This is a genomic window from Bacillus sp. FSL W7-1360, from assembly GCF_038592975.1.
In the GTDB taxonomy this organism is placed as follows: Bacteria; Bacillota; Bacilli; order Bacillales; family Bacillaceae_D; genus Shouchella; species Shouchella lonarensis.
The window spans coordinates 1,210,760-1,268,430 of record NZ_CP151950.1 but is presented as its reverse complement, the minus strand read 5'-3'; the positions used below and the strand labels follow the sequence as shown (position 1 = coordinate 1,268,430).

General features: G+C 44.3%; 52 protein-coding genes and 1 pseudogene (2 of these 53 running past the window's edge). 50 read left to right on the top strand and 3 right to left on the bottom strand.

The genetic code is table 11. The annotated features are described in order from the left end of the window. The 29 genes from topA to NSQ26_RS06160 all read left to right on the top strand — a co-directional run. Positions 1-1,333, top strand: the 3' portion of a protein-coding gene (gene topA, locus NSQ26_RS06300) for a type I DNA topoisomerase (protein ID WP_499719786.1). 734 nt of this gene lie to the left of the window's left edge; 1,333 of the gene's 2,067 nt are visible here — the last part of the coding sequence; the start codon falls outside the window, past its left edge; its stop codon occupies positions 1,331-1,333. 162 nt (positions 1,334-1,495) lie between these two features. Further along, positions 1,496-2,815, top strand: a complete 1,320-nt coding sequence (trmFO, locus tag NSQ26_RS06295; RefSeq protein ID WP_499719785.1) for an FADH(2)-oxidizing methylenetetrahydrofolate--tRNA-(uracil(54)-C(5))-methyltransferase TrmFO — start codon at positions 1,496-1,498, stop codon at positions 2,813-2,815. Positions 2,816-2,872: 57 nt separating this feature from the next. Continuing rightward, positions 2,873-3,787: a tyrosine recombinase XerC gene (gene xerC / locus NSQ26_RS06290; RefSeq protein WP_499719784.1), complete on the top strand. Its 915-nt coding sequence runs from the start codon at positions 2,873-2,875 to the stop codon at positions 3,785-3,787. Between the two features lie 79 nt (positions 3,788-3,866). Next, positions 3,867-4,415, top strand: coding sequence for an ATP-dependent protease subunit HslV (gene hslV / locus NSQ26_RS06285; protein WP_090774896.1), 549 nt, complete (start codon positions 3,867-3,869; stop codon positions 4,413-4,415). A 22-nt stretch (positions 4,416-4,437) separates the two neighbouring features. Next, the gene (hslU, locus tag NSQ26_RS06280) at positions 4,438-5,835 is read left to right on the top strand and encodes an ATP-dependent protease ATPase subunit HslU (RefSeq protein WP_090774897.1); all 1,398 of its coding nucleotides are present in this window, start codon (positions 4,438-4,440) and stop codon (positions 5,833-5,835) included. 21 nt (positions 5,836-5,856) lie between these two features. Then, the gene (gene codY, locus NSQ26_RS06275; protein ID WP_090774898.1) at positions 5,857-6,636 is read left to right on the top strand and encodes a GTP-sensing pleiotropic transcriptional regulator CodY; all 780 of its coding nucleotides are present in this window, start codon (positions 5,857-5,859) and stop codon (positions 6,634-6,636) included. 178 nt (positions 6,637-6,814) lie between these two features. Continuing rightward, positions 6,815-7,540, top strand: coding sequence for a 30S ribosomal protein S2 (gene rpsB, locus NSQ26_RS06270; RefSeq protein ID WP_090774899.1), 726 nt, complete (start codon positions 6,815-6,817; stop codon positions 7,538-7,540). A 131-nt stretch (positions 7,541-7,671) separates the two neighbouring features. Then, positions 7,672-8,556 (top strand): translation elongation factor Ts, encoded by an 885-nt coding sequence (gene tsf / locus NSQ26_RS06265; protein WP_499719783.1) that lies wholly within the window; start codon positions 7,672-7,674, stop codon positions 8,554-8,556. An 82-nt stretch (positions 8,557-8,638) separates the two neighbouring features. Then, positions 8,639-9,364 carry a UMP kinase gene (gene pyrH, locus NSQ26_RS06260; RefSeq protein ID WP_437182618.1) on the top strand — a complete coding sequence of 242 codons (726 nt, stop codon included), beginning with the start codon at positions 8,639-8,641 and terminating at the stop codon, positions 9,362-9,364. 2 nt (positions 9,365-9,366) lie between these two features. Then, entirely contained in the window at positions 9,367-9,912 is a 546-nt protein-coding gene (gene frr, locus NSQ26_RS06255) for a ribosome recycling factor (RefSeq protein ID WP_499719781.1), read from the top strand. Positions 9,913-10,166: 254 nt separating this feature from the next. Next, positions 10,167-10,943 (top strand): undecaprenyl pyrophosphate synthase, encoded by a 777-nt coding sequence (uppS, locus tag NSQ26_RS06250; protein WP_499719779.1) that lies wholly within the window; start codon positions 10,167-10,169, stop codon positions 10,941-10,943. 82 nt (positions 10,944-11,025) lie between these two features. Beyond that, positions 11,026-11,826, top strand: a complete 801-nt coding sequence (locus NSQ26_RS06245; RefSeq protein ID WP_499719777.1) for a phosphatidate cytidylyltransferase — start codon at positions 11,026-11,028, stop codon at positions 11,824-11,826. Positions 11,827-11,905: 79 nt separating this feature from the next. Continuing rightward, positions 11,906-13,054, top strand: a complete 1,149-nt coding sequence (locus tag NSQ26_RS06240; RefSeq protein WP_499719775.1) for a 1-deoxy-D-xylulose-5-phosphate reductoisomerase — start codon at positions 11,906-11,908, stop codon at positions 13,052-13,054. A gap of 13 nt (positions 13,055-13,067) precedes the next feature. Continuing rightward, positions 13,068-14,330, top strand: coding sequence for an RIP metalloprotease RseP (rseP, locus tag NSQ26_RS06235; protein WP_090774905.1), 1,263 nt, complete (start codon positions 13,068-13,070; stop codon positions 14,328-14,330). Between the two features lie 24 nt (positions 14,331-14,354). Beyond that, positions 14,355-16,052: a proline--tRNA ligase gene (locus tag NSQ26_RS06230; RefSeq protein ID WP_090774906.1), complete on the top strand. Its 1,698-nt coding sequence runs from the start codon at positions 14,355-14,357 to the stop codon at positions 16,050-16,052. Positions 16,053-16,110: 58 nt separating this feature from the next. Further along, positions 16,111-20,433, top strand: coding sequence for a PolC-type DNA polymerase III (locus tag NSQ26_RS06225; RefSeq protein WP_499719774.1), 4,323 nt, complete (start codon positions 16,111-16,113; stop codon positions 20,431-20,433). A gap of 236 nt (positions 20,434-20,669) precedes the next feature. Continuing rightward, positions 20,670-21,140 (top strand): ribosome maturation factor RimP, encoded by a 471-nt coding sequence (gene rimP / locus NSQ26_RS06220; RefSeq protein ID WP_499719772.1) that lies wholly within the window; start codon positions 20,670-20,672, stop codon positions 21,138-21,140. Between the two features lie 33 nt (positions 21,141-21,173). After that, the gene (nusA, locus tag NSQ26_RS06215) at positions 21,174-22,271 is read left to right on the top strand and encodes a transcription termination factor NusA (RefSeq protein WP_499719771.1); all 1,098 of its coding nucleotides are present in this window, start codon (positions 21,174-21,176) and stop codon (positions 22,269-22,271) included. 12 nt (positions 22,272-22,283) lie between these two features. Next, entirely contained in the window at positions 22,284-22,553 is a 270-nt protein-coding gene (gene rnpM, locus NSQ26_RS06210; RefSeq protein WP_090774910.1) for an RNase P modulator RnpM, read from the top strand. 1 nt (position 22,554) lies between these two features. Beyond that, positions 22,555-22,863, top strand: coding sequence for a YlxQ family RNA-binding protein (locus NSQ26_RS06205; protein WP_090774911.1), 309 nt, complete (start codon positions 22,555-22,557; stop codon positions 22,861-22,863). Positions 22,864-22,878: 15 nt separating this feature from the next. Then, positions 22,879-25,122: a translation initiation factor IF-2 gene (gene infB, locus NSQ26_RS06200; RefSeq protein ID WP_499719769.1), complete on the top strand. Its 2,244-nt coding sequence runs from the start codon at positions 22,879-22,881 to the stop codon at positions 25,120-25,122. Continuing rightward, positions 25,122-25,400 carry a DUF503 domain-containing protein gene (locus NSQ26_RS06195; protein ID WP_499719768.1) on the top strand — a complete coding sequence of 93 codons (279 nt, stop codon included), beginning with the start codon at positions 25,122-25,124 and terminating at the stop codon, positions 25,398-25,400. Before infB ends, NSQ26_RS06195 begins: the two co-directional genes overlap by 1 nt. A gap of 26 nt (positions 25,401-25,426) precedes the next feature. Further along, positions 25,427-25,780: a 30S ribosome-binding factor RbfA gene (gene rbfA / locus NSQ26_RS06190; RefSeq protein ID WP_090774914.1), complete on the top strand. Its 354-nt coding sequence runs from the start codon at positions 25,427-25,429 to the stop codon at positions 25,778-25,780. Between the two features lie 94 nt (positions 25,781-25,874). Beyond that, a complete protein-coding gene (gene truB, locus NSQ26_RS06185; protein WP_499719767.1) occupies positions 25,875-26,804 on the top strand; it encodes a tRNA pseudouridine(55) synthase TruB in 930 nt (309 codons plus the stop codon). Beyond that, entirely contained in the window at positions 26,801-27,766 is a 966-nt protein-coding gene (ribF, locus tag NSQ26_RS06180; RefSeq protein WP_499719766.1) for a riboflavin biosynthesis protein RibF, read from the top strand. Before truB ends, ribF begins: the two co-directional genes overlap by 4 nt. 589 nt (positions 27,767-28,355) lie before the next feature. After that, complete coding sequence (gene rpsO / locus NSQ26_RS06175) at positions 28,356-28,625, top strand: 30S ribosomal protein S15 (RefSeq protein ID WP_012959342.1); 270 nt, start codon at positions 28,356-28,358, stop codon at positions 28,623-28,625. A 134-nt stretch (positions 28,626-28,759) separates the two neighbouring features. Further along, positions 28,760-30,871, top strand: coding sequence for a polyribonucleotide nucleotidyltransferase (gene pnp / locus NSQ26_RS06170; protein ID WP_499719765.1), 2,112 nt, complete (start codon positions 28,760-28,762; stop codon positions 30,869-30,871). A 185-nt stretch (positions 30,872-31,056) separates the two neighbouring features. Continuing rightward, entirely contained in the window at positions 31,057-32,040 is a 984-nt protein-coding gene (locus NSQ26_RS06165) for a polysaccharide deacetylase family protein (protein WP_499719763.1), read from the top strand. After that, positions 32,033-33,274 carry a M16 family metallopeptidase gene (locus tag NSQ26_RS06160; RefSeq protein WP_499719762.1) on the top strand — a complete coding sequence of 414 codons (1,242 nt, stop codon included), beginning with the start codon at positions 32,033-32,035 and terminating at the stop codon, positions 33,272-33,274. Before NSQ26_RS06165 ends, NSQ26_RS06160 begins: the two co-directional genes overlap by 8 nt. Positions 33,275-33,362: 88 nt before the next feature. On the opposite strand, the gene NSQ26_RS06155 is transcribed toward NSQ26_RS06160, so the two are convergent. Together NSQ26_RS06155 and NSQ26_RS06150 are read right to left on the bottom strand one after the other, a co-directional pair. Then, entirely contained in the window at positions 33,363-35,870 is a 2,508-nt protein-coding gene (locus tag NSQ26_RS06155) for an alpha-helical endospore appendage domain-containing protein (protein WP_499719761.1), read from the bottom strand. 296 nt (positions 35,871-36,166) lie between these two features. Next, a complete protein-coding gene (locus NSQ26_RS06150; RefSeq protein ID WP_499719759.1) occupies positions 36,167-38,650 on the bottom strand; it encodes a YncE family protein in 2,484 nt (827 codons plus the stop codon). A 210-nt stretch (positions 38,651-38,860) separates the two neighbouring features. Between NSQ26_RS06150 and dpaA the strand changes: the two genes are divergently transcribed. Next, positions 38,861-39,745, top strand: coding sequence for a dipicolinic acid synthetase subunit A (dpaA, locus tag NSQ26_RS06145; RefSeq protein ID WP_499719758.1), 885 nt, complete (start codon positions 38,861-38,863; stop codon positions 39,743-39,745). 13 nt (positions 39,746-39,758) lie between these two features. Then, positions 39,759-40,088, top strand: a pseudogene (locus tag NSQ26_RS06140) (dipicolinate synthase subunit B); the annotation flags it as partial. Positions 40,089-40,099: 11 nt separating this feature from the next. Here the strand turns inward: NSQ26_RS06140 and NSQ26_RS06135 are convergent. Further along, a complete protein-coding gene (locus NSQ26_RS06135) occupies positions 40,100-41,716 on the bottom strand; it encodes a recombinase family protein (protein ID WP_499719756.1) in 1,617 nt (538 codons plus the stop codon). Positions 41,717-42,128: 412 nt separating this feature from the next. Here NSQ26_RS06135 and NSQ26_RS06130 point away from each other — a divergent pair, with 412 nt between their 5' ends. The 19 genes from NSQ26_RS06130 to NSQ26_RS06040 all read left to right on the top strand — a co-directional run. Further along, a complete protein-coding gene (locus NSQ26_RS06130; protein ID WP_499719754.1) occupies positions 42,129-42,875 on the top strand; it encodes a Cthe_2314 family HEPN domain-containing protein in 747 nt (248 codons plus the stop codon). 92 nt (positions 42,876-42,967) lie between these two features. After that, positions 42,968-43,399, top strand: a complete 432-nt coding sequence (locus NSQ26_RS06125) for a terminase small subunit (protein ID WP_499719752.1) — start codon at positions 42,968-42,970, stop codon at positions 43,397-43,399. Further along, positions 43,380-44,663: a PBSX family phage terminase large subunit gene (locus NSQ26_RS06120; protein WP_499719750.1), complete on the top strand. Its 1,284-nt coding sequence runs from the start codon at positions 43,380-43,382 to the stop codon at positions 44,661-44,663. Before NSQ26_RS06125 ends, NSQ26_RS06120 begins: the two co-directional genes overlap by 20 nt. 14 nt (positions 44,664-44,677) lie before the next feature. After that, positions 44,678-46,060, top strand: a complete 1,383-nt coding sequence (locus NSQ26_RS06115; RefSeq protein ID WP_499719749.1) for a phage portal protein — start codon at positions 44,678-44,680, stop codon at positions 46,058-46,060. Next, positions 46,057-46,938: a minor capsid protein gene (locus NSQ26_RS06110; protein WP_499719748.1), complete on the top strand. Its 882-nt coding sequence runs from the start codon at positions 46,057-46,059 to the stop codon at positions 46,936-46,938. Before NSQ26_RS06115 ends, NSQ26_RS06110 begins: the two co-directional genes overlap by 4 nt. Positions 46,939-47,101: 163 nt before the next feature. Continuing rightward, complete coding sequence (locus tag NSQ26_RS06105) at positions 47,102-47,674, top strand: capsid assembly scaffolding protein Gp46 family protein (RefSeq protein ID WP_499719746.1); 573 nt, start codon at positions 47,102-47,104, stop codon at positions 47,672-47,674. 11 nt (positions 47,675-47,685) lie between these two features. After that, a complete protein-coding gene (locus NSQ26_RS06100) occupies positions 47,686-48,015 on the top strand; it encodes a hypothetical protein (RefSeq protein WP_499719744.1) in 330 nt (109 codons plus the stop codon). A gap of 2 nt (positions 48,016-48,017) precedes the next feature. Continuing rightward, on the top strand, positions 48,018-49,085 hold the full coding sequence (locus NSQ26_RS06095) for a major capsid protein (protein WP_499719742.1): 1,068 nt from the start codon (positions 48,018-48,020) through the stop codon (positions 49,083-49,085). Beyond that, a complete protein-coding gene (locus tag NSQ26_RS06090; RefSeq protein ID WP_499719741.1) occupies positions 49,082-49,408 on the top strand; it encodes a phage head-tail connector protein in 327 nt (108 codons plus the stop codon). The genes NSQ26_RS06095 and NSQ26_RS06090 overlap by 4 nt, the downstream gene beginning before the upstream one ends. Then, the gene (locus NSQ26_RS06085; protein ID WP_499719739.1) at positions 49,405-49,707 is read left to right on the top strand and encodes a hypothetical protein; all 303 of its coding nucleotides are present in this window, start codon (positions 49,405-49,407) and stop codon (positions 49,705-49,707) included. Before NSQ26_RS06090 ends, NSQ26_RS06085 begins: the two co-directional genes overlap by 4 nt. Continuing rightward, the gene (locus tag NSQ26_RS06080) at positions 49,700-50,035 is read left to right on the top strand and encodes an HK97-gp10 family putative phage morphogenesis protein (RefSeq protein WP_499719737.1); all 336 of its coding nucleotides are present in this window, start codon (positions 49,700-49,702) and stop codon (positions 50,033-50,035) included. Before NSQ26_RS06085 ends, NSQ26_RS06080 begins: the two co-directional genes overlap by 8 nt. Before the next feature lie 10 nt (positions 50,036-50,045). Further along, complete coding sequence (locus tag NSQ26_RS06075) at positions 50,046-50,426, top strand: hypothetical protein (protein WP_499719735.1); 381 nt, start codon at positions 50,046-50,048, stop codon at positions 50,424-50,426. A 13-nt stretch (positions 50,427-50,439) separates the two neighbouring features. Further along, entirely contained in the window at positions 50,440-50,958 is a 519-nt protein-coding gene (locus NSQ26_RS06070) for a phage major tail protein, TP901-1 family (protein WP_499719734.1), read from the top strand. Further along, complete coding sequence (locus tag NSQ26_RS06065; RefSeq protein WP_499719732.1) at positions 50,958-51,491, top strand: head fiber protein; 534 nt, start codon at positions 50,958-50,960, stop codon at positions 51,489-51,491. Before NSQ26_RS06070 ends, NSQ26_RS06065 begins: the two co-directional genes overlap by 1 nt. A gap of 2 nt (positions 51,492-51,493) precedes the next feature. Continuing rightward, positions 51,494-51,853, top strand: a complete 360-nt coding sequence (locus NSQ26_RS06060; RefSeq protein WP_499719730.1) for a tail assembly chaperone — start codon at positions 51,494-51,496, stop codon at positions 51,851-51,853. Positions 51,854-52,014: 161 nt separating this feature from the next. Continuing rightward, on the top strand, positions 52,015-52,242 hold the full coding sequence (locus NSQ26_RS06055; protein ID WP_499719729.1) for a hypothetical protein: 228 nt from the start codon (positions 52,015-52,017) through the stop codon (positions 52,240-52,242). Beyond that, a complete protein-coding gene (locus tag NSQ26_RS06050) occupies positions 52,226-55,183 on the top strand; it encodes a tape measure protein (RefSeq protein ID WP_499719728.1) in 2,958 nt (985 codons plus the stop codon). The genes NSQ26_RS06055 and NSQ26_RS06050 overlap by 17 nt, the downstream gene beginning before the upstream one ends. Positions 55,184-55,187: 4 nt before the next feature. After that, positions 55,188-55,967 carry a distal tail protein Dit gene (locus NSQ26_RS06045; protein ID WP_499719727.1) on the top strand — a complete coding sequence of 260 codons (780 nt, stop codon included), beginning with the start codon at positions 55,188-55,190 and terminating at the stop codon, positions 55,965-55,967. A gap of 71 nt (positions 55,968-56,038) precedes the next feature. Then, positions 56,039-57,671, top strand: partial view of a phage tail spike protein gene (locus NSQ26_RS06040; RefSeq protein WP_499719726.1) — the 5' portion only. Its footprint extends 1,679 nt past the window's final position; the window shows 1,633 of its 3,312 coding nt (coding positions 1-1,633); it begins with the start codon at positions 56,039-56,041; its stop codon lies beyond the right edge, outside the window.

The following is a 57,671-nucleotide window of genomic DNA, read 5'->3' as shown; positions in this document are numbered from 1 at the left end:
GCGTCGACGTAATCCTGTAACCCCATTTACGACCTCATCTCTTCAACAAGAAGCAGCGCGGAGACTGAACTTTCGTGCCAAAAAGACAATGATGGTCGCACAACAGCTTTATGAAGGCATTGATCTCGGGAAGCAAGGTACTGTTGGATTGATCACATATATGCGTACCGACTCAACCCGTATTTCAGAAACAGCAGAAAAAGAAACGCATGCATATATCGAAGCAACATACGGGAAAGCATATGTGCGCGAATCAAAGCCGAAAAAGAAGCAAAACAGTAAGGCACAAGATGCTCATGAGGCCATTCGTCCTACGTCTACTTTACAAGATCCAAAATCACTTAAACCGTATTTATCCCGTGACCAGCATCGACTATATAAATTAATATGGGAGCGGCTTGTTGCAAGTGAGATGGCGCCAGCTGTCATGGATACAATGACAGTTGATCTAGAAAATCACGATGTGTACTTTCGGGCAACAGGTTCAAAAGTGAAGTTTCCCGGGTTTATGAAAGTGTATGTAGAAACGGGTGACGATAATAAGAAAGAAGAAGATCGTTTATTACCTGATTTACAGGAAGGTGAGCAAGTGACGGCTGAAAAGCTGGCGCCCACTCAACACTTTACGCAGCCACCACCTCGCTATACAGAGGCGCGTCTTGTAAAAACGTTAGAAGAGCTAGGTATTGGTCGCCCGTCTACTTATGCACCGACATTGGATACAATTCAACGCCGTCACTATGTGGCGCTTGATGGCAAGCGATTTGTGCCGACAGAACTTGGCATGATTGTTCTTGATTTAATTGTTGAATTTTTCCCCGAAATTCTTGATGTTGCTTTTACTGCGAAGATGGAGGAAGACTTAGATCTCATTGAAGAAGGTAGAGAAGATTGGGTCAATGTCATTGACCAGTTTTACCAAGGTTTTGAAGCGCGTTTAAAAGTGGCAGAGGAAGAAATGAGAGAAGTAGAGATTAAAGATGAGCCGGCTGGCGAGGATTGTGAAAAGTGCGGGCAAGAAATGGTCTTTAAAATGGGTCGTTATGGGAAATTCATGGCGTGTCCAAACTTTCCAGAATGTCGTCATACGAAAGCGATTGTGAAAGAGATTGGCGTGAAATGCCCAACTTGTCACGAAGGAAATGTTGTGGAGCGAAAAAGTAAAAAACGGCGTATCTTTTATGGATGTGACCGTTATCCAGATTGTGACTTTGTTTCTTGGGATAAGCCGATTGCGCGTCCTTGTCCAAAGTGTCAGAAAGTTTTAGTGGAGAAGAAAACAAAAAAAGGTGTCTCGGTTCTTTGTACGAGTTGCGATTATGAAGAGTCATAATTGTAATGGTTTCAAGTGAACCAGTGTAAATGGTTGAATAAAAAAAAGAAACGTACTATGATGAGAGAGGCGCAGGTAAATGTGAGCTCACACCGGTAGACGGTGCGGGCTTTGCATGCTTGTGTCGTACAAATAATGTGTGACCAAGAAAAGAGGATTGTAATGGATGCAGCAAAAGAAACAGAGATAAATGTCATAGGCGCTGGCCTTGCTGGAAGCGAAGCGGCATGGCAAATCGCGAGAAGAGGTGGCAAAGTTCGGTTGTACGAGATGCGTCCGCATAAACAGACGCCTGCTCATCATACGGACCAATTTGCAGAGTTAGTCTGTAGCAACTCACTCCGGGGAAATTCGTTAGCGAATGCGGTAGGTGTTTTAAAAGAAGAAATGCGTCGCCTCGATTCAGTGATTATAAAAGCTGCAGATGAGGCGGCTGTACCAGCAGGTGGGGCACTTGCGGTTGACAGACATGATTTTTCTGCGCGTGTCACGCGCTATGTAAAAGAACATCCAAATGTGACTGTGCACCATGAAGAAATGACTTCCATTCCAGCGGGACCAACAATCATTGCAACAGGTCCACTCACATCAGCAACGTTGTCAGATGAGTTGAAATCACTTACAGGAGAAGCGCACTTATATTTTTATGATGCAGCCGCGCCGATCATTGATGCAGAGACGATTGATCGTGACAAAGTTTATTTAAAGAGCCGCTACGATAAAGGAGAGGCAGCTTACCTGAACTGTCCGATGACTGAAGGGGAGTTTACACGCTTTTATGAGGCATTGATCGCAGCAGAAACTGTACCATTAAAGGAATTTGAGAAAGAGATTTTCTTTGAAGGTTGTATGCCAATTGAAGTCATGGCGAAAAGAGGCAAGAAAACGATGTTGTTTGGGCCGTTAAAACCAGTTGGATTAGAAGATCCTAAGACAGGCAAGCGGCCATACGCAGTTGTACAATTACGACAAGACAATGTGTCAGGCACTCTTTACAACATTGTCGGTTTTCAGACACATTTAAAGTGGGGGCCACAAAAAGAAGTGTTACGCTTGATCCCTGGCTTGGAGCATGCTGATATTGTTCGTTATGGTGTCATGCATCGTAATACGTTTTTAAATTCACCCAAGCTTTTGTCACCGACTTATGCGACAAAAGCGCGTAATGACTTGTTTTTTGCAGGACAAATTACAGGTGTGGAAGGATATGTGGAATCTGCAGCGGCAGGACTCGTCGCTGGTTTAAATGCATATCGCTTGACGCAGCAGCAACCGCTTGTTACATTTCCAGAAGAGACAATGATTGGGAGTCTCGCACATTACATCACCACCGCAAACCCGGACAACTTCCAGCCGATGAATGCGAACTTTGGTCTCGTTCCACCGTTAGAGATCCGTATTAAAGCGAAAAAAGAGCGTTATGAAGCACTTGCGGCGCGGGCATTATCAGCGATTGAACATTCCGTAAAAGAGATAGGCTGATAGTTGCCTTTTTTTACCCTTTTATGGTAAGATCAATCTGTCCTAGGAGGAAGCATGATGAGGGATAACAAGTTTGATCAATGGCTTTCCCGTTTTGTCCGATTTTTGCAAGTGGAAAAAAACTGCTCTACTTGGACGGTTCATCATTATCAAAAAGATGTTTACCAGTTTCAATTGTTTATGAAGCGAGAAGGAATTTCAGAATGGTCGGATGTCGATTATGTGCATGTGAGGGCGTATATGAGTGAGCTTGTAGATCAGCCTTATACAAGGCGAACCATTGCCCGCAAGTTGTCTGCACTTAGAACATTTGGGACATTTTTATTAACGGAAGAATACGTCAAAGAAAACCCTTTCCTTCGTGTATACTTGCCGAAGCAGGCGGCGCGGTTGCCCACAGTGTTATATGAGGAGGAACTAGACCGCTGGCTCACTGCCCTCCCACAAAAAACGCCACTTGATAAACGTGACCGTGCGATTTTGGAATTACTGTATGCGAGTGGTATGCGTGTGAGTGAATGTGCACAGTTAACTTTATCGCAGTATGATGAAGGAAGTGCGACATTTCGTGTATTTGGGAAAGGCAGAAAGGAAAGATATGTGCCGGTAGGAAAATTGGCACAACAAGCAATACATCTTTATATCGATGAAGCCCGACCACTTTTGCAAAAGAAACAGCCGACAAAAGAAGCAAGTGACCACTTATTTTTAAATTACCGTGGTGGTCCGCTCACCGATCGCAGCATTCGAAAGATTGTGGGAAAAAGAGTAAATGAAGCAGCTCTAACAAAACGAATCAGCCCTCACACGTTACGTCATTCATTTGCGACCCATCTATTAAATGGTGGCGCAGATTTGCGAACAGTTCAAGAATTGCTTGGACATGAGACGCTCCGCACCACGCAAATGTACACACATGTGAGCAAAGAGCGGTTACAGCGTGTGTACGACGACTTTCATCCACGGGCATGATGGAAGAAATTTTCAGTGATTCCGCTTGAATCTGACTTATGATGACCAAATGCTGTATTTTGGAGAGGAGGGGATGACGATGGGTGATTTTCATGCGACAACGATTTTTGCTGTCTCTCATAATGGGTCATGTGCAATGGCAGGGGATGGACAAGTCACTTTTGGACAAGCGGTTGTCATGAAGCATAAGGCAAAGAAGGTACGTAAACTTTATCAAAATAAAGTGTTGGCCGGATTTGCTGGTTCTGTTGCAGATGCATTTACGCTATTTGAGAAATTTGAATCAAAGCTTGAAGCCTATCACGGAAACTTGCAACGTGCAGCGGTTGAATTAGCAAAAGAATGGCGCAGTGACCGTGTGCTTCGAAAGTTGGAAGCGATGCTCATTGTGATGGATAAGTCCCATATTTTACTTGTATCTGGTACAGGGGAAGTGATTGAGCCAGACGATGGTATATTAGCGATTGGCTCAGGTGGGAATTATGCATTAAGTGCAGGGCGCGCATTAAAAAAGTATGCACCCACGTTGTCAGCTCGTGAGATTGCAGTGGCATCTTTAGAGACAGCAGGTGAAATTTGCGTTTACACAAATGATCAACTCGTCATTGAAGAATTGACGAACTCATGATTCAGGTGAAGGAGTGGGAAAGATGACAAGTGCGTTAACCCCAAGCCAAATTGTCGAGCAACTGGATCAATATATTGTCGGTCAGACGCAAGCGAAGCGCTCTGTTGCCATCGCGCTGCGCAATCGTTATCGACGAACGTTGCTAGATGAATCCATTCGTGATGAAATTACACCAAAAAATATTTTGATGATTGGTCCAACAGGCGTCGGTAAGACAGAAATTGCTAGGCGGCTTGCGAAGTTAGTTGGTGCGCCGTTTGTAAAAGTAGAGGCAACAAAGTTTACAGAAGTCGGTTACGTTGGCCGCGATGTTGAATCGATGGTGCGTGACCTCGTTGAAGCAAGTGTCCGCCTTGTGAAAGAGGAACGAATGAAATCAGTGCAAGAAAAAGCAAAAGATCAAGCAAATAAAAAGCTCGTGAAATTGCTTGTTCCATCGGGGAAAAAAGAAGCGACGACTAAAAATCCTTTTGAAGTGTTGTTTCATCAAGCTGAACAAGATGATGAAGTAGAAGATACGGTTGAAGAGGATGGATCAAATCGTAACGACTTAAAACGTAAGATGGCAGAGAAGCTAGCAAATGGTGAGCTAGAAGATCGTGAAGTGACTGTTGAGGTATTTGAAACAAAGCCAAATTTTATGGACATGCTCCCAGGCGGTGCAGGTATGGAGCAAATGGGCATGATGCAAGAAATGTTTCAAAACATGATGCCAAAGCAAAAGAAAAAACGACGTGTGACGGTAGCAGAGGCGCGAAAGTTGTTGATCGAGGAAGAAGCGCAAAAGCTCATTGATATGGATGACGTCGGTCAAGAAGCGGTGACACGTGCTGAACAAATTGGGATCATCTTTATCGATGAAATTGATAAAGTCGTGAAAAAAGGTGAACAAACAGCAGACGTATCTCGTGAAGGTGTGCAACGCGATATTTTACCAATCGTGGAAGGCTCGACAGTCATGACAAAATATGGTTCTGTCAATACAGATCATATGCTATTTATTGCAGCAGGTGCATTTCATATGGCTAAGCCATCTGATTTAATTCCTGAATTGCAGGGAAGGTTCCCGATCCGTGTTGAGCTATGTAATTTGACGGCAGATGATTTTGTGCGTATATTAGTAGAGCCAGACCATGCGTTGACGAAGCAGTATGCCGCGCTTTTGCAGACTGAGGGTATAAACATTTCTTTTTCAGACGAGGCTATTCATAAGATTGCAACGATTGCCACGGAAGTCAATCAAGAAACAGAAAATATTGGTGCCCGAAGACTGCATACGTTACTTGAAAAGTTGTTAGAAGACCTATCATTCGAAGCACCACAGATTCACCTAGAGTCGCTGGAAATTACAGCAGAATATGTTGATGAAAAACTTGGCTCGATTGCTAGAAATCGTGATTTAAATCAATTTATATTGTAAAAACCAAAGGAGAGATGCAAAATGAATTTGCTTTCAAGAACGAGAAAGATTAACGACATGTTACAAAAATCAAGTGGACAACACGTCAATTTTAGAGAAATGGCGATCACATTGCGTGAAGCGATTGGGTCAAATGTATTCGTAGTGAGTCGCCGTGGGAAATTGCTTGGATTCTCGCTTGAAGAAGAAATTGAAAATGACCGCATGAAAAAAATGCTTGATGATCGTCAGTTTCCAGAGGACTATACAGAAGGTTTATTTAAAATTGACGAAACTTCTGCGAACATCGACATTAACAGCGAACATACAGCTTTCCCTGTTGAAAACCGTGATATCTTCAAAGCGGGTTTGACAACAATTGTGCCGATTAAAGGTGGCGGACATCGCCTCGGAACATTGATTCTGTCGCGTATGAATGACGAGTTCAGTGATGATGATCTTGTGTTAGCAGAATACGGCGCAACGGTTGTTGGCATGGAGATTTTACATGAGAAAACGCAAGAAATTGAAGCGGAAGCGCGTAGTAAAGCAGTTGTACAAATGGCAGTTAGCTCTTTATCTTACAGTGAACTTGAAGCAGTGGAGCACATTTTTGAAGAACTTGATGGTTTACAAGGATTGCTTGTTGCAAGTAAGATTGCTGACCGTGTAGGCATTACGCGTTCTGTCATTGTAAATGCACTTCGTAAGTTAGAGAGTGCGGGTGTCATTGAGTCACGTTCTCTAGGGATGAAAGGGACATTCATTAAAGTATTGAACTCTAAATTTTTGCTAGAGCTAGAGCGTTTAAAAGAAGATTGAGCGAATGTCTTAGCAAATATAAAGAAAGGGGTTGCCATAACCCCTTTCTTGTGGTATATTAGTTGATGGTGTTAAAAATACACACGCCTCAGATTTTGGCGAAGGTGCTTTATATGTGTAAAGTGTCGTCAAAAAAGGAAGAGCGCGGCGGAATAAAAAACCAAAGGAGGTGTTCGGTGTGGCAGTAATTTCCATGAAACAATTACTCGAGGCAGGTGTCCACTTTGGCCATCAAACGCGTCGTTGGAACCCTAAAATGGATCGCTACATCTTCACAGAACGGAACGGTATTTATATTATTGACTTGCAAAAAACAGTCAAAAAAGTAGAGGCAGCGTATAATTTTGTACGTGACCTTGCAGCTGACGGAGGGAAAGTTCTTTTCGTTGGTACAAAGAAACAGGCGCAAGACTCTGTTCGCGACGAAGCAATTCGTTGTGGCATGTTCTACATCAACCAGCGCTGGCTTGGTGGAACGCTTACAAACTTTGAGACGATTCAAAAGCGGATTACGCGTTTGAAAAATCTTGAAAAGATGCAAGAAGATGGTACATTTGATGTACTACCGAAAAAAGAAGTGATCTTGCTGAAAAAAGAAATGGCGCGACTTGAGAAGTTTCTTGGCGGCATTAAAGAAATGAATGGTGTCCCAGATGCGTTATTTGTTATTGATCCCCGCAAAGAGCGGATTGCGATTGCAGAAGCGCATAAATTAAACATTCCAATCGTAGCGATTGTCGATACAAACTGTGATCCTGATGAGATTGATTATGTGATCCCAGGTAACGATGATGCGATTCGTGCTGTTAAATTATTAACAGGTAAAATGGCTGATGCTGTCATTGAAGCAACTTCTAGTGAAACAGAAGAAGAAGTGAGCGTCGAAGAAATTACTTCAGCGTAAATATTGGACTCCAAGAGGGTGGTAAGGGGAGAGAAGCCCTTTATCCCCCTTTTTATTTGTTCGAAGCTGGAGCGTATTCAAACATAGCCAACCTGTAACAGAGTGGCATCTATTTTAAGGAGGAGACACATATGGCAGTAACAGCAAGTATGGTAAAAGAACTTCGCGAGAAAACAGGCGCGGGAATGATGGATTGTAAGAAAGCGCTTGTTGAAGTCGACGGAGATATGGAAAAGGCAATTGACTTTTTGCGTGAGAAAGGGATTGCAAAAGCAGAAAAGAAAGCGGATCGCATTGCAGCAGAGGGGCTTTCTGCTGTTGTAATTGAAGGAAACAAAGCGGTGATCTTAGAAGTGAACTCAGAAACAGATTTTGTTGCAAAAAATGAAAACTTCAAAGCGCTTGTTGGCGATCTTGCGGTGCATATTTTGCGCGAGAACCCTGTTGATGTAGAAACAGCATTGACACAAAACTTCAAAGGTGGCAGTGAAACTGTCCAAACACATATGAATACAGCAATTGCGAAGATCGGTGAGAAACTTTCTCTTCGTCGCTTCACCGTTGTTGAAAAAGAAGATGGCGATACATTTGGTTCTTATTTGCACATGGGCGGTCGGATTGGTGTACTTACAGTCATTGGCAACTCATCTGACGAAGAACTTGCAAAAGACATCGCAATGCATGTAGCAGCGATCAACCCTAAATACATCTCACGTGAAGAAGTCACACAAGATGTGGTTGATCGTGAGCGTGAAGTCTTACGTCAACAAGCATTGAATGAAGGAAAACCAGCTAATATTGTAGAGAAAATGATTGAAGGTCGTCTCAGCAAGTTTTTTGAGCAAGTTTGTTTACTTGACCAACCATTTGTGAAAGATGGCGATCAAAAAGTTGGCAAATACGTGAAGAGCAAAAACGCGACAGTAAAATCATTCGTTCGCTATGAAGTCGGCGAAGGGCTTGAAAAGCGCGATGATAATTTTGCAGAAGAAGTCATGGCGCAAGTCGATAAATAAAAAATAATGAAGGGGACACTGCTTGAAGTCGTGTCCCTTTTTCAAAGCGGAATCAGTGAGTCGTACGTGACCATAGGGGAAAATGGAGGAAAATATGAAATATAATCGTGTCGTTTTAAAATTAAGTGGTGAAGCATTAGCTGGCGAACAAGGTTATGGTATTGATCCTATCATCATTCAATCAATTGCAAAGCAAATAAAAGAATTGATTGACCTAGAAGTTGAGGTAGCGATCGTGGTTGGCGGTGGGAACATTTGGCGTGGAATGGCAGGGAGTGCAAAAGGGATGGACCGAGCAACGGCTGATTATATGGGAATGCTTGCGACCGTCATGAACTCTCTCGCGTTACAAGACAGTTTAGAAACAATGGGTGTTGAAACGCGTGTACAAACGTCGATTGAAATGCGCCAAGTAGCAGAACCGTATATTCGTCGAAAAGCAATTCGTCATTTACAAAAAAAGCGTGTGGTCATTTTTGCTGCTGGGACAGGAAATCCATATTTTTCTACTGATACGACATCTGCATTGCGGGCTGCTGAAATTGAGGCAGAAGTCATTTTAATGGCGAAAAATAATGTCGATGGCGTGTACAGTGCTGATCCTCGAGTTAATAAGGACGCGAAAAAGTACGACACACTCACATATATGGATGTATTAAAAGATGGTTTGCAAGTGATGGATTCTACAGCATCATCTCTATGTATGGACAACGACATCCCACTTGTTGTATTCTCGATAACAGAAGAAGGCAATATTAAACGTGCTGTTCTCGGCGAGGAGATTGGTACATTTGTAAAGGGGAAATGAACATGATGAATGAAGCAAAAGTTCGTATGGACAAAGCACTTGAATCTTTAGGGAGAGAGTTAGCTAAACTGCGTGCCGGGCGAGCAAATCCAGCACTGTTAGATCGCGTCACTGTTGAGTATTATGGTACGCAAACACCGCTGAATCAATTGGCTTCTGTTTCAGTACCAGAAGCACGCTTGCTCCTTGTACAGCCGTATGATAAATCTGCCGTTGGTGAGATTGAAAAAGCCATTTTAAAATCAGATTTAGGGTTAACGCCATCTAGTGATGGGCAAGTGATTCGGATTGTCATTCCAGCATTAACGGAAGAACGACGCAAAGAGCTAGTGAAAATCGTTGGCAAGACGGCAGAAGAATCGAAAGTTGCGATTCGTAATATTCGTCGAGATACAAATGATGCGTTAAAAAAGCAGCAAAAAGACGGTGAGTTAACAGAGGACGCGTTACGCGGAGCGACCGATGATGTTCAAAAGTTGACGGACAGTTATATAGAGAAAGTAGATACAAAAGCAAAAGAGAAGGAACAGGAGATTATGGAAGTGTAACCATCTCTCCTTGTTCATTTAAGTATTTTGTGAGGTAAATATAAGACCCTCTTGTTAAGGGGGTCTTTACCCTTTATAATAAGCATTTAAAGCAAATGTTTTTCTTGGGAAACAACTGATGGGTGAAAGTATATACAAGGAATGAAAGACTTTATATAAATCATTTAGTCTGTCTTGCGCACTTTTATAAAGGTGCGCTGGTAGAACGAATTTTTATTTATTTCATTCCTTATATATAGGATGGGGGACGTGCGATGCTTGAGAAGTTTTCAAAGTGGAGGGCGAGTTTAACGGCTACCGCGGACGATACATATCAGAAGGAATTAGACAAAGAAAATATTCCTCAACATGTGGCGATTATTATGGATGGCAATGGTCGTTGGGCAAAATCAAAAGGGTTACCGCGTATCGCCGGACACCGGGAAGGCATGAAAGCTGTCCGAAAGATTGTTCGCGCTGCAGACGGAGTAGGCGTGAGGATTCTAACACTCTATGCTTTTTCAACTGAAAATTGGAGCCGTCCGAAAACAGAAGTGGATTTTTTATTGAAATTACCAGAACGGTACTTAAAAAGTGAACTACCGACATTGATCGCAGAAAATGTACAAGTCCGTTTAATGGGTGTGACAGATGGTTTGCCTGCTTCTACAGTGCGTGCAATTGATGAAGCGATTGAAAAGACACGCCATAATACCGGTCTAGTTTTAAACTTGGCCTTAAATTATGGCAGCCGATTTGAAATGGTTCAAGTAATGCAGCAATTGGCCGAGAAAGTAGCAAATGGCACATTGCCCATCGATCAAATTGACGCTGAATGTGTTGATAAACATTTGATGAGCCAGTCATTGCGTGATCCGGACTTGTTAATTCGGACGAGCGGAGAAATACGTTTGAGTAATTTTATGCTATGGCAATTGGCGTATAGTGAGCTATGGTTTACAGATGTACTTTGGCCTGATTTTACTGAATCACACTTGAAAGAAGCCATTTGTGTATACCAACAGCGAGGACGTCGTTACGGTGGGATTTAATGAAAACCTACTTTATCGGTAATGATAATGAATGAGGGCGTAAAAAAAGATTCATGACCATATAATGAAAGGGGACATACAGATGAGAACGCGGATGATCACAGGTGCTTTTTTTGGCTTGACGATGATTATACTTGTGTGGCTAGGTGGCTGGCCGTTTTCTTTATTAATAAGTGTTGTTGCAAGTATCGCGATGGTAGAATTATTAAGGATGCGTAACATTAAAGCCTTATCGCTTGAAGGAATTGCTGGATTGCTTAGTATGTGGTTATGGTTTGTACCAGAAGATTGGTTTTCAACTGTATTGTCGATAGAGTTTACAAAAGTGGAGATGTTCGCCTTCCTTATTCTTATTTTGTTGATGTTAACAGTTATGACGAAAAACAAGTTTACATTTGATGAGGTTGGCTTTATTGTTGTTTCAAGTATTTATGTCGGGTTCGGTTTTCATTATTTACTTTTAACAAGAGAGATTCCTGGTGATGGCATATGGCTTTTATTTTATGTGCTCGTGCTCATTTGGGCAACAGACTCAGGTGCGTATTTTATTGGGAAAGCGATTGGAAGGCATAAGCTTTGGCCACATATTAGCCCAAACAAAACGATTGAAGGTGCGGTAGGCGGTATTTTGCTTGCAGTGTTTGTCGGCTCAGTTTTTTATATGATTTATCCAGTGACACCATTATACATAACGGCGTTTTGCATCATGCTTGTAACCTCTATTTTTGGGCAGATGGGTGATTTGGTCGAGTCGGCGTTGAAGCGTCATTACGCGGTGAAAGATTCTGGTCATGTATTACCTGGTCATGGCGGAATATTGGATCGCTTCGATAGTTTGATTTATGTGTTGCCGATATTGCACTTACTGCAATTAATCGCATAGTTGTATACGAATACTAGAAATCGGATATGAAAAAAAAGTAAATTCGGGAGAGAAGATTCTAGGAGAGGGGGAAGTGTAAGTGAAAAAGGTCAGTTTGCTTGGTTCAACGGGTTCGATTGGTACACAAACATTAGATGTCATTCATGCCAACGCTGAACATTTTTCCGTTGTCGGTCTTGCTTGTGGGACAAATATCGCGTTAGCACGCGAACAAATAACAACATTTCGCCCAGAGATTGTCAGTGTCGCGCATGCCGCTGATGCAAAAATGTTGCAAGAAGAGTTTGGTCGATCGATCACGTTCTGTCACGGTGTAGACGGTTTAGTGGAAGTGGCACGATGGCAGGAAGCTGACGTTGTGGTCACTGCGGTAATCGGAGCAGTGGGACTGGTGCCAACGCTGGCAGCGATTGAATCAGGAAAAACGATTGCGCTTGCAAATAAAGAAACGCTTGTGACGGCTGGCCATCTTGTGATGGCGGCCGCACGTAAGCACAATGTCGCGATCATTCCGGTGGACAGTGAACATGCTGCCATCTTTCAATGTTTAAATGGTGAATCACGTACGACAGTTGACAGGCTTATTTTAACCGCGTCGGGTGGAAGTTTCCGTGATCGTACTCGCGCTGAGCTTGCGGGGGTCACCGTAGAACAAGCACTTGCTCATCCAAATTGGTCAATGGGCGCGAAAATCACGATTGATTCCGCAACAATGATGAATAAAGGTTTAGAAGTGATTGAAGCGCACTGGCTTTTTGACATTGATTATGACAAAATAGATGTAGTCATCCACCAAGAAAGTATCATTCATTCGATGGTCGAATATGTTGATCGAAATGTCATCGCGCAACTAGGTACGCCGGACATGCGTGTACCGATCCAGTATGCGTTAACTTACCCAGATCGGCTCGCACGCCCGCAAACTGAGCGGTTGCGCCTGCATGAACTAGGTACGCTCCACTTTGCAAAATTAGATACGAGACGTTACCCAGCTATGAAGTTTGCTTATGATGCCGGTCGTGCAGGAGGAACGATGCCGACCGTGTTAAATGCAGCAAACGAAGTGGCAGTTGCAGCATTTTTACAAGGGAAAATATCATTTTTGCAAATTGAAGAGATGATCGAACGTGCATTGACAGAGCATACACGAATGGATCATCCAACGCTTGAGGAGATTCAGGCTGTTGACCATGAAGTGAGAAAAAAATTACAATCAGTTTGTAGCTGAGAGGAGGCGTGCGATGAATACGTTACTCGCATTTCTAGCAATATTTAGTGTGATTGTTTTTGTTCATGAGTGGGGTCATTTATATTTTGCCAAAAAGGTTGGGATTATGTGTCATGAGTTTGCGATTGGGATGGGACCCAAATTGTTCTCATTTGAACGAAATGACACGGTATATACGATTCGCTTGTTGCCAATCGGGGGCTATGTGCGGATGGCAGGCGAGGAGCCAGAAGAATCACGGGTCCGACCTGGGCATGAAGTGGGACTTGTGTTTGATCGTAATCAACAAGTGACTGAAATCATTGTCAATAATAAAGATAAACATCCAGAAGCACATGTTGTTCAAATTGAACAAATTGACCTCGTACATGAGTTATTCATTGAAGCACGTGATGAAGAGACAGATGAAATGATTCGTTATGCTGTGTCTGATCGCGCACTGGTCGTAGAAGATGAAGTTGCAGAGCGCATTGCGCCTTGGTCGAAGCAATTTCACTCGAAATCGATCCCAAAACGGGCGATGGCTATTTTTGCCGGACCGCTCATGAATTTTGTGTTGGCGTTTGTAATTTTGCTTGGGTTGGCGTTGTATCAAGGGGTTCGATTGAGCCCGGAAGTGGTTGTATCAGATAGCCCTGATTCCAAAACGGCTATACAAGCTGGTCTAGAAACAGGCGATGTGATTACCGCAGTTGAAGGAGCGCCTGTTTCCTCTTGGAAAGAGATGACAGCAGAAATTGAACGTTATCCGGGCGAAGAAGTGACGATTGAATTTGAACGAGCTGGCGAACTGAAACAAACAACAGCGACACTCGGGAAACGAGAGATTGCTCCAGGGAAATACCAAGGGGTGCTTGGTGTGCATGGTATTTCGGAGTTTTCTGTACTTGGTTCAATTGAAAAAGCTGTCAATGACATATATAGGACAGCCACATCTATTTTCAATACACTTGGGTTAATCTTTACGGGGCAGTTCTCGCTCGATTATGTTGCTGGACCGGTTGGTATTTATAACTTTACAGGGCAAGCAGTTACACAGGGGTGGATAACGGTTGTCTTTTTCACAGCAATGCTGAGTGTCAACATCGGGATCATTAACTTATTACCCATTCCGGCAATGGATGGAGGGCGCCTCGTGTTTCTTGGACTTGAAGCAATTCGCCGTAAACCGATTCCGCGTGAAAAAGAAGCGACGATTGGTTTTGTCAGCTTTGCTTTGCTCATGCTGTTAATCATTGTGGTGACATGGAATGACATTCATAAACTATTTTCTTAGACTTCATAAAAAGGATGTGACCTCATGAGACAATCGACTTATTTTGCGCCGACGATGCGTGATATGCCAGCTGATGCGGATGTGAAAAGCCATCAGCTCATGTTACGGGCAGGTTATATGCGCCAAGTGGCGGCTGGGGTATATGCGTACTTGCCGTTAGCAAAGCGTGTTATTCATAAAATAGAAGCGATCGTGCGTGAAGAATTGGATCGTACAGGGGCGCAAGAGATGACGATGCCGGCGCTGCACCCGGCAGAGTTGTGGCAACAATCTGGGCGCTGGACAGAAATGGGGGACGAGCTCATCCGTTTAAAAGACCGGCACGGGCGCGATTTTGTACTTAGTCCGACCCACGAAGAAGTCGTGACGATGCTCATCCGTGATGGGATTGCGTCTTATAAAAAGTTGCCACTCAATGTGTATCAAATCCAAACAAAGTTTCGTGACGAACGCCGTCCGCGGTTTGGACTTTTGCGTGGCCGTGAGTTTGTGATGAAAGATGGCTATTCGTTTCATGATACAGAAGAGAGTTTAGCAGAAGCCTACCAAGAAATGTACGATGCATATGGGCGTATTTTTACACGGTTAGGACTCACATTCCGTCCCGTTATTGCTGATTCCGGTGCAATGGGTGGAAAAGATACGCATGAATTCATGGCGCTTGCTGAAGTTGGCGAAGATACCATTGCGTATTCAGATGCATCCGACTATGCTGCGAATCTCGAGATGGCAACAAGTCTTGCACCAACACCGGTTACACCAACTGTTTCAGGCACGCTTGAGAAAAAGCCGACGCCAAATGCGAGAACAGTAGATGAAGCGGCGACACAACTCGGCCTTGCATCAGAGGACATTTTAAAAGCACTTGTTGTTGTTGCTGATGATGCGCTCGTCATGCTATTGCTGCGCGGGAACGATGAATTAAATGAAGTAAAAGCGGCGCACGAGCTTGGTGTCAAACACTTGCGGATGGCAACGGAGCGAGAAGTACGCGACACGTTTGGGGCGGAACCAGGCTCTCTCGGACCAATTGGTAACGGTGAAGTGCCCGTGTATGCCGATCACGCAACACGAGCGATGACGACGATTGCGTGTGGTGCAAATGAAACGGGCTACCACTATATCAATGTGTCTCCGGATAAAGATTACACAGTACAAGCGTATAAAGACTTCCGACTTGTACAAGCGGGTGATCAGTCACCAGATGGACAAGGGACGTTACAATTTGCACGCGGGATTGAAATTGGCCAAGTGTTTAAATTAGGCACGCGTTATTCTGAGACATTGCAAGCACAGTTTTTGGATGAGAACGGGAAAGCCAAGCCATTTTATATGGGCTGCTACGGTATTGGCGTCACGCGCGTCCTGGCGGCGGTCATTGAGCAACACAATGACGACAATGGCATTGTGTGGCCAAAAGCAGTTGCCCCGTTTGCCGTGCATTTATTATGCTTGAATGTGAAAAATGAAGCGCAAAAACAGCTTGCTGAGGAAGTATACGCGCAGTTACAGGCTGCAAACATTGAGGTGTTATACGATGACCGCGCTGAACGGGCGGGCGTGAAATTTAAAGACGCCGATTTGATTGGGATGCCTGTACGTATTGCGATTGGGAAGCGGGCTGATGAACAAATAGTAGAAGTGAAGGAGCGTCACACCGGCGCGCAACACGATATTTCCGTCGAGCAATTAATTGATTGGGTGAAGGACTACTTGAAATAAAAGATTCCTGATAGAAAAAGAGAGCGGGCAGCGCAAATGGTGCTGTCCGTTTTTCTATATGTCAAAGAAGGAGGTTCCTAGCATGGATGCGAGAAAACAAACGGGGCAGGAACGTTTCCAACTGCTTCTTGAACAGTTAAATATGTCGGCAACATCACTGCCTTATTTTAAGCACGGTGCGATCGAAAAGCTTGCCATTTTAAAGGCAGAACGTACGTGGCACTTTTACATAACGCTTGAAAAACTCATTCCGGCCGAACATTATGCTGCCTTTCGTAGCCGCCTCATCACAACATTTAAAGAGATTGCGCATACTCAGTGTACGATTACGTACAAGCATGCGCCTTCTTTAGCAGAAGCTTGGCCCGGTTATTGGTCTCTTTTAGTTGAAGACCTCGTTAAACAAACCCCTTCTCTCGCAAATACGTGGCGCAAACAAACGCCAACCGTAACAAACGGCGCCTTGCAACTCGTTGCGGCGCACGAGGCTGAGGCGGGGATGATGAACCGCAAATTAAAAGAGTTAGCTAGACCGCTGTGTCAATCACTTGGCTTGGCGGAAATGCCATTTCAAATTACGGTAAAATCTTCGGAAGCCGATTACGAGGCATTCGCGGAACAACGCGCACAGGAAGACTATTCAAAAGTGGTGGAAGCGATGCTCGAAAAAAAGCAGCGTGAAGAAGAAGGCGCTAAAGAGGAAGTTGTGACATCCGTTTCCATTGGCTATCCAATAAAAGAAGAAGCGACTCCGCTTGAAGGAATTGTAGACGAAGAAAGACGTATCACAATTCAAGGGTATGTCTTTTCGGCAGATATTCGGGAATTGCGAAGCGGGCGTACGCTGTTGACGTTCAAAATAACCGATTACACGGATTCCATCCTGGTAAAAATGTTTTCTCGTGACAAAGAAGATGTCCCAGCGATGAAAGCAATAAAAAAAGGTATGTGGTTGAAAGTACGTGGTGGCATTCAAAATGATACATTTGTGCGCGACCTCGTCATGATTGCCAACGACATTGTGCAGTACACACCGCAACAGCGACAAGACACAGCGACAGAAGATGAGAAGCGGATTGAATTGCATGCCCACTCCACGATGAGTCAGATGGATGGCATGGTCTCCGTTGAGCGCTACGTGAAGCGAGCAGCGGAATGGGGGCACAAAGCGTTTGCGATTACTGACCATGGCGTCGTCCAAGCGTTCCCTGAGGCGTATGCAGCCGGGAAAAAGCACGGGGTGAAAATTTTGTACGGCATGGAGGCGAATCTTGTTGATGATGGTGTGCCAATTGCTTATAATTTAGCACATCGCTCACTTGAAGATGAGGTGTATGTGGTGTTTGATGTGGAGACGACAGGGCTTTCTGCTGTGTACAATCAAATCATTGAACTTGCAGCCGTAAAAATAAAAAACGGTGAGATCATTGAGCGCTATGAGTCATTTGCGGATCCGAAAGAGCCACTATCAGCGAAAATCATTGAACTAACGGGGATTACGGACGACATGGTGCAAGGAGCGAAAGATCCACTTGATGTGCTAAAAGAATTTCGCGCCTTTGCAGGTGATGCGACGATTGTTGCGCATAATGCCAGTTTTGACGTCGGTTTTGTCAATGTTGGTTACAAAAAACTGGGTTACGATGAAGTGCAAAATCCCGTCATTGATACGTTAGAGCTGGGACGCTTTTTATATCCCGAGTTTAAAAACCACCGCCTAAATACATTATGTAAGAAATTCGGCATTGAATTAACGAGCCATCACCGGGCGATATATGACACGGAAGCGACCGCTTATTTATTGTGGCGCATGGTCAAAGACGCTGCGGAGAAAGACATTCATTATCACGATGCGTTAAATGATCATATGGGAAAAGGCAATTTTTATCGTGGGCGCCCGTCTCATTGTACGTTACTTGTGACATCACAAGAAGGATTGAAAAATTTATACAAACTTGTGACGCTATCCCATGTGGATTATTACTTTCGCACCCCACGGATTCCACGTTCGCAATTAAACCGTCATCGCGCCGGTTTGCTTGTTGGCTCTGCCTGTGATAAAGGGGAAGTCTTTGAAGCGATGATGCAAAAATCAGCGGATGAAGTCACGGAGATCGCGCGCTTCTATGATTATTTCGAAGTACAGCCACCAGTTTGTTATCAGCATTTAATTGAGAAGGAATTGGTCAAAGACAAAGAAACATTACAAGACATCATCGCTAACATTGTGCAGCTTGGAAAAGAGCTAGAGAAGCCGGTTGTTGCAACAGGGAATGTGCATTATTTAGACGAAGAAGATGCGGTATATCGGCAAATTTTAATTGCCTCACAAGGGGGAGCGAACCCACTCAATCGGCAAACGTTGCCGCCAGTGCACTTCCGGACAACGGCGGAAATGTTAGCGGCATTTCAATTTCTAGGGGAAGAGACAGCCAAAGACGTGGTCATCACCGCAACACATGACATGGCCAGTCGAATTGCCGACATTAAGCCGATTCCTGATGATTTATATACACCGAAAATGGCTGGTGCCGATGATGAAATTCGTGACATGACGTATGCACGGGCGCGTGAAATTTATGGTGACCCGCTTCCGGAAATTGTGGAGGCACGCATTCAAAAAGAATTAAAGAGTATTATTGGTCACGGGTTTGCCGTTATTTATTTAATCTCGCAAAAGCTAGTGAAAAAGTCTCTCGATGATGGCTATCTCGTCGGCTCGCGGGGATCAGTTGGTTCTTCCTTTGTTGCGACGATGACAGAAATTACGGAAGTGAATCCACTCCCACCGCATTATGTTTGTCCGGGCTGTTGTCACTCACAATTCTTTAATGATGGTTCCGTCGCATCAGGATATGACTTACCAGAAAAAAACTGTCCAAAATGTGGGACGACTTATGTGAAAGAAGGACAGGACATTCCGTTTGAGACGTTCCTTGGCTTTAAAGGGGATAAAGTGCCAGATATTGATTTAAACTTCTCAGGTGAGTATCAAGCGCGTGCACATGCTTATACGAAAGAATTGTTTGGCGCAGAATATGTGTACCGCGCCGGAACGATTGGCACGGTGGCAGAAAAAACGGCCTATGGTTTTGTCAAAGGCTTCCAAAGTGATCATGAGTTCATGATGCGCGGGGCAGAGATTGATCGCCTTGTCTCAGGTTGTACGGGCGTAAAACGAACGACGGGACAACATCCAGGTGGCATTATCGTTGTGCCCGATGATATGGATATTCATGATTTTTCGCCGGTGCAATATCCAGCAGACGATAAAAATGCCGAATGGAAAACAACTCATTTTGATTTCCACTCGATCCATGATAACTTGTTAAAGCTAGACATACTCGGACACGATGATCCGACGGCCATTCGGATGTTGCAAGATTTAAGCGGCATTGATCCAAAAACGATCCCAATGGATGATCCGAAAGTGATGGAGATTTTTTCAGGACCGGAAGTTTTAGGCGTGACCGCTGAACAAATTATGTGTAAAACAGGCACGCTCGGCATCCCCGAATTTGGCACCCGTTTTGTTCGGCAAATGCTTGAAGAGACGAAACCAAAGACATTTTCTGAGCTACTGCAAATCTCTGGACTCTCACACGGAACGGATGTGTGGTTAGGAAATGCAAGTGAGCTCATCGCCAACGGGACATGTGAGCTAAAAGATGTCATTGGGTGTCGTGACGACATTATGATCTATTTAATTTATAAAGGGTTGGAGTCATCGCTCGCGTTTAAAATTACCGAGTTTGTTCGAAAGGGGAAAGGGCTTCAGCCAGAATGGATTGAAGAAATGCGCAAACACAATGTTCCAGACTGGTACATTGATTCATGTATGAAAATCAAATATATGTTTCCAAAAGCGCATGCGACCGCTTATGTAATGATGGCGGTACGAATTGCCTACTTTAAAGTGCATTATCCGGCGCTGTATTACGCAACCTACTTCTCCGTCCGCGCCAGTGACTTTGATCTCGACACGATGGTCAAAGGAGAAGCGGCAATTAAGGCAAAGATTGAAGAGATTAACGAGAAAGGCTTAGATGCCTCCCCGAAGGAAAAATCGGTTTTAACTGTGCTTGAATTGGCATTAGAAATGTGTGCCCGAGGGTTATCTTTTCAAAAAGTTGACTTGTACCGTTCGCAAGCGACGGAATTTATTGTCGATGGCGAGACGTTACTGCCACCATTCAGCGCGTTAAATGGTGTGAGCACAAATGCGGGGTTAGGCATTGTCCGTGAGCGTGAAGCAGGGCACTTTTTGTCAAAAGAAGACTTGCAACAACGGGCGCGACTGACAAAAACGGTCATCGAGCATTTAAATGACCACGGTTGTTTAACAGATTTACCGGAAACGAACCAGTTGACGCTGTTTTAAGATGGTGACACGGCGAATCAAATCGACAATCCATTTGCATCTCACGATCATTTGTGGTACACTCACAAGTGGTAATTGTTAGCATACGAAAGAACAAAGAGAGTGGGCTGCCCCACTCTCTTTGTTCGCCATAGAATGGCGCGAGTTTTCCTCCACGACATCTGGAATAGGCGCCATTGTGGAACGAAAAAGGGTTTTCTTTCGTCAGCGTCTAAGATAAAAGGAGTGGATAGAAGGTGAAAAAAAGCATTTCCGATCAGGTCGCATCATTGGCTGCGCCGATCGTGGAACAATTAAGTTTGAAGCTTGTTGCGGTCACGTATACAAAAGAAGGTCCAAACTGGTTTTTGCGCGTAGCAATTGATTCAACAACGGGCGTAAACTTAGATGATTGCGAGGCTGTAAGCGAACGTTTAAGTGAAGTGCTGGATGCAAAGGATCCGATTTCAGGACCTTATTTCTTAGAAGTATCATCTCCAGGAGCTGAGAGGCCGTTGAAGGACGAGGATGATGTGAAGCAGGCAGTCGGGACAGGGGTGTATGTGACAACATATGAACCAATTTCTGGTCAAAAATCGTTCGAAGGTGTGTTAAAGTCATTTACCGATGGTGTACTGACAATTGAAGGAAAAGTAAAGACAAAATCGATCACTTATGCGGTGCCATATGAAAAAGTGGCGAGCGCACGTCGGTCCATTTTGATTTAAGCTGTCAAGGAAAAAAGGGAGGATTAGCAGCCCATGAACAGTGAATTTATGGAAGCCTTAGCGACTTTAGAAGCGGATAAAGGCATTGAAAAGGAAGTTATCATTGAAGCGATTGAAGCCGCATTAATCTCAGGTTATAAACGCAATTTTTCGCAGGCGCAAAACGTCCGTGTAGATGTCGACCGATTGACAGGTCGCATTCGTGTATTTGCGCGTAAAGTGGTTGTTGAAGAAGTGTTTGACAAGCGATTAGAGATTTCATTAGGAGAAGCGCATGAAATCAGTCCGAGTTATGAAGTGGATGATGTCGTCGAGATTGAAGTGACGCCAAAAGACTTTGGTCGAATTGCTGCGCAAACCGCTAAACAAGTTGTGACCCAACGTGTGCGCGAGGCGGAGCGAGGCATTATTTATGCGGATTTCATTGACCGAGAAGAAGACATTATGACGGGGATCGTCCAACGTCAAGATAACCGTTTTATTTACGTTGATTTAGGAAAAGTCGAGGCACTGTTGCCTGTATCTGAACAAATGCCAAACGAGACATTCCGACATCATGACCGGATTAAAGCGTTTGTCACAAAAGTAGAAAAGACGACAAAAGGACCGCAAATTTTAATTTCACGGACGCATCCAGGTTTGCTAAAGCGCTTGTTTGAGTTAGAAGTGCCAGAGATTTATGATGGAACGGTGGAAATTAAATCCGTGTCTCGTGAAGCAGGAGACCGTTCTAAAATTGCCGTTCACTCTGATAACCCTGAAGTGGATGCAGTTGGTGCCTGTGTTGGTCCACGCGGTGGTCGTGTGCAAATGATTGTTGACGAGTTAAAAGGTGAGAAAATCGATATTGTTGCTTGGTCAGAAGATCCTGTTGTGTATGTTGCAAATGCACTGAGCCCTGCACAAGTATTGAATGTCACAATATGTGAAGATGAGAAAACGACGCGCGTCATTGTCCCTGACTATCAATTGTCACTCGCAATTGGCAAACGTGGACAAAATGCCCGACTCGCAGCGAAGCTAACTGGCTGGAAAATTGATATTAAAAGTGAGACGGAAGCGCGTGAGTCAGGTCTCTTAGATGAAATGCACGCAGAAGACGACGTGGACATGATTGCAGAAGAAGAATAAGGGGCGATCGTCATGAAACAACGAAAAATTCCTCTTAGAAAATGTATTGTTACGCAAGAAATGAAACCAAAGGCCGAGCTCGTACGCATTGTTCGTACACCGGAGGGAGACATTATGGTGGATCCAACCGGCAAAAAAAATGGCCGCGGTGCTTACTTAACGAATGAGGAAGAAGTGTTTTTGATTGCGAAAAAACGTGATAGCTTGTCACGTCACTTGCAAGTGAACGTAGGTGCGGACGACTATGATCGTTTAATAGCAGAGCGAAAGGCAACCGTCTAACATGAATGATGAAACGCGGTTTTTATCATTGTTAGGATTAGCTGCACGCGCGCGTGAATTGGTGACGGGGGAAGAACTCGTTTTAAAAGACATTCGTAAGAACACAGTGGAAATTGTGTTACTTTCAAGTGATGTGTCACAAGGAACGAAGAAGAAAGTAATGGATAAATGTACGTTTTACCATATCCCAGTCTATGAAACATATCCGCGTGAAGTGATCGGTCGGGCGATTGGTAAAGAGGAACGAGTTGTCATTGGTGTAAAGAGTAAAGGATTCGCGAAGAAATTAGTCGCGTTATTGAGTGAGTAAACTGGAGGGACGTATATGTCAAAAATGCGCGTTTATGAATATGCGAAAGCAAATGGCGTGGAAAGCAAACAATTGATTCATCGTTTAAAAGCGATGAATGTGGAAGTTTCCAATCATATGTCTGTTGTTGATGAACAAACATTGGCCAAGGCGTTGTCAGGAAAAGAGTCTGGGCAAGCACGCGGCACTAAAAGTGGGACGACCCAATCAAAATCAACAAGTCAAAGTGGATCGGGACAGAAACCTAGTCAACCGAAAACGAAGAATGAAGGAACCTCTAGTGGCAACAAACCACAGCCGAAGCGCAATGGGGCGAATACTAGCTCGTCGCAGCCTAAGAAAAAACAAGATGCAAGTCCAAACGGGTATACACAGCAACGATATAGCGGTAAGAAAAATTCATCAGCTGGTGGCAACCGTCCTGGTGGGCGTCACCAAGGCAATCGTGGTCGTCGTCGCGGTGGTGGTGGCGGACAATCTAAGGCTGCACGTCACCAAATGCCATTACCAGAGAAAATTGTTGTTGCTGGATCGCTTACTGTCAGCGAACTAGCAGCAAAATTACACCGAGAAGCATCTGAGTTAATCAAAAAATTGATGGGACTTGGCGTCATGGCGACAATTAACCAAGAACTTGATCGCGACGCAATTGAATTACTCGCAACAGACTACGGTGTGGCGGTAGAAGACGCGGTTTTCATTGATGAGCTGGACATTGATATATACGATGAGACAGATAAAGAAGAAGACTTGCAAGAACGTCCACCTGTCGTAACGATTATGGGACATGTAGACCACGGAAAGACGACGTTGCTTGATTCGATTCGCAATACGAAAGTGACCGCGAATGAAGCGGGTGGCATTACACAACATATTGGTGCGTACCAAATTTCGCAAGCAGGCAAGAAAATCACCTTTTTAGATACACCGGGTCACGCTGCATTTACAACGATGCGTGCACGTGGGGCGCAAGTAACAGACATTACAATTCTCGTTGTTGCCGCTGATGATGGTGTGATGCCGCAAACGAAAGAAGCAATTAGCCACGCGAAAGATGCGGGTGTGCCGATCATCGTTGCTGTCAACAAAATTGATAAAGAAGCAGCAAACCCAGACCGAGTGATGCAAGAATTAACCGAGTACGAGCTTGTCCCAGAAGCATGGGGCGGCGACACAATTTTTGTGAACGTCTCAGCGCTCCAAGGTGACGGCATTGATGAGTTGATGGAAATGATTTTACTTGTTTCTGAAGTGGAGGAGCTAAAAGCAAATCCAGATAAGTTAGCAACAGGTACAGTTGTTGAGGCGCAACTCGACAAAGGACGCGGGCCGGTTGCTACACTCCTTGTGCAAAATGGTACACTCAGTGTGGGTGATGCAGTGGTTGTCGGCAACACGTTTGGTCGAGTACGTGCGCTTGTAAATGATTTAGGGCGCCGTGAGCAAACAGCAGGCCCATCTACACCAGTAGAGATTACAGGGTTAAATGATGTGCCACAAGCTGGCGATCGTTTCCAAGCATTCAAAGATGAGAAGAAAGCACGTCAAGTTGGTGAAGGGTTGATGGCACGTTACCGGGAACAAAACTTGTCCGAGTCGTCGAAAGTAAGTCTCGATGATCTATTCAACCAAATCCAACAGGGAACAGTCAAAGATATCCGCGTCATTATTAAAGCCGACGTCCAAGGATCGGTTGAAGCAATGAAAGGATCGCTTGAAAAAATTAATGTTGAAGGTGTGAAAGTGAATATCATTCATACTGGCGTTGGTGCGATCACTGAGTCAGACATTATTTTAGCCGCCGCTTCAAATGCAATTGTGATCGGCTTTAACGTTCGTCCTGACACAAATGCGAAGCGTATCGCTGAAGCTGAGAATGTCGACATTCGTTTGCACCGTGTCATTTATAACGCCATTGATGAAATCGAGCAGGCGATGAAGGGCGCGCTTGATCCAGAGTTTGTCGAAAAAATCATTGGTCAAGTTGAGGTTCGTACGACATTTAAAGTGTCTAAAATCGGCACGATTGCTGGATCCTATGTAACAGACGGAAAAATTACACGCCATTCATCTGTGAGATTGGTTCGTGATGGCATCGTCGTCTACGAAGGAGAGTTAAATGCGTTAAAACGCTTTAAAGATGACGCAAAAGAAGTGGCTGCCGGTTATGAATGTGGGATCACATTAGAAAACTTCAACGACATTAAAGAAGGCGACACGATCGAAGTATACGTGATGGAAGAAGTAAAACGTAGCTAATGATCGGGTTTGTCCGTTGCGAATTATTCATCGGAAAACCACAATCATTAAAGGAAAAAAGATCCATCATGAAGCGGCTCACTGTGACGCTGAGGCAACGTTACAACGTCAGTGTCGCAGAAACCGCTTATCAAGACCTATGGCAACGGGCTGAATTGTCCTTATGTGTGGTTTCCAGCCACAAAAAAGGGGCAGAAGCAGTGTTGACGCGTGCGCTCGCCCATATCGATTCCGAGACCACGGTTGAGCGCACAGTCACAAACTGGGAATGGCTGTAACTTTGCATTTTTTGAGGTGATGAAGAATGGCAAGCAACCGCGCAATGCGTGTTGGTGAACAAGTAAAAAAAGAGTTATGCGACTTACTTTTGCGCGATATAAAAGACCCTCGTGTACGGTTTGTCACAGTGACTGGTGTCGATGTGACTGGTGACTTGCAACAGGCAACGGTGTATATTACAGTGCTAGGTGAAGAAGAAGCGCGTACAGAGGCATTAAAAGGGCTTGAAAAAGCGTCGGGGTTTATCCGCTCCGAAATCGGTAAACGCATTCGCCTCCGTAAAACACCAGAGATTACTTTTGCCATTGACGAGTCGGTGCAATACGGGAACCGAATTGAATCATTGTTGCGAGAAGTGAATCGGCAAGACATGGAGTAAACAGGGCCTTTTTTCATGAATGAATGAGGAGAAAGGATCGGGAGGTGGCATGTGATGCTGCCTTCTTTCTTCATGATGAAAGGAGACACAAAAAATGGCACCATCAGGGATTTTAGTTTTACATAAACCAACTGGAATGACGTCACATGATTGCGTGTACCGTATCCGCAAATTGTTTCAAACAAAAAAAGTCGGGCATACGGGTACACTTGATCCGGAAGTGGACGGCGTACTCCCAATTTGTTTAGGAAAAGCGACGAAGGTTGTACCTTATATGATCGACTTTTCGAAGACGTACCGAGGACAAGTGACGCTCGGGTTGGCGACAACGACAGAAGATCGGACAGGAGACGTGATTGAGCGGAAAGAAGTGACATCACCGATTTCACGCGCACAATTGACCGATGTACTGAGCCAGTTTTTAGGGGAACAAACGCAAATCCCACCTTATTACTCGGCCGTAAAAGTAAACGGAAAAAAATTGTATGAATATGCGCGCGCTGGACTAGAAGTAGAACGTCCGGTCCGACAAGTAACAATTCACCAACTAGCATTGCAAGAGATGGCTGCGTCCGTTCATGAAGGTACCTATTCATTCTCTTTTGAAGTGACTTGCAGCAAAGGTACTTACGTCCGGACACTCGCGGTTGATATCGGGAAAACATTAGGTTATCCTGCTCATATGTCACAACTGACACGGACATCATCTGGCCCATTTCAGGCGCATGAGGCAATCACTTTTTCGCAGCTAGAAGAAGCGACGCTCGATGAACGCGTTGCGATGTTACGTCCGTTTGATTTAGCATTGCAAGCATTTCCGCGCGTGCAAGCGAGTGCGTTATTGGAACAAAAAATTCGCAACGGGGCTGTCTTGCAGCAAGATGCATCTTTTGGCAGCGGAAAATTTTTATTTTATAATCAACAAGGGACATGCTTGGCGTTGTATACACCACATCCAACAAAAATAGGTCTCGTCAAGCCAGAGAGGTTGTTTTGCCAGGGAGAAGAGGAGGAAACACAATGAAGCTCGTTTATTTAGATGTACATACAGCTACGCAAAAAGCTGATTTTCCTGCGTGTGTGCTTGCGCTCGGTTATTTTGATGGCATTCATCGCGGGCATCGCACCGTCATTGAAACAGCAATGAACGAAGCGCAGCAACGCGAAGTACAAACAGCAGTCATGACGTTTTATCCGCATCCAAAAGAAGTGCTCGGTCGTCCCGAAAGCCCAATGCGTTATTTAACTCCATTAGAAGCCAAAGTAACGCAGTTCGAACGTTTAGGGGTCGATGTTGTCTACGCTGTTCATTTTACAAGAGCACTCTCGCAATTATCATGCCAGCAATTTGTTGACCAATTTATTGTTGAACTAAATGCTTCTCATGTGGTTGCTGGTTTTGATTTTACGTATGGTGCCAAGGGGCAGGGAACGATGCAACATATGCCAGCGTATGCCCAAGGGAGGTTTACACAAACGACCGTTGAAAAGGTAAGTGACGTTGGAGAAAAAATCTCGTCGACCCGTATTCGAGAAGCGCTTGACCAAGGAGACGTTGCAACAGCAGCGACATTACTAGGTACACCCTATGAAGTAGCTGGTACTGTCATTCATGGCGATGCACGCGGGCGACAAATTGGCTTTCCAACGGCAAATGTTTTACTTAAACAGCGTTATCACTTACCTAAAAACGGTGTCTATGTCGTCCAACTTGATGTCAAAGGTGCTACTCATCAAGGGATGGCAAACATTGGCGTGCGCCCGACGTTTAAAGCGGATGAGGCAGAACCTACACTTGAGGTGCACTTATTTGATTTTACAAGCGATATTTACGACGAACAGGTGACCGTTCGTTTTTATGAACGCATTCGATCTGAACGTGTGTTTAACGGCGTCGATGAACTAAAAGCACAACTGGCGCAAGATGAAGTAGAAGCTAGAGCTTATTTTAAGTCTCGTAGTGACAATATGAAAAATACTTTTTGACACATAATGCTGGTTGTGTGTATACTAAAGGTAAGAATGACTTACAATGTAAAAAAGACCACTGTTCGTATACCAGTGGTCAGTAATGGCATCACGTCCCCGTGAAGGGGTAGGCGCTGCACGGCGTATTTAACCCGCTAGAGCTGTGAACTCGAAGGCGGGTTTATTTCTCCTTATTACGGACAAGCGTCACGACAGCGGTTACAAATAAGCCCAATGATCCAACGACCAAGAACCAAGCTTGTAGTTCTGTCATATGCCTCACCCCCTTTCAAAAGGGAGCGTCCTACCGCCTTCAAAGTTACGTAGATGCTATTACGTATCATGATAACGCACTGTGTATAATTTGTACATTGTTTGTCAAAAAAAAACAGATTTTGTTGCCCGTCAGTTTTAACACGCAAAGATGGGTTTATTTGTGGTTCAAAGAGTCTTCAACATCCTTCTCAAAAACCCTTGCATTCCCGATCAAATAACGGTACAATAATCTTTGTGCATACCTTTCATGTGGTGCATATCCCATTCTAGGCAACACGCTTCACCAACGTTTGCGTGGAATGCGGAGTAATGAAAAAAGGGGGTGGCTCTCATGGCATTGACACAAGAGCGTAAAAATGAACTGATTGCTGAATTTAAAACGCATGATACAGATACGGGTTCACCAGAAGTTCAAGTTGCTATTTTGACAGAACAAATTAATACGTTGAATGAACACTTGCGCACGCACAAAAAAGATCACCATTCTCGTCGTGGTTTGTTGAAAATGGTTGGTCAACGTCGTAATTTGCTTACGTATTTGCGTAATAAGGATGTTACACGTTATCGTAACCTCGTTGACAAACTTGGTTTGCGTCGATAGTTCTACGAAAAAAAAGCGGGGGATGCTCCCGCTTTTTTCTTCATCAAGAAAAAGAATCTTTTAAACTGGCGTTGAATCGGTCATAATAGAAATGAAGAAGTATTTTTGAGATGTACGAGAGGAGTCCGCATTTTATGGAACATGAACGACGTGAATTTACGATAGAATGGGCTGGACGTACGTTACGCGTAGAGACGGGTCAACTTGCCAAGCAGGCAAATGGGGCTGTGCTTGTGCGCTACGGTGACACAGCTGTCCTATCAACCGCAACGGCTTCTAAGGAGCCAAAAGATTTGCCTTTCTTTCCATTAACGGTGAATTATGAAGAACGCTTGTATGCAGCAGGAAAGATTCCAGGAGGCTTTATTAAACGAGAAGGACGTCCAAGTGATCGTGCCATTTTAACGAGTCGATTGATTGACCGCCCGATTCGACCACTATTTCCTGACGGCTTCCGTAATGAAGTACAAGTCATTAGCATTGTCATGAGTTCTGATCAAGAGGCGTCATCAGAAATGGCAGCAATGCTTGGATCATCGCTTGCTTTATCTATTTCCGACATTCCTTTTTCTGGTCCGATTGCTGGGGCAACCGTTGGCCGTGTAAATGGTGAATTTATCATTAACCCAACCCCATCACAACTAGCAGAGAGCGACATTGATCTTGTTGTGGCCGGAACAAAAGAAGCGATTAACATGGTTGAAGCAGGGGCAAAAGAAGTACCTGAAGAAACAATGTTAGAAGCGATGATGCTCGGTCATGAAGAAATTAAGCGTTTGATAGCATTCCAGGAAAAAATTATTGCTGAGTGTGGCAAAGCAAAGCGTGAAGTTGTACTAAAGACATTCGATGCGGATCTTGAAACGCGGTTACGAGACACAGCAGAGACAAGCATTAAAGAAGCGGTACGTGTCGTTGAGAAGCATGCACGTCAAGACGCAATTGATGCAGTAATGAATGCGCAAGTTTCATTATATGAAGATGATGAGACAGTGAACGTGAATGAAGTGAAGGGCATTTTACAAATGTTTGTGAAAGAAGAAGTCCGTCGTTTAATTACCGTTGAAAAGGTGCGCCCTGATGGTCGTCAAATTGATGAAATTCGTCCGTTATCTTCACAAATTGATCTATTGCCACGTGCACATGGATCTGGCTTGTTTACGCGTGGACAAACCCAAGCATTAAGTGTATGTACACTTGGTGCCCTCGGTGATGTACAAGTGCTAGACGGTCTTGGCATAGAAGAGTCGAAGCGCTTTATGCATCATTACAATTTCCCGCAGTTTAGTGTTGGCGAAACGGGACCGATTCGTGGCCCGGGACGACGTGAGATTGGTCATGGTGCCCTTGGTGAGCGAGCGCTTGAGCAAGTATTGCCAGATGAAAAATCATTTCCGTATACGATTCGACTCGTATCAGAAGTATTAGAATCGAACGGTTCGACCTCTCAAGCGAGTATTTGTGCAAGTACACTAGCGATGATGCATGCAGGTGTACCAATTAAAGCACCAGTTGCAGGGATTGCGATGGGACTTGTTAAGCAAGGAGAACATTTAAGCGTCCTGACCGATATTCAAGGAATGGAAGACGCACTTGGAGACATGGACTTTAAAGTTGCAGGAACAGCAAATGGTATCACTGCCTTGCAGATGGACATTAAAATTTCAGGAATTAACCGTGAAGTTCTTGAACAAGCGTTGGCACAAGCCAAAGCGGGTCGAATGAAAATTTTAGAAAACATGTTGACCGCTATTGAGATGCCTCGAACAGAGTTGTCTGTTTACGCACCGAAAATTCTGATCTTGAACATTCATCCCGACAAAATTCGTGATGTCATTGGTCCAAGTGGTAAGGTGATCAATAAAATCATTGAAGAAACTGGCGTGAAAATTGATATTGAGCAAGACGGAACAGTTTATATTGCGTCGCTTGATCAGTCAATGAATGAACGGGCAAAAGCAATTATTGAGGATCTTGTTCGTGAAGTAGAAGTCGGTCAAACGTATCTTGGCAAAGTGAAGCGGATCGAAAAGTTCGGTGCTTTTGTGGAGATTTTCAAAGGAAAAGATGGTTTGCTACACATTTCTCAAATTGCTGAGGAACGGATTCAAAAAGTAGAAGACGTCTTGAAAATAGGCGATGACATTGAAGTACGCGTCACCGAGATTGACCAACAAGGTCGAGTCAACTTATCACGCAAAGTGTTGCTTAAGGAACAAAAGGAACGAGAACAACAAAGCAAATAACGTACAAAGACTGGGGATGCCTAGTCTTTTTTTGTTTACATTATACATAGATTATGCATAACGAATAATTCCCTATTGGTTAATCTGTACATAGTGCGTGATGAAGTCGTGTTAGTTGAATTCATGTCTAGTTTGTCCTTTGTCTGCATACAATGCGATAAGCATTAGATAGTGGAGGGAAGAAGATGAAAAAAGCGTGGATACACATTGGGCTTTGTGCACTGGTTGTCGTGTTGGCATACGGAGCGGTTGCGAATCCTCTTTCTATGCAGTATATTGAAACGCTTTCTACTCGCACAATGAAGGATGAGTTACGGTTACAAATTGAGGAACATGCGAAAAAAGTAAATATTCCACCTCAAGATGCACGCGTCGACAAAGTGTGGAAGGCGTTGCCTGGTTACAATGGGTTGGAGGTTGACGTCAATCAATCATATGATAAGATGAAGGAGCTTGGTCATTTCAGTCAGTCACAGCTTGTGTTTAAGGAGACCTTTCCAGCGGTACATTTACACGATTTACCACCAGCGCCGACGTACCGTGGTGTGCAAGAGAAACCAATGGTTAGTCTATTGATTAATGTGTCATGGGGGGATGAGTATATTCCCGATATGTTAAAGACACTTCAAAAATATGATACAAAGGCAACATTTTTTTTAGATGGTTCTTGGGTGAAAAAAACGCCCCATTTGGCACAAATGATTCAAGAAGAAGGTCATGAAATTGGTAGTCATGCGTATTCTCATCCACACATGAATCGGCTCTCAGCAGCCAAAATTGATGAAGAGCTGGAAAAAACGACAGAAGTGCTTCAGTCGGTACTGAATGTCACGCCGAAATGGTTTGCACCACCGAGTGGAGAATTTAATGAACGCGTCATTGAACGTGTGGCAGCACATAATATGCATACCATTATGTGGTCCGTCGACACAATTGATTGGAAGAAGCCAGATCCGAATGTGATGGTCGAGCGTGTTGTGAACCAGATCGAGGCGGGGTCGATGTTACTCATGCATCCAACGGAAGCGACTTCGACAGGGTTGGCGCGTATCATCGAAGGCATTCAAAAAAAGAATTTACTAATTGGGACGGTTACGGAATTGATGGATGAAAAAAGAATTGCACATAAAGTGACGACGGACAACAATGGGGGTACAAACCGTGATTAAGAAGGTAACGTTACGAAATGGTGTTCGAATGATGTCTGAAATGAACACGACGGTACGCTCAGTCTCGATCGGTATATGGGTGAAAACAGGTTCAAGAAACGAAGCGCGTACACAAAATGGCATTTCACACTTTATCGAACACATGTTATTTAAAGGAACAAAGCATCGTACAGCACAACAGATTGCCGAAGCGTTTGATCGCATCGGCGGTCAAGTAAATGCATTTACAGCAAAAGAGTATACTTGTTACCATGCGAAAGTACTAGATGAACATGCGCGAATTGCACTTGACGTTCTCCAAGACATGTTTTTTCACTCTACATTTGAAGAGAGAGAAATAGAAAAAGAAAAGCAAGTTGTATTTGAAGAAATTAAAATGGTTGAAGACACACCAGATGATCAAGTGCATGATTTACTCAGTGAAGCGAGTTTTGGCAGAAGTACACTCGCGTATCCTATTTTGGGACAAAAGGAAGTACTTGCGGATTTGTGCGCTGAAGATTTGCATAATTATATGGCACGTTTTTACACAGGTGATCGTGTCGTTGTTTCTGTTGCAGGGAGATTTGACGAGTCATTGCTCGCGGAAATGGAAGAGATTTTTTCACAAGTACCACGTGGACAAGGGTCTTTTCACGTGCCCGAAGCATTATTCACGCCAACAATGAAATATCGGCAAAAGGAAACAGAGCAGGCTCATCTTTGTCTCGCCTACCCTGGATTACCAATTGGTGCAGACCACACGTTTGCACTTGTATTGTTAAACAATGCGCTAGGTGGAAGCATGAGTAGTCGCTTATTCCAAGCAATTCGTGAAGAGCAGGGACTATGTTATTCCGTCTTTTCCTATCATGCCGCATATGAAGAAACGGGTCTGTTAAATATTTATGCAGCAACGCAGCATCAGCAATTGCAACAATTAGCAGAAGAAATGAATCAAGTGATCAAACATATACAGCGCGATGGCATTACAAAAAATGAACTAGACAACGGGAAAGAACAATTAAAAGGTAGTATCATGCTTGGACTAGAGAGTATGAACAGCCGAATGAACCGGAATGGAAAAAATGAACTGCTGCGTCAAAGGAGTCGCTCACTAGATGAATTACTTGCAGATATTCAAGCAGTAACCCTTGAAGAAGTAAATGCACTTGCAGAGGCGATTTTTATAGAGAAACCAGCGGTATCTTTAATTTCTGCAAGTGAGGATGTGCCAGAGACGTTGTATACGTGAGACCGAGGTTAGAAACAAGAGGGCTGAGTACAGATAGAAAGAATTGGCACACATCATGGCGATGTGTGCCAATTCTTATGGCTTGCAGCTACCTGTTTAAATCAAGAATTTGTACCCAGCGAGGGCTATTTCCAACAGTAATCGTTGCGAAGATGTTATTAGTAACTTGGTCGACTAGCGCCACTGAATCGGGTGAAGCATCGCCATTTATTACATAAAGAACAGATGCGGAGAAATTGTTTAAAATATTTGGCACTGGCAAAGAATTGACAGCAAGTTCACGACCAGCGGAACCAAAACCACCAATGGTTGCAGCGATTGTGTTGTCATTGGCATCGATGACATAAACCCAACTATTTGGAGCTGCTGAATTACTTTTTACATAAAGTCGATTTGTGAGTGTATTGATATCGCAGCCTATAGGGCTTGTGATGCCAGTAATCGTTGTAATGACTGTATTGCTTGTTGTGTCAATAACGGAAACTGAGTTACCAGTATTATTTGCGATATATATACGACTAGATGCAGGATTGACAGCAACTTGGTGATCTCCACCACCAACGGGAATGGTTTGAAGGATCGTGTTAAAGTTAGGGCTATTTTCGTCACTATCAATGACAGCGATTGTATTGTTTCCCCAGTTAGAAAAATAGATCACGTTTTGGAGCACATTTACGTTCCCTTCTAATGGTCTGTTCACACCGTCAGCAGGAACAAGTGTGACAACGTGGTTGTGGTCTCCATCAAAAACAGAGATACTGCTAGTGGCTAAGTTGGTACCATAGTTAGAAATATAAACATAATTGTTATTAGGATTAACGGCACCGCCACGAGGTGTACTGCCTACTGTCAGCGTTGCAATCACTGTATTCGTGATGGCATCAATAACGGACGCATTCGCACTGCCAGAATTCGCTACATATACGCGGTTGTTAGAAGGGTTAATAGCTCCTCCCCAAGGAGAGGTCCCTACAGGGATTGTAGCGACGACTGTAAGTGTTCGACCATTAATGACAGAAACGTTAGCTGAGTTAAAGTTTTGTGTATACACAAATGGGGTTGTGATCGCATCTCCTGTTGGTCCACGAAATCCGGTTGGTCCAGTCGGTCCAGTCGGTCCGGTCGGTCCAGTCGCACCAGTGACGCCCGTAACGCCGGTCGCTCCCGTAACACCGGTTGCCCCAGTGACACCGGTCGCCCCGGTCGGTCCGGTAACGCCGGTCGTTCCCGTGGCGCCGGTCGTTCCCGTGGCGCCGGTCGGTCCGGTAACACCCGTAGGTCCGGTAACGCCGGTTGGTCCAGTTATACCAGTGGCGCCGGTAACGCCGGTCGCTCCAGTCACACCAGTCACGCCAGTTGGTCCAGTCACACCGGTCGGTCCAGTCGCTCCGGTGACGCCTGTGATACCAGTCACGCCAGTCGGTCCAGTCACGCCAGTCGGTCCGGTAACGCCGGTGGTGCCAGTCGCTCCAGTCGCCCCAGTCGGTCCGGTAACGCCAATCACGCCAGTGGCACCCGAGGCGCCAGTGACGCCGGTGGCGCCAGTCGCCCCAGTCGCCCCAGTAATCCCAGTAATCCCAGTCACGCCAGTCGCCCCGGTGGTGCCCGTTGCCCCAGTCACGCCAGTTGCGCCAGTCGCCCCGGTAATGCCTGTGATCCCAGTGACGCCCGTGACCCCAGTCGTGCCAGTCGGTCCAGTCGGTCCTGTTGGTCCAGTCGGTCCGGTAACGCCAGTCACGCCAGTCACCCCAGTGGCGCCAGTCGCCCCGGTTGCGCCAGTCGTGCCAGTGGCACCCGTGGCTCCTGCAACCCCAGCCCCCGTCGGTCCGGTCGGTCCTTGTGTACCGAGCTCTTCCCAAGGATTCCAAGTCGTGCCTGTGTCATCCGTCGCGCTTCTTACATAAATTGTCGGGTTGCCAATGAGCAATTGTAAAATGGATGTTGTCGGTCCCGGGGTAATGATAGAAACATACAATGTCCATATTGGACTTGTAAACCCAAGTGGACCGTTCACAGGTCCGCCTGCATTCCCTTCAGAACTGTACACACCTTCCGTAATAAACGAATCTAAATCACTCCCTGAAGGCACTTCTTCATACGGAAAAGCGCCGACATCCTCAGCATTTAACGTCAAACTACCATCTGGCGCGGCAGTAATCCCGTTAATATTTTCAATGCCTCCTGGAATATCGCCAATTGTAAGGGTGACATTGCCTGCGCCATCAGAGAGGATATTATTGACGCTAATGACACTCCCTGCAGGACCAATAGCGCCGGTCGCCCCAGTTGGTCCGACGATGGTCGGTATGTTTGTCGCTGCTTTCATTTTCGATTCAAGAACAATTTCTTTCTTGAAAATCGTGTCAAGCATGTCTGCAGCACTTTCGTTGATCGCTAGAATTTCTTGTAGTGTCGCTGGTGGACCAGTAAGGCCATTCAATGTTCCCAAGGCGTACTGAATTTTCTCTCCTTCCGCATTAATGATGTGCGCCAAGCCCATTTCCTCCATCGCGATCGATGCGAGCAGTAAATTGACGACATCGTCGCGATCGAGGGTAATATTGGGCGTGAAATTGGGCATGTTTGGTTGAGACATGTCTTTCACCTCGCTTTTTTATTGAATCACTTATCATACAACAACATTTAAAGACAAGCGATGAATAATATTAATGTATGTTTTTCTTATTTTTTTGGTGAGTGGTTGTGCCCAAATAAAAATGTCTTCTTAATGTTTTTATTCTAGATTAGAAAAGTCTTAATGACATTAAGCGGTATCTTTCATTTTCCCTCTAGTAATGATCGAGCGGTTGTATACGTAGTTGGGGAGCAGGATATGATAAAAAAGAGTTAGTCCGCATCATCGCACACGATGCGGATTAACTGTACTCACACTTACATATCAAGAATTTGTACCCAACGTGGGTTTCCACCAACTGTGATTGTTGCAAAGACGTTATTTGAAACTTGATCCACTAATGCTATGACATCTGGATTGGCATTTCCGTTTGTTACATAAACGACAGACGCAGAGAAATTGTTTAAAATGTTTGGCACCGGTAAAGAGTTGACGGCAAGTTCACGACCGTTGGTGCCAAAACCACCAATGGTTGTAATGATTGTGTTGTCATCGGCATCAATGACATAAACCCAACCATTTGGAGCTGCTGCGTTGCGTTTTACATAAAGACGATTGGTAAGCGTGTTAATATCGCAGCCTATTGGACCTTGCACGTTAGTAATCGTGTGAATAACTGTATTGCTTGTCGTATCAATGACAGAAACTGAAGTACCACCGTTGTTGGCAACGTAAGCGCGGCTAGATGCTGGGTTGACAGCAATTTGATGATCGCCAGTACCAACGGAAATGTTTTGAATCACTGTGTTAAAGGTGCCACTCGTTTCATCGCTGTCAATAACAGCAATTGAGTTAGTACCCAAGTTAGAAAAGTAGACAACGTTTTGTAAAACATTCACATTTCCTTCTAATGGTTGGCTAATACCGGTGGCAATGGTTGTAACGAAGTTATTGTCGCCATCGTAGACAGAGATATTACCACTTCCAAAATTTGAAATATAAACATAGTTATTATTTGGATTGACAGCGCCTCCCCTAGGAGTAGTTCCGGCTGTTAGTGTTGCGATGACTGTATTCGTTGTTGCATCAATAACGGAAGCATTTGCACTACCTGAATTTGAGACATACACCCGATTATTAGACGGATTGACCATTCCACCCCAAGGCGAGGTTCCTACAGTAATTGTCGCGATGACGGTATTCGTTCGACCGTTAATAACGGAAACGTTATTCGTGTCGCCATTTTGTACATAAACAAATGGTGTTGTAAAACCATCTCCTGTTGGTCCCGGAGGTCCAGTCGGTCCGGTCGCCCCGGTCGGTCCGGTAACACCAGTCGGTCCAGTCGCCCCGGTCGCGCCAGTTGCCCCAGTGACCCCGGTCGGTCCAGTGACCCCGGTCGGTCCAGTGGCGCCGGTCGGTCCAGTGGCGCCGGTCGGTCCAGTGACCCCGGTCGGTCCAGTGACACCAGTCGGTCCAGTCGGTCCAGTCGCGCCCGTAGCGCCGGTAACGCCAGTGATGCCGGTCGGTCCAGTCGGTCCAGTCGCCCCCGTAGCGCCGGTCGGTCCAGTCGGTCCAGTCGCCCCAGTCGGTCCAGTGGCGCCGGTCGGTCCAGTGGCGCCGGTCGGTCCAGTGGCGCCGGTCGGTCCAGTAACGCCAGTGACACCGGTCGGTCCAGTGGCGCCAGTCGGTCCAGTGGCGCCGGTCACACCGGTCGGTCCAGTTGTGCCCGTGGTGCCCGTAGCGCCAGTGGCGCCAGTCGGTCCAGTCGCCCCAGTCGGTCCGGTCGGTCCAGTGGCGCCAGTCGGTCCAGTGGCGCCCGTAGCGCCCGTAGCACCAGTTGGTCCAGTGGCGCCCGTAGCGCCGGTCGGTCCAGTGGCGCCAGTCGCCCCGGTCGCGCCCGTAGCGCCCGTAGCACCAGTTGGTCCAGTGGCGCCCGTAGCGCCAGTCGGTCCAGTGGCGCCAGTCGGTCCAGTGGCGCCCGTAGCGCCCGTGGCCCCTGTAGCGCCGGTGACCCCAGCCCCGGTCGGTCCGGTCGGTCCTTGTGTACCGAGCGCTTCCCAAGGGTTCCAAGTTGTTCCTGTATCATCGGTTGCACTTCGTACATAAATCGTTGGGTTGCCAATAAGCAATTGTAAAATGGATGTTGTCGGTCCCGGCGTAATGACAGAGACATACAATGTCCATATCGGGCTTGTAAACCCAAGTGGACCGTTCACAGGTCCGCCAGCATTCCCTTCAGAACTGTACACACCCTCGGTAATAAACGAATCTAGGTCACTACCGGATGGCACTTCTTCATAAGGGAAAGCACCGACATCTTCCGCATTTAACGTCAAACTACCATCTGGTGCAGCAGTGATGCCGTTAATGTTTTCAATGCCGCCGGGAATATCGCCAATGGTGAGGATGACATTGCCACCGGCATCGGGAAGGATGTTGTTGACAGCGACAACATCTCCTGCGGGTCCCGTCGCCCCGGTCGCCCCAGTGGGCCCAATCATTGTTGGAATGTTCGCAGCTGCTTTCATTTTTGACTCAAGAATAATTTCTTTCTTGAAAATCGTGTCAAGCATGTCGGCAGCACTTTCGTTGACAGATAATATTTCTTGTAATGTGGCAGGTGGACCAGTGAGGCCATTCAATGTCCCTAAGGCGTACTGAATTTTCTCTCCTTCCGCATTAATAATATGCGCCAAGCCCATTTCCTCCATCGCGATTGATGCGAGCAGTAAATTGACGACATCGTCGCGATCGAGGGTAATATCGGGCGTGAAATTGGGCATGTTTGGTTGGCTCATTTTCTTTCCCTCCATTAAAATAAATTAGATGACTGAATAAGTGACGGCTACTCTATTTGTATGTGCTTTTTTTCTTTTGGTGAGCCATTGTGCCCATCTTGTCGTTGAAGGGCAACCTTTCCTTTTTCGCCGGGTCCATTTGCACATATGCCCATACATTGCATAAGATAATGTGGAAGAAATGTTTTAAAGAAAGGCAGGAGGTGTGCCATGTTAACCGGCATGCATGTGGTCATGGTTGGTGGTGACGCACGGCAGTTAGAAATCATCCGCAATTTATCAGCGCTCGATGCAAAAATCTCGCTCGTTGGGTTTGAACAGTTAGACGACGGATTCATTGGTGCAAGTAAGCAGACAATGACAGAAATTGATTGGGGTACTGTCGATGCGGTGCTATTACCTGTAGGTGGGATGGCTAGTGACGGGACGATTAGCAGCATTTTTTCAGATAAACCATTAAAACTTGGGGCGAGACAATTAAATGAAACGTCTGATCAATGCCCGATTTACACAGGTATTACATCGAAACGATTGGATAAATTGGCAAACGATACATCATGCAAAGTCGTTGTGCTTATGAATCGTGATGATGTGGCAATTTATAATTCGATTCCAACCGCAGAGGGCGCAGTCATGTTGTCGATCCAACATACTGACTATACGATACATCATGCAAATGTTGCGGTATTAGGTTTTGGTAGGGTGGGTATGACGGTAGCGCGTACATTTCATGCGCTAGGTGCCCATGTAAAAGTAGGTGCGAGAGACGGCGCCCATTTGGCGCGGGCAACAGAGATGGGGCTAGAAACATTCCCGATGCAACAAGTGAAAGAGGCGCTTTGTGATATTGATATCGTCATTAATACGATTCCGGCAAAAGTTGTGACAGCACGGGTGTTGGCAGAAATGCCGCAACATGCTTTTGTGCTTGATTTGGCATCAAGACCAGGAGGCGTTGACTTTTCTTATGCCGAAAAGCGCGGTTTAAAGGCCATGCTTGCACCAGGGTTACCAGGGATGGTGGCGCCAAAGACAGCGGGAAAAATTTTAGCGAATGTCATTGCAGATTTATTGCTTGAACAAGCGAATGGGTGAAGGGGGGATAGCGATGTTGTCAGGGAAACATATCGGGTTCGGTTTAACGGGTTCACATTGTACGTACGAGGCGGTGTATCCGCAAATTGAAAAACTTGTAAAGATGGGTGCGAAAGTGACACCATTTTTAACGTATACCGTTGCCAACACAGATACAAAATTTGGCGATAGTGCCGATTGGCTTGCTCGCCTGCAGAAGATTACAAGTGAACCTTTTGTGAATTCAATGGTAAAAGCAGAACCGTTTGGACCAAAAACACCGCTCGATCTTATGATCATTGCGCCAATGACGGGAAATTCGATTTCAAAATTCGCGAACGCGATGACCGATTCATCAGTTATTACTTGATGGCACTAAAATTTTTCAGATACAATATTTCGCTTTAGATAAGGGGTTACAGAGATCTTCGAGGGTGTTCTGCCGCGCCCTTTTTCCGTGACTTCAACTGTAACTCGTTCAAATATTGAGTGTAGAATTTCATTTTTGTGCTCAGGGTTTTGAGTTGCTTCATACGCATCTAACAGTGATTTGATGTTCTTTTTTACAACTTTAGTATCCAAGACATCCGCCTTCGGTTTATCGTCAATGATATGAATTTTGTTTAGTTCATTCATTTTCTTGTCAATTTCACTTTTGCGCTCTAAAAATACTTCATCTGAATATATACCTTTTTCGAATTTCTCATAAACAAAACTCATGCGTCGCTTTAATTCTTCTTTCGCACTTTTAATTTGCTTCTTTGTGCTTTCTGTATCCACAGTTCCTTTTTGTTGACCGATGATATTCTTGATTGTCTTATGCAATGTTTGGTCATCCAAATTTATCAAAACAAGCAGTGTATTTTTTAGTTCATCTTCAACTTGTCGGTACTTTACGTAAGTACATCCAACGGTTGTGCATGTCAGAAATTCTTGTTTGTAAAGAGAGATGGTCCCGTCTTTTTTTCTATACTGCTGGGTAGGAGAACGTCTTATTAAAGCGCGATTACACTTTGCACATTTGCATACTCCAGCTAATTCACGTGCTCCAAAATCGAGCCTTACCGGATTTAGTTTATTAGCATCGTTTAGCCGTTGTTGTACAATATACCAAGTCTCGTTGTCGATAATAGCTGGACAAGCGTTATCAACGTATACATGTTCATTTTCTTCCCGGGGTTCTTTTTTTCCTGTATTTGTGGTTCTTGTGGTCTGATACTTGAGCCTTCCAATATACCTCTCGCTCGATAATAGTTCTTTTAGGGTTGTATAAACGAAGTTTGAACCCTTTTTTGATTTGATGCCCATTCTGTTCAAGTATGTAGCCAGTGCATGTAAACCAACTAGCCGTTTTTTTCCACGATCTATAATACCATAGGCGTATAGATCAAAAATCGTTCTTATGATTTCTGCTTCATTTTCTTTTATAACAAGTTTTTTTGTTTTTGGGTCGTATCCAAAGCCAAAGGGTGCAGGTCCAGATACCCATTTTCCTTCTAACGCTGCATTATATCGTCCACCTGATAATCGTTCGCGTGTTGTTTCAAATTCTTCTCTTGACATAAAAAGTTCGAAACGTATTTGACGTAAGTCAGATGGATTTCTAGGGTCATAAACTTTGTAAGGGGTAATGATAAAGATGTTTTTGCCGACAATTAAGTCGTATATAACCCCCATATCTGTGTAAGAACCACGACCCATACGGCTGATTTCTTTAACAGCTATGGCATCATATTTTTTTGCTTTTAAGTCCTTTATGACTGACTGGAAAATCGGGCGAGATGAGATTTTATCACCGGAACCAATCTCTGAGCGTTGATCATATAAGACTTCGTATGCGGTTAAAACACGATCCATTAGCGTCTTTTGTTCGTGCAGAGTGTCTTCTCCTGTTTTCTTTTCATGTTCGATGTCTTGGCGTGATCGTCTTAGGTAATTAATAACCCGTGTGATTTGCAATTCATCAATTAAGCGTTTACTTGCATTGCTCACATCTTTTACCCCCCATTTTTAGTGCACCGTTATAATTGGATATTATCATATTCATTTTGGAAAAGGCAAATGTTTTGTACAGACCGTGTATGATTTATGTATAAAAAATGTATAATTAAAACATAAATGTATGTAATTTGCATGCTATAATATTAATATAGCGATCTCTAGGATCGAATACGTTACAGCATCTGTTATGCCGCATCCGTGGTATAGCAGGTGCTTTTTGGCGTAGTTCAGACAAAAGACTGAACTGTAGCGAATGGATTTTCAAAAGGGTAGGGATTTTTTTATAATAAGTGTGTGACACATAAGAACAGGGAATACACCACGGTTGAACTGCGGCTCTGATGTTGACGATATACATGATGTTATATGCTTGCTATAATATCAATAATCGGAGGTGCTTTTTATGAGCAGAAAAGTTGACTTGTTAGAGAGGTTAAGGTATCCGACAGATGATGAATTCAGTGAGTTAGGGAAAGAATTGAGCATTGATTGGAAGAATATATTTTTGGAACGTGTTGGAAATAGAAATGAGGATAGTCCAGTTGATTATTTCTTCGGTCGTACAGAGCTGATCCATGTGTACGGAGAATTTAATAGCAGAGTTTTTCATACTAGAATGGCTTACAAGTTGGCTTTATTCGCCTATGATAAAGGGATACCCGATGAACCTTGGAATTCACCATCTGGAAGCGACGGAAGGAGTACACTCTTTCCCAACTTTACCGAAAACGTGCATTATGCGAATCAATTCTGGTTTTTCTTTTACGCGGAAAGTTTTTACGCAAAGTTTCAAGGGATAATAGACTTTTTATACCATGTGATAAATTTACGATATGGTTTTTACGTGGAAACTGGGCTCGATTTTAAACGGAAAGTGTCTAAGGAGTTGAAGAAAAGTGGCCCTGACTTTTTGGTACTGTTACAGCGTTATTGGAAAAATAATGACTATCGCCAGCTAAGGGAATATAGGAACGATATTATTCACAATTCTAGACCCGGTGATATATCAGATAGAATATCGAAGCATGATAGTGGAGTAGTATCGTACGGAATAGGTAAGTATACTCCATCCGAAGAAATTAAACGGAACATGGATGCAAATATAAAAGTTTTTGGTGAGTATATGCTTCTTTTTAAAAAATATTTATAGTAGCGAGAAACACATAAAAACAGGTCTACACTACGGTGTGGATCTGTTTTTATGTGTTTCAACATGGAGACCGAGGAGGGGGTTAGAATGAAATGAAATTAAAACTAACAGAGAAACAGAGAAGATTTGCCGATGAGTATATACGTTTGGGCGAGGTTACTAAAGCGGCTGTCAACGCTGGATACAGCGCTAAAACAGCATATGCGGCAGGAAGCTCAACCTTGAAAAAACCTGCTGTTAAGGCTTATCTAGACAAACGTTTTGGAGAACTGAAAAAGAAGGAAATAGCGGAGCAAGACGAGATACTTCAGTTTTTAACCGCCGTTATGCGTGGAGAAGCGAGTGGAACGGCATTAGTCGGTAAGGGAATGGGCGAACAAGAAGTGAAACAAGTACCACCTGCTTTGAATGAGAAAGTGAAAGCCGCGGAACAACTCGGTAAACGATACGGAATGTGGACGGATAAGCAAGACATTAACCTAATAGTGCCGGAGATTTATGACGATGTCCCAACAGAGGATTAGTATAGCTAAGTTAATTGGCAAGGGGTACAACCAGTTTTGGCATGATCGTAGTTTTTACAGAGTTGTCAAAGGTTCTCGTGGCTCGAAAAAATCTAAAACAACAGCGCTTAACATCATTTACCGTATGATGCGTTATCCATGGGCAAATACACTCGTGGTGCGGAGATACTCCAGCACGTTGCGTCAATCGTGTTATACCGATTTGAAATGGGCGATCCATAAGCAACAGGTGGCTCATCTTTGGAAAACGAACGAGAGTTTACCTGAACTAACATATCTACCTACAGGGCAAAAAATATTATTTCGTGGCTTAGACGATCCGTTGAAAATTACCTCCATCACTGTGGACTCGGGGCTTATCACCTGGGCGTGGTTTGAAGAGGCTTATGAACTGGAGTCAGAACAAAAATTTCGCACGGTGGTTGAGTCCATTCGTGGTTCTCACGATGATCCTAATTTTTTTAAACAAGTCACAATCACATTTAATCCATGGAGCGATCAACACTGGCTAAAGCGAGTGTTTTTTGACGTGGACACACGAGAACAGGACACATTTGCACTAACAACAACGTTTAGAGTAAACGAATGGTTGGATGATCAAGATAGGAACCGCTATCTAGGTTTGTATAAGACCAATCCCACACGTGCTCGAATAGTTTGCGATGGTGACTGGGGAATTGCGGAAGGTCTCGTATTTGAAAACTTTCAGGTGGTCGAGTTTGATCCGATTGAAAAAATTAAACAAATACAGGAAACAACGCACGGTATGGATTATGGATTCACTAACGACTCTACGACGCTTGTCACTGCAACTGTGGACTTAAAACAACGGGAAATATGGATTCATGATGAGCACTACGAAAAAGCTATGACCACAGATGATATTTACCGGATGTTGGAGGAAAAGCAATTACTGAAAGCATCTATAACTGGTGATAGCGCTGAACCTCGATTGATCAAGGAATTAACTATGAAAGGCGTGCGCCGACTACACAAGTCCACAAAGGGTGCAGGCAGTGTACGGCAAGGGATCAGCTTTTTACAAGGATTTAAAATTTATATACATCCCACATGTGTTCATACGATTGAAGAATTTAATACTTATACATTTAAGCAGGACAGGCAAGGTAAGTGGTTGAACGAGCCAATAGATGCGAATAACCACATTATCGACGCTTTGCGCTATAGCATGGAGCGATACCACCTAGGCAAAGGAAGCAATAGAGACGAGCAATACAAAGCCTTACAATCACTTGGTTTGTGAAGGAGGGAAAATGAATGCAGTCAGGAAAAAGACGGTTTCCGAGGCAAGCGAATGAACATTTTCGTTATCCCAGTTCGGAGCTATTAGTGGAAGATAGAGAAGCGCTGGCACGAATGATTCAAACGCATAAAAAAGTACAGGTGCCGCGATTGTGGGAGCTCGAAGACTATTACCGCGGGGATAATCAAACGATATTACGAGCCAACAGAAGACGTGAGTCTCATCTTGCTGATCATCGGGCAACGCATAACTTTGCCAAGTATATTACCTCTTTTATCCAGGGTTATATGATCGGGGTACCTCTTAAAACGAGTTATCCAGATGACAGCGTGAATGAAATCATTCGGGATATTAACCGTCAAAATGATGCCGATGAACATAATAGCAATTTAGTGTTGGATTGCTCAATATACGGTCGAGCGTATGAGCTACTCTATCGAGACCGCAATGACAAAACACGATTCACGGTGTCGGATGTGCGTGAGACGTTTGTGATCTATGATGATACGGTAGAAATGCATTCAATCGCGGCAGTGCGGTATACGTCTAATGCATTTAATGATGGTACGGTCACAGTGCAGCTGTATACGGACCGACAAGTGTACACATACCGAACCGAGAGCATCTTTGATGAGTTTCATGAGATTTCTATAGACGATCACCATTTTGGATCAGTTCCAATTGTGGAATATCAAAACAACAAGTTCAGGCAGGGTGACTTTGAGGATGTATTGAGTTTGATTGATTTATATGACGAAGCACAAGCCGACACGGCAAATTACATGACAGATTTTAATGATGCAATGTTGAAAATTACTGGGAACCTTGATTTAGACGTAGAAGACGCAAAAAAGATGAAAGAAAATAACATCCTATTTCTCCGCACAGAACCGAGTGTGGAAGGTAATGCAAGTCGAGCAGATGCAGACTACATTTACAAGCAGTATGATGTACAGGGGACGGAATCGTATAAAACGCGATTATTCAATGACATTTTGCTTTTCGCTAGCATACCTAACCTGTTGGACAACAAATTTTCTGGTAATCAAACGGGTGAGGCATTGAAGATGAAGCTGTTTGGATTATCGCAAAAAAGAGCAATCAAAGAGCGTTTATTTAAAAAGTCGCTAAGAGATCGCTATCGCTTAATAAGAAACATGATGGTGACAGCAAGCGAAGGTGATTTTGATGTGAATGACATTGTGATTTCGTTTACCGAGAATTTGCCTAAGTCAGTTGATAAAGAATTAGAGTGGTTTGCTAAGCTAGGTGGAAAGTTGTCTGATGAAACGTTGTTGTCGCTGTTGTCATTTGTGGCGAATCCAGCGGAAGAGCTAGAAAAAATCAAAAATGAAGCACCAAGTGTGGACTATGATTTTGAGCGTGAACACGGATGAGTTACTGGAGAGAGCGAGAACAAAGGCATATCCAGCAGCACATTTTAAATGACGCGCAAGTTGAACGCCGATTACAACAGATACAGCGACAGGCGATGAGAGAAATACAGCAACAAATTAACACTTTTTTAGCACGTTACGCCGAAAAAGAAGGCACCAGCATAGCAGAAGTGCGAAAGCGTATATCTAGGTTGGACATGGACATTTATAGCGAGAAAGCACGTCGTTACGTGAGAGAAAAGAACTTTACTCCACAGGCTAATCAAGAAATGCGGCTTTATAACCTCACAATGAAGACAAATCGCTTAGAGTTATTAAAAGCGCATATCTGGCTTGATCTTGTCGCAGCTGCAAATGACATGGAACGGTATATGTTGGCTGAATTGAAAAGTGATGTACTAGCAGAATTCGAAAGGCAAAGCGGCATGCTCGGAAAAACAGTAGAGACATTGCGAACGGAGAGAAACGCGGCTATGGTTGTCAATGCATCGTTTTTGTCGGCGACATGGTCAGACAGACTGTGGACTAATCAAGACGCATTGCGGTTGAAGTTAGATGGCTTATTACGCCGCGCAATAACTCAAGGCATACACTCTAGTGTGCTGGCTCGTGAAGTCAGAGACGAGTTTGGTGTGTCCATGAAACAGGCTACGAGGTTGATGAGAACGGAAAAGGCGCGAGTGCAGACGGATGTGCAACGTTTGAGCTTTGAACAATCTGGATATGCGGAGTACGTGTTCATTGCCGAACATGATTCGTGCGATGTATGCAAGGCAATGGATGATCAAGTTTATAAGGTGGCGAGTATGCAGACAGGGGACAATGCACCGCCTATGCATCCGAACTGTCGTTGTTCCACAGCGGCTTATATGTCCTAAGCAATGACGTAAAACTGCTTGAGAAAATCGTGTGTGGGCATGAACGTAATTGATATAGAAGCATTAAAGATGGTCGTGGATGGGCAAATATTGCGTGTCTGGGGCTTTTTTGTGTTGATATAGCAGGTACGGAAATGTGTGCATGGGAAGTGGAGGATACACAATGAATGAATCGCAAGTTGTAAACGAAAATGAAACTGTTGATAAAAGTGAAGAAGAACAAGTGAACGAAGAATTACAGAAGAAAATTGAAGCTGAATCTGATCGTAAGCTAGAAAAAGCGCTAGAAAAGAAGAAAAAAGAATGGCAGAAGCAAATGGAAGAAAAAGTGAAAGAAGCTCGGAAAGATGCTGAGGAATATGCGAAGTTGACGGAGCGTGAGAAGCAGGAAGCCGACTATAAAAAGCGTTTGGAAGAGTTGGAAGCAAAAGAACGTCAGCTAAACGAGCAACAACTACTAACGCAAATTGAAGCTGATTTAAAAGAGCATCAATTACCATCCGTGTTTGCACCAGCATTGTTGTCTATTGGTGATAACGAGAAGATCAAAGAAAGCATTGTTGACATTAAACAGCATTTTGATGATGCAGTGAATGAACGTGTAAAAGCAAAATTACGACAAGACACACCTTCTGCATCAGTTGGACAACAACAGCAAAGCAAGCATAACTTTGCAGAGCTACGCAACAAAGCAGAAAAACAACAAAATCAAGCCCCGAATCCGTGGGCAGAGTGAGGAGAGATATTATGTATGTAAACAAAAAAATGGTTGAATCAGACCCATCGTTTGTATCGAGTCATCATCATATTAATCGTACTCGTACAGCAACAAAAGAAATGGCAGTACAGGAAGACGGACATTATATCGTAAAATCAGGTACGGTGTATCCAGCCAATGATGCATCCGCGGAAGGCATTGTATACCACAGTGTTGACGTAACAAGTGGAAATCAGCCAGTTTCAGTAATGGTAGAAGGTTATGTATATGAAGAACGTTTACCACAGCAAGTAACACCCGAAGCAAAAGAAGCAATGAAACAGATTAAGTTTGAGTCATACAACAAGGGAGGTATGTAAGCATGGCACGTATAGAAGATATTTTATCAAATGTAGATTTACAATCATATGTACAGCAACGCACGCATGAGTTGACAGTAGGTGACACGTTGTTTCCTGCCGAAAAAACAGAGGACTTTGAAGTAGAGTACATTTTAGGGGCAAATGCAGCGCCGATTAGTGCGTCTATCCACGCGCATGACACAGAATCACAAGTGGCATCGCGTGAAGGATTTGCGACAGTGAAGCAAGATATGGCATTGATCAAGCGTAAAATTAAAATGAATGAAAAGTTAATTACAGCTTTGTCTAAAGCCAATCGTGAACCAGAAATTCAGACGGTTTTAAATCAGATTTATAACGATGTCGATAATATGGTGAATTCAGTACGCACAAGAGTGGAAGTGATGCGATTTGAAGCACTCTCGACAGGTAAACTTCAAGTCAATGAAAACGGGTTTGCAACAACTGTGGATTACCATGTTCCAGAAGAACAAAAAGTGACGTTGGATGGTGAAAAAGTTTGGACTGATCCAATGGCGAAACCGCTAGAGGACATTGAGGACTTTGTAAATACAGTAGTCATGCAGACGGGTACAACGCCGACGCGTATTTTAACATCGCGTAAGGTATTAAATGCCCTCAAGCGTCACGACTCTGTACGGTCGGGTGTTTACGGTGCCAATAGTGCACGTTTGTTATCTAATGCGGAGTTAAACACGTTTTTACAGGCACAAGGATTGCCTACGATCGCCACAGAAGACCGCGTATATCGTGTACAAAACAATGCAGGGGGATACATTACAAAGCGTTATTTTCCGGAAAATGGACTTGTCGTGCTACCCGATGGTGAATTAGGAAAAACGATTTACGGTGTCACCGCGGAAGAAGTAGAATTGCGCAACATTACTGGTAGTCAGTTTGCCAACTACGGTCATGTGATCGCACAAGTGTATTCCACACCTGATCCCGTGGCTAGATGGACTAAAGCAGTTGCAAAAGCACTACCATCCTTCCCGACAGCTAATCAAGTATTAATTGCGACAGTGCTTGGCGAGGATGGAAAAGTTGTAGACGGGGTAGACGGATGATCAAGTCTGTAAAGTCGCTACTTGGCATCAAAGACGACTTGCAAGACGAGGTAATCAGCATCATTATCGACAACGTTACAAGCCATTTACGATTGATGCTAGAAAAAGATGTGCCGAAAGAACTATCATTTATTGTGGTAGAAATTTCGGTACGTCGTTTCCAGCGTCTCGGATCGGAAGGGATGAAATCGGAGTCCACAGAGGGGCATCAAGTGACTTTTTATGACCTGAAAGACGAATTTGTCCCGTATATGGATATTATCGCCCGTTACAAAAACGATGAACAACGGTCTCCTAGGCGTGGGAAAGTGATGTTTTTATGAGTTATCGCGACCGATTAACTTTTGTTAAAGAAGAGAGTCGTTATAATCCAGTCACGGGGAAGCATGAGCTGGTGGAGATGAACAAAGATGTACAACCGTGCCTTTTGTCGGTTCTAAGTACAGAGAGAACAAACACTCTTTTTGGCAATATTGATCAACGTATTATTGTTGCGCGGTTACAGCGCCCGTACACAAAAGCATGCGACTATGTATTGATCGACAACAAAAAGTATCATATCAAACGCCAATCCAACTACCGGAAAGGCGTTTTCTATTTGGAAGGTGGCGCGCATGGCTAGAATTGAAATTCGTGGCGCAGATAAGTTAATTGGACGTCTAAAAAAAGGAAACGACCTAAGCGATGTCAGACGTGTGATCGCCCGTAACACCGCAGAGATGCAAGCAAAGACGCAACGTGAAGCGCCCTACCGCTATGGTGATTTGAAGCGAGATGTCAAACAAGACATCACAGATAGCGGCATGTGTGGGAAAGTGTCCTCGACTGCTCCATATGCGCCTTACCAAGAGTACGGCACACGTTTTCAATCAGGTAAACCACACGTCCGACCTGCATTTCATTCGCAAAAGGGCAAGTTTATCAATGACATGAAGAACTTGATGAAGTAGGTGGTAACAAATGAAATCACCACAACAACAAATATTTGATGCAGTGTTTGCGGTAGCTGTGAAACTAGGTTACCGCACGTTTGATCACCTGCCAGCAACAACTGTGGAATACCCGTTTGTCTTTGTCGGTGAGCAGTTTGCACAGGATCGGCAGACAAAAACAAGTGTGTACGGTACCGTGCAACAAACAATGCACATCTATCATATGCACCGCAAACGCAGAGAGTTAACAGACATGATGCATGCACTTCAAGCAGAATTACGAAGAATTAAGCACACGGAAACATTCTATGTATCATGCAAGGGAATAAAGCTGCAAGCAATGCTAGATAGCAGCACGCCAGAAACATTACTCCACGGTGTGTTGGAAATAGAATTTACATTTAACTAGGAGGGAAATAAACATGGAAATGATGCAAGGTAAAAATAAAATCTTGATGTTTCGGAACCTGAAAAAACAAGACGAGGAAGCTGCAAAACTTGTATTCCAGACGGAACATACTTTTTCTTACTCTCGTTCGCTTGATCGTATTGTTACTAAAGATGGTACGGTGGTCAAAGTCGGGGAACTTGAAGCAGAAGTGAGCATCGAAGCAATTCAGGGTAAAGGTGATCCGGTACTTGCGATGTTACGTGATGCGGCGATCAAAGGCGAGAAACTAGAAATCTGGGAAGTGTCAGTCGATGAAGATTTAAAAAATGAAGAGGGGAAATATCCGGCTGTATATGCGCAAGGCTATTTAGATAGCTGGGAACCCAGCGCAAGCGCGGAAGACGAAGCGACCGTATCGTCGAATTTTATTGTGGAATTAGAACCGCAAGCAGGATATGCCACACTGACGCAGGAACAAGAAGAAGCGGTGCAATACGCATTCCGTGATACTATTTCATCTGATGATGATTTAGAAGGGATCGAGGGATAATGGCACAATTTAGAGCGCTAATTAAAGAGGATGTACCCTCGAATCGACTTCTGGTAATTGCAGGTGGAGAAGGAAAAGTAGAGGTGGCACTTGCAACTGTGGGAAGTACACCTGATTTTCACTCAAAACGAACATTTGAAGCTAATCAAGAAGTCATTGTAACTATTAAGAATGAAGCTATTTGGGAAATTGAAGCAGGAGAAGACCTAACGGCTGGAACTAGTGTGCAAGTTGGGAATGGCGGTGTATTAGTATCGGCAGAAAATAGCGGGATTGGTTATGTTGCAGAAAGTGCGAAGTCTGGGGAAGTTGTTAAGTTAGTACGCCGTGCAGCAGGTGGATCAGGTGAACAAGGCCCACCAGGAAAAGATGGTAAAGATGGCAAGGACGGAAGAAATGGTACAGACGGCCAAGATGGTGCACCTGGTAGAAATGGTCAGGACGGTAAAGATGGAAGAGACGGTTTTCCGACAGAAGAACAATGGAACGCAATGGATGCGCGAGTGACCGCACTTGAAGAGGGAGGAGAATAAACATGAAGATCACTATTGGGAAAAAAGAGTACCAGCTAGAGTTCGGACTCAAATTTGGCAACGAGATGGATAAAAGGTATAAGCAAAAAGTACAGGGCGGGATTGAGTTCGGCATGGGCATCAATATGGCATGCATGTATCTGAGTCAAATGAACACGTCTGTACTAAAAAACATTATTTCCTCGGCGTTGTCTCACTATAAGAGCAAGCCGTCAGAAGACGCAATCGAAGAGTACATCGAAGCATACGCCGACCAAAACGACGGTCTCGGAAGTTTGTTCAACCAACTGGAGGAAGAGTTGGGAAACTCAAAAGTGTTGAAGGCGACGATCGAGAAGTTCAAGAAAAACGCCCAAGCGTAGTTACAAGGAAAAGCTCAGACGAGACGTATAAAGAGATCATACTGAACTGTTTTCGTTATCTATCATTCGAACGTCTTTCAGACATTGAAGTATTGTCGCTACAAGAATACACATTGCGAATGAAAGCATACCAGCTACAACGTGTGGATAAGGAGTATGATATGCACTTGCAAGCGTGGCTGAACGTACAGGCAAATAGCACAAAAGAGAGCGGGAAAAAGGTAGTACCCGTATTTAAAAAGTTTAAGGATTTCTTTGACTACGAGAAACGTTTAAAAGAAGTAGTCACACCACATGCTGGAAAGCTGCATCCGACATGGGCACGAATGGCAAAAATCGCGGCTGTCACCAACGCGAGAGAGGAGGGAGAGAATGGCAGAGAGTTATAGCGTAGAAGCATTTTTGAAGGCATCAGGCGCAGACAGGTTCGGTAAAGCCTTCGCAAGCGCTGGTAGAGACGTTGGTGCGCTCGATAAGTCCGTCAATGGCGCAAACTTTACAATTGGAAAACTCCTTGCAGCTGTCGGGATTACAGCGGCAGTTGCCAAGGGGTTTAGCATGATGAAAGATGCAGTATCTGGGGCGGTTTCTCGTTATGACACGCTAAACAACTTCCCAAGAGTGATGGAGATGATTGGCTTTTCCACGGAGGAATCCTCCGGCGCGATTGAACGCTTAACAAAAGGCGTGGAAGGGTTGCCGACAAGACTCGATGATGTGGCTAGTACAGCGCAACGTATTGCGACAATGACGGGTGATCTGGACGGGGCTGTGGAAACGACACTAGCGCTAAACAACGCGTTCATTTCCTCTGGCTCAGATGTAATGGACGCAAAACGCGGATTAGATCAATACATTCAGATGTTATCAAAGGGAGAAGTTGATCTAGAGTCTTGGCGTACGTTGCAGGAAACAATGGGTGTTGCTTTAAATGATACTGCTAAAGCATTTGGTTTTGCAGGGGAATCCGCACAAAATGATCTATACGAAGCGTTGAAATCGGGTGACATTACTTTTAGTGAGTTCAACGAGAAGTTAATCGAGTTAAGCGATGGAACCGGAGGATTTGCGGAAAGAGCACGGACGGCTAGTGGTGGGATTCAAACCGCGTGGGCGAATATGAAAACGGCAATTGTTAATGGTGTGACGAACATTATCACGGCAATAGACGGCTTTTTAGCCAATACGCAGTTTGAAAGCATCGAAAATATCATCATGATGGCGAAAGATACGTTCTTGAACTTTTTGAACAGTTTAGCCGAAGGCATCCCTGTTTTGGTGGAGAAAATTATGGCGGTGAAAGAAGCGCTTGACCCATGGATTCCAACCATCTTGACGATCGTTTCAACGTTTGCGGCTTTTTTGACGACCATTGCCATTATCTCAACGTTGTGGAATGCGTTTCTGAAGCTAAAGAAAGCGTTGACGTTTACGACGACTGCCAGCAAAGGAGCGTCGATATACGCAAAAATCATGGGTGGCACTTTCGCGAAGATAAACGTGCCTATTTTGATCATATCCGCAGCCATTTTAGCGTTAGGAGCGATCATCTGGCACCTGTGGCAAACGAACGCAGAGTTTAGGGAAAACGTCATGCAGATTTGGGAGAGCATCAAGATCATCATATCAGAAGTGTTCTTAGCGTTACAACCATTCTTCGATGTGTTCATCCAAACGCTAATGACCGTCGTGCAAACAATGATACCTATCGTCGCAACCGTCATCAATGTAGCGGCCTCGTTTTTCGGTTTGCTTGCGCAGCTGATACAAAACCACTCGTGGATCATACAAGTGGTTGCGGTTGTTTTGACGGCGATCGTGGCGTTCAAAGCGATCATGGCTGTTCTTTCCTTACTGGGCGGTGTTATGGCGATTGTCAACTTTGGCGCAAAGATTTTAGCAGGGGCTTTTGCGTTGCTTACATCTCCTCTACTTATTAAGATTGCAATAATAAGTGCAGTTGTGGCTGGTCTCTTATGGTTACTAAGTCAATTTGAGTGGTTCACCGACCTTGTAGCGCCGATCGTAGACACATTGAAAGGCTTGTGGAATGGCTTTCTAGATTTTCTTGGTTTTGGCACAGAGGAAGCCGTAGACAAGGCGTCAGAGTCCATCTCAGGGTTAGGAGAAGATACAGCAACCACAACATCTGAGATGAGCGAAAACGCGCAGAGCAATGTATCCGATATGAGCACCGGTGTTTTAGATAGCTTTAGCGTGATGTCTGGCGGCTCTACCGACATGATGGGTGGTATGAGTGGTGATGTGCTCGGAATGTTTGGAGACATGAATAATGGCGCGTCTATGGACGCATCAAATATGAATGCCGCAGTAACAGGCGACACAAGCGCAATGGCATCTGGTGTAACCTCGGATATTCACAATATGACTGGCATGTCGATGGAAGATATAGAAGCAATGACAAGCGGCATTGAAGGCGACATTGGCGATATGAGTAGTATGTCGACGGAAGACATTGAAGCGATGAGCGGCTCGATCACGGGAGATATGAGTGCGATGTCTTCGTCTGCATCTAGTGAGGCAAGTGCAATGGATCGTTCAGTGTCAAGCAGTTTTGATTCGATGTCGAGTAGTATGTCTAGCGGCATGGGCAATGTAAGCAAAAGTACAGGACAAGAGATGGACAAAGTACGTAAAAAGGTAGAAACATCTCTAAAAGCGATGGTTAGTTCCTTTAAACAACAAATGACAGCGTTAAGCGCTGCCTCAAAACAAGGCATGAATAAAGTGACGCAGGCGATCACATTTGGCATGATGAAATCACTGTCAGCGATAAGGAAATACCTTAGAATGATGGTTTCTGCTATGCGCAGTGTACAGGGGCAGATGCGTTCGGCTGGTATCTATGCAATGAGCGGTTTCCAATCCGGGCTAAATGCACGGGCAAGTAGCGTGTATTCCACAGCTAGACGAATCGCAAACAATGTCGCTAGTACGATGCGTCGCGCTCTACAAGTTCGGTCTCCGTCTCGTGTGACAATGGCAATCGGTGAGTTTACCGGACAAGGTTTACAAATGGGTTTACAATCAATGACGAGGGATGTTGATAGAGTATCACAAGATTTAGCAAGTGCAGCCATACCTAATATTGATGATCGCCAATTGAAATGGAATGTAGCAAGTGCTTTGCGTGGACTGAGTACAGATCATTTAATGCAAATCAGAAGTGATTTAGATAGCCGTGTAAGTATTGACCGACAGCCTGCCAATATCAACATCAGAATTGGTGGCACAGAATTTCGTTCTTTTGTCAGCGATATTACAGATGCACAGCAACGCACTGCAAATAGACGGAGTATTGGGAGGTGATCAAATGTATAGTTTTGTTGATCCGGTGACAGGGAGTAAAGATCACGTCCCGACTCCTTTGCGGACAGTGTTTAATGGAAAAAATTTGGACGAAAAATTGACTGATGAAACTGGTCTGTTTCGAACACTAACTGTGTCAGGACGTGGTGTACTAGCAAGGCGCATAAATACAAATGAAGCACCCTATAAACACGGACTGATTGAACGTGGGTATACGTATCAAGAGCGAGTGATTGAAGTTAAGTTTTTGATTACAGATCAAACGAGTGAGGGGCTTCGCGACCGCTTTAATCGGCTGAATGCACTCCTTTTAGGCAGAAAAAAGCGTCTCAAGTTTACAGATGAAGACGCTTATTTTTATGCGACGTTGCAGCAAGGTGAGATTCCAGAGGAAGACCAAAATCAGTTGATTGGTACGTTAACATTTTTGTGCAGTGATCCGGCAAAATACAAAGAGTCGCACACAATCACGGTGAGTAATGAATGGCAAACGTACAATATAGAGGGGCAAGCAACAACACTGTGGACTACTCGTACTGTTTTTAGTGGCACGGTTAGTCATTACATGTTAGAGAGCAATTTAGGTAAGATCGTTTTGAACTATGAATTTGGGAAAAATGATGTACTCGTGATTGACTATGAAAAGCGCAAAATCACATTAAACGGTGTGACACGTATGCCATTCTTATCATTCGACTCTGTTTGGTTTAAGTTGCAAGCGGGGGAAATGGAATTACAAGCAAGCGAACCAACAGAATTAACATATACCGAACGCTATTACTGATTGTAAGTAGTCGTTCTCCCTCTTGATGTAGAGAGGGGTTATACATATCAAGATAAGAAAGGAGAGTAACCATGGCTGAATTATACATTTTAAACCGACACGATGAATTATTGGGGACAATCAGTGAAGAGACTGGTCTATTGTCTGCACTATTTCGCGAGGAATTAAATCGTGTACCTGACGAGCCGTTTACATTTACGGTAGATGCTAGTGCTGAAAACGCACAATATGTAATAGAAGAAAACCAGGTGGTTTTTCGAGACAAAGAGGAAGAGCTACGATTATATGTAATAAAAGAAATTGACGATGAACACGGAGATAATCCACAGGTTACTGCCACATGCGAACCTGCTTTTTTGGAACTCAAAGAACATATTGTGGTTGAGCGCCGCTTTGTAGATCAAGATGCACAGCGTGCGTTAGATGCGGCATTAGAAGGGACGCGCTGGAAAGGAACTGTGGAATTAGAACTGGGACAAGGTACAACAAACTTTTACTATATATCGGCAGTGGATGCAGTTTGGAAAGTGTTGAATACATGGGGTGGAGAACTCAAAGACGTGGTCACATTTGACGGAAACAGGATTGTGAAACGAGAAATCCGTATCCTTGCACGACGTGGGATAGACAGCGGTAAACGCTTTGAAATCGGTCACAATGTCGAAGAGATTAAGCGTACTGTTTTAAGTTATCCTGTCACAGCGTTGTATGGACGCGGCGCGTCACTCCAAAATGAAGACGATGAGGGCAATGCAACAGGTGGTTACTCTCGTTATATAGATTTTTCGGATATTGAGTGGAAGAAAAGTAAGGGTGATCCGGTTGATAAGCCACGTGGTCAAAAGTGGGTTGGTAGTCCTCAGGCTTTGCACAATTATGGACGGATGAATGACGGGAAGTTGTTACACAGGGAAGCGATATGGCAAAACTCGGACATAGAAGACCCTAAACTATTGTTAGAAAAGACGTGGGAACAACTGCAAGAAGTAAGTAAGCCCGAAGTAAATTATCAATTGTCGGTAAGGCTCTTGGAGCATATTGCAGGATACGAGCACGAACGAGTCAGTCTTGGAGATACAGCGAGAGCATTCGACCGAAACTTTTCACGTCCTATCGAGATGCAAGCACGCGTCATCACTGTGGAATACGATCTGTTAGACATTGAGGGATCAGCTGTGGTGGAGATGGGACAATTTTTGACGTTGCCTGATGCTAATACACGTATTGATAAGGTTGAAGCGGAGTTGAACGACAAGCGCCGTCAGTGGGATGCTGGGAGTGATGTGATTATTGATGCGAGTAAGTACCCAGACATTGTGCCGCTTGTGTCGGTCGTGACAGTAGAGGGGCTATTTGCGGCAATTAAAGTTGATTGGGAGTACAACTATTTGGATACCTACATTGCTGGCCATGAGGTCTATATAAGCGAGGTAAAAGACTTTATACCGTCCTCCGAAACGATGGTATGGCGGGGCTATGGCAATAGTTATAGTTATCACGGTGAGGTAAACAAGCAATATTATGTACGTGTACGGGCATTTAACTATCACTCGCGTTACTCTGATTTTTCGGAAGAAGTCACAGCTACAACACACAGAGTGATAGATCAGGACATTTTATTTAATGAGGAATTGGCTAAAAAGCTACAGTCGCTAAGTGAGCGAGCACAAATCATTGCAGAAAATGCGCTTGAAGGTAAATCAT

Coding starts and splice junctions, on each gene's coding strand:
- trmFO (WP_499719785.1), top strand. CDS start 1,496: ATGGATGCAGCAAAAGAAACAGAGATAAATGTCATAGGCGCTGGCCTT.
- xerC (WP_499719784.1), top strand. CDS start 2,873: ATGAGGGATAACAAGTTTGATCAATGGCTTTCCCGTTTTGTCCGATTT.
- hslV (WP_090774896.1), top strand. CDS start 3,867: ATGGGTGATTTTCATGCGACAACGATTTTTGCTGTCTCTCATAATGGG.
- hslU (WP_090774897.1), top strand. CDS start 4,438: ATGACAAGTGCGTTAACCCCAAGCCAAATTGTCGAGCAACTGGATCAA.
- codY (WP_090774898.1), top strand. CDS start 5,857: ATGAATTTGCTTTCAAGAACGAGAAAGATTAACGACATGTTACAAAAA.
- tsf (WP_499719783.1), top strand. CDS start 7,672: ATGGCAGTAACAGCAAGTATGGTAAAAGAACTTCGCGAGAAAACAGGC.
- pyrH (WP_437182618.1), top strand. CDS start 8,639: ATGGAGGAAAATATGAAATATAATCGTGTCGTTTTAAAATTAAGTGGT.
- frr (WP_499719781.1), top strand. CDS start 9,367: ATGATGAATGAAGCAAAAGTTCGTATGGACAAAGCACTTGAATCTTTA.
- uppS (WP_499719779.1), top strand. CDS start 10,167: ATGCTTGAGAAGTTTTCAAAGTGGAGGGCGAGTTTAACGGCTACCGCG.
- NSQ26_RS06245 (WP_499719777.1), top strand. CDS start 11,026: ATGAGAACGCGGATGATCACAGGTGCTTTTTTTGGCTTGACGATGATT.
- rseP (WP_090774905.1), top strand. CDS start 13,068: ATGAATACGTTACTCGCATTTCTAGCAATATTTAGTGTGATTGTTTTT.
- NSQ26_RS06230 (WP_090774906.1), top strand. CDS start 14,355: ATGAGACAATCGACTTATTTTGCGCCGACGATGCGTGATATGCCAGCT.
- NSQ26_RS06225 (WP_499719774.1), top strand. CDS start 16,111: ATGTCAAAGAAGGAGGTTCCTAGCATGGATGCGAGAAAACAAACGGGG.
- nusA (WP_499719771.1), top strand. CDS start 21,174: ATGAACAGTGAATTTATGGAAGCCTTAGCGACTTTAGAAGCGGATAAA.
- rnpM (WP_090774910.1), top strand. CDS start 22,284: ATGAAACAACGAAAAATTCCTCTTAGAAAATGTATTGTTACGCAAGAA.
- NSQ26_RS06205 (WP_090774911.1), top strand. CDS start 22,555: ATGAATGATGAAACGCGGTTTTTATCATTGTTAGGATTAGCTGCACGC.
- infB (WP_499719769.1), top strand. CDS start 22,879: ATGTCAAAAATGCGCGTTTATGAATATGCGAAAGCAAATGGCGTGGAA.
- NSQ26_RS06195 (WP_499719768.1), top strand. CDS start 25,122: ATGATCGGGTTTGTCCGTTGCGAATTATTCATCGGAAAACCACAATCA.
- rbfA (WP_090774914.1), top strand. CDS start 25,427: ATGGCAAGCAACCGCGCAATGCGTGTTGGTGAACAAGTAAAAAAAGAG.
- truB (WP_499719767.1), top strand. CDS start 25,875: ATGGCACCATCAGGGATTTTAGTTTTACATAAACCAACTGGAATGACG.
- ribF (WP_499719766.1), top strand. CDS start 26,801: ATGAAGCTCGTTTATTTAGATGTACATACAGCTACGCAAAAAGCTGAT.
- rpsO (WP_012959342.1), top strand. CDS start 28,356: ATGGCATTGACACAAGAGCGTAAAAATGAACTGATTGCTGAATTTAAA.
- pnp (WP_499719765.1), top strand. CDS start 28,760: ATGGAACATGAACGACGTGAATTTACGATAGAATGGGCTGGACGTACG.
- NSQ26_RS06165 (WP_499719763.1), top strand. CDS start 31,057: ATGAAAAAAGCGTGGATACACATTGGGCTTTGTGCACTGGTTGTCGTG.
- NSQ26_RS06155 (WP_499719761.1), bottom strand. CDS start 35,870: ATGTCTCAACCAAACATGCCCAATTTCACGCCCAATATTACCCTCGAT.
- NSQ26_RS06150 (WP_499719759.1), bottom strand. CDS start 38,650: ATGAGCCAACCAAACATGCCCAATTTCACGCCCGATATTACCCTCGAT.
- dpaA (WP_499719758.1), top strand. CDS start 38,861: ATGTTAACCGGCATGCATGTGGTCATGGTTGGTGGTGACGCACGGCAG.
- NSQ26_RS06130 (WP_499719754.1), top strand. CDS start 42,129: ATGAGCAGAAAAGTTGACTTGTTAGAGAGGTTAAGGTATCCGACAGAT.
- NSQ26_RS06125 (WP_499719752.1), top strand. CDS start 42,968: ATGAAATTAAAACTAACAGAGAAACAGAGAAGATTTGCCGATGAGTAT.
- NSQ26_RS06120 (WP_499719750.1), top strand. CDS start 43,380: ATGTCCCAACAGAGGATTAGTATAGCTAAGTTAATTGGCAAGGGGTAC.
- NSQ26_RS06115 (WP_499719749.1), top strand. CDS start 44,678: ATGCAGTCAGGAAAAAGACGGTTTCCGAGGCAAGCGAATGAACATTTT.
- NSQ26_RS06110 (WP_499719748.1), top strand. CDS start 46,057: ATGAGTTACTGGAGAGAGCGAGAACAAAGGCATATCCAGCAGCACATT.
- NSQ26_RS06105 (WP_499719746.1), top strand. CDS start 47,102: ATGAATGAATCGCAAGTTGTAAACGAAAATGAAACTGTTGATAAAAGT.
- NSQ26_RS06100 (WP_499719744.1), top strand. CDS start 47,686: ATGTATGTAAACAAAAAAATGGTTGAATCAGACCCATCGTTTGTATCG.
- NSQ26_RS06095 (WP_499719742.1), top strand. CDS start 48,018: ATGGCACGTATAGAAGATATTTTATCAAATGTAGATTTACAATCATAT.
- NSQ26_RS06090 (WP_499719741.1), top strand. CDS start 49,082: ATGATCAAGTCTGTAAAGTCGCTACTTGGCATCAAAGACGACTTGCAA.
- NSQ26_RS06085 (WP_499719739.1), top strand. CDS start 49,405: ATGAGTTATCGCGACCGATTAACTTTTGTTAAAGAAGAGAGTCGTTAT.
- NSQ26_RS06080 (WP_499719737.1), top strand. CDS start 49,700: ATGGCTAGAATTGAAATTCGTGGCGCAGATAAGTTAATTGGACGTCTA.
- NSQ26_RS06075 (WP_499719735.1), top strand. CDS start 50,046: ATGAAATCACCACAACAACAAATATTTGATGCAGTGTTTGCGGTAGCT.
- NSQ26_RS06070 (WP_499719734.1), top strand. CDS start 50,440: ATGGAAATGATGCAAGGTAAAAATAAAATCTTGATGTTTCGGAACCTG.
- NSQ26_RS06065 (WP_499719732.1), top strand. CDS start 50,958: ATGGCACAATTTAGAGCGCTAATTAAAGAGGATGTACCCTCGAATCGA.
- NSQ26_RS06060 (WP_499719730.1), top strand. CDS start 51,494: ATGAAGATCACTATTGGGAAAAAAGAGTACCAGCTAGAGTTCGGACTC.
- NSQ26_RS06055 (WP_499719729.1), top strand. CDS start 52,015: ATGCACTTGCAAGCGTGGCTGAACGTACAGGCAAATAGCACAAAAGAG.
- NSQ26_RS06050 (WP_499719728.1), top strand. CDS start 52,226: ATGGCAGAGAGTTATAGCGTAGAAGCATTTTTGAAGGCATCAGGCGCA.
- NSQ26_RS06045 (WP_499719727.1), top strand. CDS start 55,188: ATGTATAGTTTTGTTGATCCGGTGACAGGGAGTAAAGATCACGTCCCG.